This window comes from Streptomyces sp. NPDC093097, assembly GCF_044754325.1.
Taxonomy (GTDB): Bacteria; Actinomycetota; Actinomycetes; order Streptomycetales; family Streptomycetaceae; genus Streptomyces.
Window position 1 is genome coordinate 400,763 of record NZ_JBIVOW010000001.1, and the last position, 55,917, is coordinate 456,679.

At 73.1% G+C, this 55,917-nt stretch carries 48 protein-coding genes (1 of these 48 running past the window's edge); 16 read left to right on the forward strand and 32 right to left on the reverse strand.

What is annotated here, in order from left to right; genetic code table 11:
* The 3 genes in view from ACIQE0_RS01630 to ACIQE0_RS01640 are tightly spaced (at most 38 nt apart) and all read left to right on the forward strand, a layout consistent with a single transcriptional unit that may run on beyond the window.
* Positions 1-1,259: the 3' portion of an FGGY-family carbohydrate kinase gene (locus tag ACIQE0_RS01630; RefSeq protein ID WP_402328256.1), read on the forward strand. The gene continues 250 nt to the left of window position 1, outside the view; 1,259 of the gene's 1,509 nt are visible here — the last part of the coding sequence; its start codon lies beyond the left edge, outside the window; the stop codon is at positions 1,257-1,259.
* A complete protein-coding gene (locus tag ACIQE0_RS01635) occupies positions 1,256-1,882 on the forward strand; it encodes a histidine phosphatase family protein (protein ID WP_402328258.1) in 627 nt (208 codons plus the stop codon). The genes ACIQE0_RS01630 and ACIQE0_RS01635 overlap by 4 nt, the downstream gene beginning before the upstream one ends.
* Before the next feature lie 38 nt (positions 1,883-1,920).
* Complete coding sequence (locus ACIQE0_RS01640; RefSeq protein WP_402328261.1) at positions 1,921-2,946, forward strand: 2-hydroxyacid dehydrogenase; 1,026 nt, start codon at positions 1,921-1,923, stop codon at positions 2,944-2,946.
* 70 nt (positions 2,947-3,016) lie between these two features.
* Here ACIQE0_RS01640 and lysX read toward each other — a convergent pair whose 3' ends face one another.
* Together lysX and ACIQE0_RS01650 are read right to left on the reverse strand one after the other, a co-directional pair.
* Positions 3,017-6,331: a bifunctional lysylphosphatidylglycerol synthetase/lysine--tRNA ligase LysX gene (gene lysX, locus ACIQE0_RS01645; RefSeq protein ID WP_366330281.1), complete on the reverse strand. Its 3,315-nt coding sequence runs from the start codon at positions 6,329-6,331 to the stop codon at positions 3,017-3,019.
* A gap of 158 nt (positions 6,332-6,489) precedes the next feature.
* Positions 6,490-7,326, reverse strand: a complete 837-nt coding sequence (locus ACIQE0_RS01650) for an Ig-like domain-containing protein (protein ID WP_402328263.1) — start codon at positions 7,324-7,326, stop codon at positions 6,490-6,492.
* 343 nt (positions 7,327-7,669) lie between these two features.
* Here ACIQE0_RS01650 and ACIQE0_RS01655 point away from each other — a divergent pair, with 343 nt between their 5' ends.
* On the forward strand, positions 7,670-7,864 hold the full coding sequence (locus tag ACIQE0_RS01655) for a hypothetical protein (protein ID WP_366330279.1): 195 nt from the start codon (positions 7,670-7,672) through the stop codon (positions 7,862-7,864).
* A gap of 84 nt (positions 7,865-7,948) precedes the next feature.
* Here ACIQE0_RS01655 and ACIQE0_RS01660 read toward each other — a convergent pair whose 3' ends face one another.
* The 6 genes from ACIQE0_RS01660 to ACIQE0_RS01685 form a co-directional block, all read right to left on the reverse strand.
* A complete protein-coding gene (locus ACIQE0_RS01660) occupies positions 7,949-9,193 on the reverse strand; it encodes a phosphodiester glycosidase family protein (RefSeq protein ID WP_402328265.1) in 1,245 nt (414 codons plus the stop codon).
* A gap of 222 nt (positions 9,194-9,415) precedes the next feature.
* Positions 9,416-10,057, reverse strand: coding sequence for an N-acetylmuramoyl-L-alanine amidase (locus tag ACIQE0_RS01665; RefSeq protein ID WP_402328267.1), 642 nt, complete (start codon positions 10,055-10,057; stop codon positions 9,416-9,418).
* 287 nt (positions 10,058-10,344) lie between these two features.
* Positions 10,345-11,760, reverse strand: coding sequence for a family 2B encapsulin nanocompartment shell protein (locus tag ACIQE0_RS01670; protein ID WP_402328269.1), 1,416 nt, complete (start codon positions 11,758-11,760; stop codon positions 10,345-10,347).
* Positions 11,761-11,901: 141 nt separating this feature from the next.
* Entirely contained in the window at positions 11,902-13,314 is a 1,413-nt protein-coding gene (locus tag ACIQE0_RS01675; RefSeq protein ID WP_402328271.1) for a family 2B encapsulin nanocompartment shell protein, read from the reverse strand.
* A 249-nt stretch (positions 13,315-13,563) separates the two neighbouring features.
* Positions 13,564-14,994 (reverse strand): xylulokinase, encoded by a 1,431-nt coding sequence (gene xylB / locus ACIQE0_RS01680; RefSeq protein ID WP_402328273.1) that lies wholly within the window; start codon positions 14,992-14,994, stop codon positions 13,564-13,566.
* 149 nt (positions 14,995-15,143) lie between these two features.
* A complete protein-coding gene (locus ACIQE0_RS01685) occupies positions 15,144-16,112 on the reverse strand; it encodes an acetylxylan esterase (protein ID WP_366330274.1) in 969 nt (322 codons plus the stop codon).
* Positions 16,113-16,301: 189 nt separating this feature from the next.
* On the opposite strand from ACIQE0_RS01685, the gene ACIQE0_RS01690 reads away from it, so the two are divergent.
* A complete protein-coding gene (locus ACIQE0_RS01690) occupies positions 16,302-17,168 on the forward strand; it encodes a hypothetical protein (protein ID WP_402328275.1) in 867 nt (288 codons plus the stop codon).
* A gap of 39 nt (positions 17,169-17,207) precedes the next feature.
* On the opposite strand, the gene ACIQE0_RS01695 is transcribed toward ACIQE0_RS01690, so the two are convergent.
* The 6 genes from ACIQE0_RS01695 to ACIQE0_RS01720 form a co-directional block, all read right to left on the reverse strand.
* Positions 17,208-18,020 carry an amino acid ABC transporter ATP-binding protein gene (locus tag ACIQE0_RS01695; protein WP_402328277.1) on the reverse strand — a complete coding sequence of 271 codons (813 nt, stop codon included), beginning with the start codon at positions 18,018-18,020 and terminating at the stop codon, positions 17,208-17,210.
* A gap of 58 nt (positions 18,021-18,078) precedes the next feature.
* Positions 18,079-18,870, reverse strand: a complete 792-nt coding sequence (locus tag ACIQE0_RS01700) for an amino acid ABC transporter permease (RefSeq protein ID WP_366330271.1) — start codon at positions 18,868-18,870, stop codon at positions 18,079-18,081.
* Entirely contained in the window at positions 18,870-19,649 is a 780-nt protein-coding gene (locus ACIQE0_RS01705) for a transporter substrate-binding domain-containing protein (protein ID WP_366330270.1), read from the reverse strand. Before ACIQE0_RS01705 ends, ACIQE0_RS01700 begins: the two co-directional genes overlap by 1 nt.
* A 151-nt stretch (positions 19,650-19,800) precedes the next feature.
* Positions 19,801-20,529: a GNAT family N-acetyltransferase gene (locus ACIQE0_RS01710; RefSeq protein ID WP_402328281.1), complete on the reverse strand. Its 729-nt coding sequence runs from the start codon at positions 20,527-20,529 to the stop codon at positions 19,801-19,803.
* Positions 20,530-20,585: 56 nt separating this feature from the next.
* The gene (mmuM, locus tag ACIQE0_RS01715) at positions 20,586-21,512 is read right to left on the reverse strand and encodes a homocysteine S-methyltransferase (RefSeq protein WP_366330268.1); all 927 of its coding nucleotides are present in this window, start codon (positions 21,510-21,512) and stop codon (positions 20,586-20,588) included.
* Positions 21,513-21,532: 20 nt separating this feature from the next.
* Positions 21,533-22,405 (reverse strand): YceI family protein, encoded by an 873-nt coding sequence (locus ACIQE0_RS01720; RefSeq protein ID WP_402328283.1) that lies wholly within the window; start codon positions 22,403-22,405, stop codon positions 21,533-21,535.
* Between the two features lie 592 nt (positions 22,406-22,997).
* Here ACIQE0_RS01720 and ACIQE0_RS01725 point away from each other — a divergent pair.
* Entirely contained in the window at positions 22,998-23,180 is a 183-nt protein-coding gene (locus tag ACIQE0_RS01725; protein ID WP_366330266.1) for a hypothetical protein, read from the forward strand.
* Between the two features lie 64 nt (positions 23,181-23,244).
* Here the strand turns inward: ACIQE0_RS01725 and ACIQE0_RS01730 are convergent, their stop codons facing one another.
* The gene (locus ACIQE0_RS01730; protein ID WP_402328287.1) at positions 23,245-24,030 is read right to left on the reverse strand and encodes a hypothetical protein; all 786 of its coding nucleotides are present in this window, start codon (positions 24,028-24,030) and stop codon (positions 23,245-23,247) included.
* A gap of 175 nt (positions 24,031-24,205) precedes the next feature.
* Between ACIQE0_RS01730 and ACIQE0_RS01735 the strand changes: the two genes are divergently transcribed.
* The gene (locus ACIQE0_RS01735; protein WP_402328288.1) at positions 24,206-25,120 is read left to right on the forward strand and encodes an oxygenase MpaB family protein; all 915 of its coding nucleotides are present in this window, start codon (positions 24,206-24,208) and stop codon (positions 25,118-25,120) included.
* A gap of 24 nt (positions 25,121-25,144) precedes the next feature.
* On the opposite strand, the gene ACIQE0_RS01740 is transcribed toward ACIQE0_RS01735, so the two are convergent.
* Together ACIQE0_RS01740 and ACIQE0_RS01745 are read right to left on the reverse strand one after the other, a co-directional pair.
* On the reverse strand, positions 25,145-25,756 hold the full coding sequence (locus ACIQE0_RS01740) for a class I SAM-dependent methyltransferase (protein WP_384104385.1): 612 nt from the start codon (positions 25,754-25,756) through the stop codon (positions 25,145-25,147).
* Positions 25,753-26,067 carry a hypothetical protein gene (locus ACIQE0_RS01745; RefSeq protein ID WP_366330262.1) on the reverse strand — a complete coding sequence of 105 codons (315 nt, stop codon included), beginning with the start codon at positions 26,065-26,067 and terminating at the stop codon, positions 25,753-25,755. Before ACIQE0_RS01745 ends, ACIQE0_RS01740 begins: the two co-directional genes overlap by 4 nt.
* 134 nt (positions 26,068-26,201) lie before the next feature.
* Between ACIQE0_RS01745 and ACIQE0_RS01750 the strand changes: the two genes are divergently transcribed.
* A complete protein-coding gene (locus ACIQE0_RS01750; protein ID WP_366330261.1) occupies positions 26,202-26,816 on the forward strand; it encodes an ATP/GTP-binding protein in 615 nt (204 codons plus the stop codon).
* Positions 26,817-26,855: 39 nt separating this feature from the next.
* On the opposite strand, the gene ACIQE0_RS01755 is transcribed toward ACIQE0_RS01750, so the two are convergent.
* Positions 26,856-27,284, reverse strand: coding sequence for a PPOX class F420-dependent oxidoreductase (locus ACIQE0_RS01755; protein WP_366330260.1), 429 nt, complete (start codon positions 27,282-27,284; stop codon positions 26,856-26,858).
* Between the two features lie 164 nt (positions 27,285-27,448).
* Between ACIQE0_RS01755 and ACIQE0_RS01760 the strand changes: the two genes are divergently transcribed.
* Positions 27,449-27,856: a roadblock/LC7 domain-containing protein gene (locus ACIQE0_RS01760; RefSeq protein ID WP_366330259.1), complete on the forward strand. Its 408-nt coding sequence runs from the start codon at positions 27,449-27,451 to the stop codon at positions 27,854-27,856.
* Between the two features lie 83 nt (positions 27,857-27,939).
* Entirely contained in the window at positions 27,940-28,830 is an 891-nt protein-coding gene (locus tag ACIQE0_RS01765) for a DUF6397 family protein (RefSeq protein WP_402328293.1), read from the forward strand.
* A 145-nt stretch (positions 28,831-28,975) separates the two neighbouring features.
* Here ACIQE0_RS01765 and ACIQE0_RS01770 read toward each other — a convergent pair whose 3' ends face one another.
* On the reverse strand, positions 28,976-29,221 hold the full coding sequence (locus tag ACIQE0_RS01770; RefSeq protein ID WP_402328295.1) for a hypothetical protein: 246 nt from the start codon (positions 29,219-29,221) through the stop codon (positions 28,976-28,978).
* Positions 29,222-29,711: 490 nt separating this feature from the next.
* Between ACIQE0_RS01770 and ACIQE0_RS01775 the strand changes: the two genes are divergently transcribed.
* The gene (locus ACIQE0_RS01775; RefSeq protein ID WP_402328297.1) at positions 29,712-29,921 is read left to right on the forward strand and encodes a hypothetical protein; all 210 of its coding nucleotides are present in this window, start codon (positions 29,712-29,714) and stop codon (positions 29,919-29,921) included.
* Between the two features lie 122 nt (positions 29,922-30,043).
* Here the strand turns inward: ACIQE0_RS01775 and ACIQE0_RS01780 are convergent, their stop codons facing one another.
* Both ACIQE0_RS01780 and ACIQE0_RS01785 read right to left on the reverse strand, forming a co-directional pair.
* A complete protein-coding gene (locus ACIQE0_RS01780) occupies positions 30,044-30,958 on the reverse strand; it encodes an acyl-CoA thioesterase (RefSeq protein WP_402328299.1) in 915 nt (304 codons plus the stop codon).
* A 60-nt stretch (positions 30,959-31,018) separates the two neighbouring features.
* Positions 31,019-33,532: a DUF3516 domain-containing protein gene (locus ACIQE0_RS01785; RefSeq protein ID WP_366330254.1), complete on the reverse strand. Its 2,514-nt coding sequence runs from the start codon at positions 33,530-33,532 to the stop codon at positions 31,019-31,021.
* A 268-nt stretch (positions 33,533-33,800) separates the two neighbouring features.
* Between ACIQE0_RS01785 and ACIQE0_RS01790 the strand changes: the two genes are divergently transcribed.
* The gene (locus ACIQE0_RS01790; protein ID WP_366330253.1) at positions 33,801-34,592 is read left to right on the forward strand and encodes a metal-dependent hydrolase; all 792 of its coding nucleotides are present in this window, start codon (positions 33,801-33,803) and stop codon (positions 34,590-34,592) included.
* Between the two features lie 68 nt (positions 34,593-34,660).
* Here ACIQE0_RS01790 and ACIQE0_RS01795 read toward each other — a convergent pair whose 3' ends face one another.
* Together ACIQE0_RS01795 and ACIQE0_RS01800 are read right to left on the reverse strand one after the other, a co-directional pair.
* Positions 34,661-36,445: an ABC transporter ATP-binding protein gene (locus ACIQE0_RS01795; protein WP_366330252.1), complete on the reverse strand. Its 1,785-nt coding sequence runs from the start codon at positions 36,443-36,445 to the stop codon at positions 34,661-34,663.
* Positions 36,442-38,304: an ABC transporter transmembrane domain-containing protein gene (locus ACIQE0_RS01800; RefSeq protein WP_402328303.1), complete on the reverse strand. Its 1,863-nt coding sequence runs from the start codon at positions 38,302-38,304 to the stop codon at positions 36,442-36,444. The genes ACIQE0_RS01795 and ACIQE0_RS01800 overlap by 4 nt, the downstream gene beginning before the upstream one ends.
* 285 nt (positions 38,305-38,589) lie before the next feature.
* On the opposite strand from ACIQE0_RS01800, the gene ACIQE0_RS01805 reads away from it, so the two are divergent.
* Complete coding sequence (locus tag ACIQE0_RS01805; protein ID WP_402328306.1) at positions 38,590-39,366, forward strand: hypothetical protein; 777 nt, start codon at positions 38,590-38,592, stop codon at positions 39,364-39,366.
* 132 nt (positions 39,367-39,498) lie between these two features.
* Here ACIQE0_RS01805 and ACIQE0_RS01810 read toward each other — a convergent pair whose 3' ends face one another.
* Positions 39,499-40,932: a Gfo/Idh/MocA family protein gene (locus ACIQE0_RS01810; RefSeq protein ID WP_402328309.1), complete on the reverse strand. Its 1,434-nt coding sequence runs from the start codon at positions 40,930-40,932 to the stop codon at positions 39,499-39,501.
* 329 nt (positions 40,933-41,261) lie between these two features.
* On the opposite strand from ACIQE0_RS01810, the gene ACIQE0_RS01815 reads away from it, so the two are divergent.
* Entirely contained in the window at positions 41,262-42,683 is a 1,422-nt protein-coding gene (locus tag ACIQE0_RS01815; protein WP_402328312.1) for an alpha-amylase family protein, read from the forward strand.
* Between the two features lie 31 nt (positions 42,684-42,714).
* Here the strand turns inward: ACIQE0_RS01815 and ACIQE0_RS01820 are convergent, their stop codons facing one another.
* Together ACIQE0_RS01820 and ACIQE0_RS01825 are read right to left on the reverse strand one after the other, a co-directional pair.
* Positions 42,715-45,663 carry an FAD-binding and (Fe-S)-binding domain-containing protein gene (locus ACIQE0_RS01820; protein ID WP_402328314.1) on the reverse strand — a complete coding sequence of 983 codons (2,949 nt, stop codon included), beginning with the start codon at positions 45,661-45,663 and terminating at the stop codon, positions 42,715-42,717.
* 23 nt (positions 45,664-45,686) lie between these two features.
* Positions 45,687-46,163, reverse strand: a complete 477-nt coding sequence (locus ACIQE0_RS01825) for a MarR family transcriptional regulator (protein WP_366330247.1) — start codon at positions 46,161-46,163, stop codon at positions 45,687-45,689.
* Positions 46,164-46,256: 93 nt separating this feature from the next.
* Here ACIQE0_RS01825 and ACIQE0_RS01830 point away from each other — a divergent pair, with 93 nt between their 5' ends.
* Positions 46,257-48,098, forward strand: coding sequence for an ABC transporter ATP-binding protein (locus ACIQE0_RS01830; protein WP_402328317.1), 1,842 nt, complete (start codon positions 46,257-46,259; stop codon positions 48,096-48,098).
* A 49-nt stretch (positions 48,099-48,147) separates the two neighbouring features.
* On the opposite strand, the gene ACIQE0_RS01835 is transcribed toward ACIQE0_RS01830, so the two are convergent.
* Entirely contained in the window at positions 48,148-49,326 is a 1,179-nt protein-coding gene (locus ACIQE0_RS01835) for an SGNH/GDSL hydrolase family protein (protein WP_402328320.1), read from the reverse strand.
* A 429-nt stretch (positions 49,327-49,755) separates the two neighbouring features.
* Here ACIQE0_RS01835 and ACIQE0_RS01840 point away from each other — a divergent pair, with 429 nt between their 5' ends.
* Positions 49,756-51,066 (forward strand): MFS transporter, encoded by a 1,311-nt coding sequence (locus ACIQE0_RS01840; protein ID WP_402328322.1) that lies wholly within the window; start codon positions 49,756-49,758, stop codon positions 51,064-51,066.
* 194 nt (positions 51,067-51,260) lie between these two features.
* On the opposite strand, the gene ACIQE0_RS01845 is transcribed toward ACIQE0_RS01840, so the two are convergent.
* The 5 genes from ACIQE0_RS01845 to ACIQE0_RS01865 all read right to left on the reverse strand — a co-directional run bounded on the left by ACIQE0_RS01845 (position 51,261) and on the right by ACIQE0_RS01865 (position 55,735).
* Positions 51,261-52,466: an LLM class flavin-dependent oxidoreductase gene (locus tag ACIQE0_RS01845; RefSeq protein ID WP_402328325.1), complete on the reverse strand. Its 1,206-nt coding sequence runs from the start codon at positions 52,464-52,466 to the stop codon at positions 51,261-51,263.
* A gap of 1 nt (position 52,467) precedes the next feature.
* The gene (locus ACIQE0_RS01850; RefSeq protein WP_402328328.1) at positions 52,468-53,547 is read right to left on the reverse strand and encodes an ABC transporter substrate-binding protein; all 1,080 of its coding nucleotides are present in this window, start codon (positions 53,545-53,547) and stop codon (positions 52,468-52,470) included.
* A gap of 121 nt (positions 53,548-53,668) precedes the next feature.
* A complete protein-coding gene (locus ACIQE0_RS01855) occupies positions 53,669-54,598 on the reverse strand; it encodes an ABC transporter ATP-binding protein (RefSeq protein WP_402328331.1) in 930 nt (309 codons plus the stop codon).
* A complete protein-coding gene (locus ACIQE0_RS01860) occupies positions 54,571-55,317 on the reverse strand; it encodes an ABC transporter permease (RefSeq protein WP_402328633.1) in 747 nt (248 codons plus the stop codon). Before ACIQE0_RS01860 ends, ACIQE0_RS01855 begins: the two co-directional genes overlap by 28 nt.
* A gap of 325 nt (positions 55,318-55,642) precedes the next feature.
* Positions 55,643-55,735 carry a putative leader peptide gene (locus tag ACIQE0_RS01865; protein WP_366330240.1) on the reverse strand — a complete coding sequence of 31 codons (93 nt, stop codon included), beginning with the start codon at positions 55,733-55,735 and terminating at the stop codon, positions 55,643-55,645.
* Positions 55,736-55,917 lie beyond the last annotated feature (182 nt).

Here is a 55,917-nt window from a genome sequence, read left to right on the forward strand (position 1 = left end):
GACTGGCGCTCGACGGCACCTCCGGCACCCTCCTCCTCGCCGACCGCCACGGCACCCCGCTCACCCCCGGCCTGATGTACGACGACGGCCGCGCCGCCGACCAGACCGACGCGGTCAACACCGCCGGCTCAGCCGTCTGGCAGGAACTCGGCTACCGCAGCATGCCGCCCTCCTGGGCCCTGCCCAAACTCCGCTGGCTCCTGGAGCACGACCCCGGCCTGCGCACCGGCACCCGCCTCCTCCACCAGGTCGACCTCATCACCTGGAGACTGGCAGGCCGGCAACTCCCCAGCGACGCCAGCCACGCCCTCAAGACCGGCTACCACCTCATCGACGAACGCTGGCCCCACGACGTCACCGACTCCCTCGGCATCCCCGCCGACCTGCTGCCCGACGTCGCCCGCCCCGGCACCGTCCTCGGCACCGTCTGCGCCGACGCCGCCGAGGCCACCGGCATCCCCGCCGGCACCACCATCGTCGCCGGCATGACCGACGGCTGCGCCGCCCAGATCGGCGCCGGCGCCCTCACCCCCGGCGCCTGGAACTCCGTCCTGGGCACCACCCTCGTCCTCAAGGGCAGCAGCGACCACCTGATCCGCGACCCCGCCGGCGTCGTCTACTGCCACCGCGGCCCCGGCGACACCTGGCTGCCCGGCGGCGCCTCCAGCAGCGGCGCCGGCGTCGTCTCCCAGTACTTCCACGGCGAGAACCTCGACGTCCTCACCGACCAGGCCGCCGCCCTCGACCCCGACACGGTCGCCTACCCCCTGGTCTCCACCGGCGGCGAACGCTTCCCCTTCCACGCCCCCGAAGCCGAACCCTTCCTCCTCGGCGACATCCCCAACCGCGCCACCGAGTTCCACGCCTACCTCCTCGGCGTCGCCTGCCTGGAACGCCTCTGCTTCGACTACCTCGACCACCTCGGCGCCCGCACCGACGGCCCGCTCACCTTCACCGGCGGCGGCGCCCGCAACGCCTACTGGTGCCGGCTGCGCGCCGAGGTCCTCGGCCGCACCGTCCACGTGCCCGAACACGCCGAAGGCGCCCTCGGCATGGCCGTCCTCGCCGCCACCTCCGCCGGCGTCACCCTCGCCGAGGCCGCCGCCGCCATGGTCCGCCCCGGCACCGAGATCCGCCCCGCCCCCGACCGCACCGCCCGCCACCTGCCCACCTACCACCGCTTCGTCGACGAACTCACCCACCGCGGCTGGCTCGACCCGGCCGTCGCCGACCACGCCCTCAGGAGGGCCACCCCGTGACCGACTTCCTCCTCGTCCGCCACGGCGAGACCGTCTGGCACGCGGAGAACCGCTACGCCGGCCGCACCGACGTCCCGCTCACCGACCGCGGCCGCGAACAGGCCCGCAGCCTCGCCCAGTGGGCCGCCACCGCCGACCTCACCGCCGTCTGGAGCTCCCCGCTCTCCCGCGCCCGCCTGACCGCCGCCCCCGCCGCCGACGCCTGCGGCCTCCCCCTCCACGTCGACGAACGGCTCTACGAACTCGACTTCGGCCAGGGCGAGGGCCTGACCCGCGACGAGATGCGGCAACGCTTCCCGCAGCACGTGGCCGCCTTCCTGGCCGACCCCGCCGACCACCACCTCCCCGGCGGCGAACACCCCCGCCACGCCGCCGAACGCGCCGCCGCCTGCCTCGCCGACATCGCCCGCGACCAGCCGCACGGCCGCGTCCTGGTGGTCGCCCACTCCACCCTCGTCCGGGTCCTGCTCTGCCATCTGCTGGGCATCCCGCTCGGCGCGTACCGCCGGGTCCTCCCGCAGCTCCACAACGCCGCGCTCACCGAGATCCGGATGACCGACGACACCACCGCCCTGCTCCGCCTCAACGCCCCGGCCCTCGCCGCCGCCCCCGCCCTGCCCTGACCACCGCACCGCACCGACTCCCAGGAGAAGAGCCCCGCATGACCACCACCGTCCTCGCCGCCGGCAACCACTTCATCCGCCCCGGCCTGTTCAGCGCCGCCGTCCGCGAGGCGGCCGGGGACACCCCGCTCGCGATACGCGAGATCCAGTTCGGCTGGCCGCACACCCCGTTCGGCCCGGTCGCCGAGGTCATCGAGGCCTCCGGCACCGAAGACGAGATGATCGAGGCCCTCCAGGGCGTCGAGATCTGCGTCACCGAACACGGCCCGCTCACCGAACGCATCCTCGCCAACTGCCCCGACCTGAAGCTCTTCTGCACCAGCCGCGGCGGCCCCGTCAACGTCAACCTCGAAGCCGCCACCCGCCACGGCGTCGCCGTCTGCAACGCCCCCGGCCGCAACGCCACCGCCACCGCCGAACACACCCTCACCCTGCTGCTCGCCGCCGCCCGCGGCGTCGGCGACACCCACACCGACCTCCGCCGGGGCGTCTGGCGCGGCGACTACTACGACTACGACAACTGCGGCATCGAGATCGACGGCACCACCGTCGGCCTGATCGGCTTCGGCGCCATCGGCAGCCGCGTCGCCAAGATCCTGCGCGCCATGGGCGCCCACGTTCTCGTCCACGACCCCTACGTCCGCCCCGAAGCGCTGGCCGGCCTCGCCGAGCAGGTCACCCTCGACGAACTCCTGACCCGCTCCCGGATCGTCTCCCTGCACGCCCGGGTCACCCCCGAGACCACCGGCATGATCGGCCGCGCCCAGATCGCCGCGATGCCCCGCGGCTCGGTGCTCGTCAACTGCGCCCGCGGCGCCCTGCTGGACTACGACGCGGTCTGCGACGCCCTGGATTCCGGCCAGCTCGCCGGCGCCGGCTTCGACGTCTTCCCCGAAGAACCCGTCCCCGCCGGCTCCCGCCTGCTCACCGCCCCCGGCGTCGTCCTGACCCCGCACATCGCCGGCGGCAGCCAGCAGGTCGCCCACAAGGCCGCCGGGATCGTCGCCGGCGAGGTCGGCCGCTACCTGCGCGGCGAACCCCTCCGCCACCAGGCCACCAAGTAACCGCACACAAAAGCGCCGGGCGGGCCGGATTTCTCCGGCCCGCCCGGCGCTTTTCTGCGATCTGGCGCGGTCAGCGCCTGCGCACCAGCGGGAACGGCAGCGTCTCCCGGATCGACAGACCCGTCAGGAACATCACCAGCCGGTCCACGCCGATACCCAGACCACCCGTCGGCGGCATCGCGTACTCCAGCGCCTGGAGGAAGTCCTCGTCCAGCTCCATCGCCTCCGGGTCACCGCCGGCCGCCAGCAGCGACTGCGCGGTGAGCCGCCGCCGCTGCTCCACCGGGTCGGTCAACTCCGAGTAGGCGGTGCCCAGTTCGGTGCCGAACGCCACCAGGTCCCAGCGCTCCGCGACCCGCGGATCGGCCCGGTGCTGACGCGTCAACGGCGAGACATCCGTGGGGAAGTCCTTGTAGAACGTCGGCAGCGTGGTCTTCTCCTCCACCAGCCGCTCGTACATCTCCAGCACGATGTCGCCCCGGCCCATCTCCGGAGTGACCGGCACCGAAGCGGACAGACACAGCCGCCGCAGCCCGTCCGGCTCGGTGTCGGCGGTCACTTCCTCCCCGAGCGCCTCGGAGATCGCCCCGTACACCGTCTTCACCGGCCAGATGCCCGAGATGTCGTGCTCGACCAGCCGCCCGTTCTTGTCCGCCTTGCGGGCCGTGGCGCTGCCGAACGCGGAGACGGCCGCCCCCTGGATCAACTCCCGGGTCAGGTTGAGCATCACGTCGTAGTCGGCGAACGCCTGGTACGCCTCCAGCATCGTGAACTCGGGGTTGTGCTTGTAGGAGATGCCCTCGTTGCGGAACGTCCGCCCCATCTCGAAGACCTTCTCCATACCGCCCACGCAGAGCCGCTTGAGATACAGCTCCGGCGCGATCCGCAGATACAGGTCCAGGTCGTAGGCGTTGATGTGGGTCTGGAACGGACGGGCGTTGGCGCCACCGTGGATCTGCTGGAGCATCGGCGTCTCGACCTCCAGGTAACCCCGGTCGATCAGCCCCTGCCGCAGCGCCTGCACCGCGGTGCTGCGCGCCCGCACCGTCTCCCGCGCATCGGGCGAGACGACCAGGTCCACATACCGCTGACGGACCTTGGCCTCCGGGTCGGACAGCCCGCGCCGCTTGTCCGGCAGCGGACGCAGGCACTTCGCCGTCAGCCGCCACCGGGTCACGAACACCGTCAGCTCACCGCGGTCACTGGTACCGACCTCGCCCTCGGCCTCCACATGGTCACCGAGGTCCACGTCCGTACCGAAGCGGTCCAGCAGCTCACCGGCGTCGTCCCGGGTCAGCGCGATCTGGAGGTCGCCCGACCAGTCACGCAGCACCGCGAACAGCACCCCGCCGTGGTCCCGGACGAGCAGCACCCGCCCGGCCACCGTGACGGTCTTGCCGGTACGCTCACCGGCCGCCAGATCCCGGTGCTCCTCGCGCACCTGGCCGAGCGTGTGCGTCCGCTGCACGCCCACCGGATACGGGTCGGTACCCGCCTCCCGCAGCCGCTCCAGCTTCTGGTGCCGCACCCGCACCTGCTCCGGCAGCGCCGCCAGCTCCTGCGCGCGCCGCTCCTCCTCGGTGGCCGGCTCCGCCGCCACCAGGCCCAGCTCGTCCAGCGACGGCAGACCCGCCGTGCTCGCCGGGGCCAGCACCCGCTTCTTGTGCCCCTTGCCCCACAGCTTGCCCAGGCTCGGCACCGCCACGAAGCCCTCGGCGATACCCGAGGCCATACCGATCCGGGCCAGCGCACCGGCGTCCGCGTAGCACAGGAACCGCGGGTACCACTCCGGGTGGTACTTCGAGTTCGACCGGTACAGCGCCTCCAGCTGCCACCAGCGGGAGAAGAACAGCAGCAGCCGCCGCCAGACCTTCAGCACCGGACCGGCACCGATCCGGGAACCCTCCTCGAAGGCGGACCGGAACACCGCGAAGTTCAGCGAGACCCGGCGCACCCCCAGCGAACCGGCCTGCGCACACAGCTCCGCGACCATGTACTCCATGACGCCGTTGGGCGCACTGCGGTCGCGCCGCATCAGGTCCAGCGAGATGCCGTCCTTGCCCCAGGGCACGAACGACAGCAGCGCGATCATCTTGCCGTCGGCGTCGAACGCCTCGGCCAGCAGGCAGTCGCCGTCCTGCGAGTCGCCGAGCCGGTCCAGCGCCATCGAGAAACCGCGCTCGGTCTCGGTGTCGCGCCAGGCGTCGGCCCGCTGGATGACCTCCTGCATCTCCGCTTCGGACAGCTCCGCGTGCCGCCGCACCCGGAAGGTCGCACCGGTCCGCTGGACACGGTTGACGGCCTGGCGGGTGACCCGCATCTCCCGGCCGTCCAGATCGAAGTCCGCGATGTGCAAGATCGCCTCGTCACCGAGCTGGAGCGCACCCAGCCCGGCCCGGGCGAACGCCTTCGCGCCGTCCTCGCTCGCGCCCATGACGGCCGGCTGCCAGCCGTACCGACCGGCGACCTCCAGCCACGCCTCGATCGCCGGACCCCACGCCTCCCGGTCACCGACCGGGTCGCCACTGGCCAGGCAGACACCGGTCTCGACCCGGTAGGTGACGGCGGCCTTGCCGCTGGGGGAGAAGACCACGGCCTTGTCGCGACGGGTGGCGAAGTAGCCGAGCGAGTCCTGGCTGCCGTACTTCGACAGCAGCGCCCGGATGCGGGCCTCCTCGTCACCGTGCAGCGCGGCTTCCATCCGCTGCGAACGGAACAGCGCGGCGGCGGCGTTGAGCAGCGCCAGCGCGCCCAGCAGACCGAGGAACGTACCGATCCAGTGCGCCGGGTGCCCCTCGACGATCCGGCCGCCGACCAGGCCGCCGCAGACGCGGTTGGCCGCCCACAGCAGCCGGTTGCCGCCGCCGCTCTCCAGCGAACCGGGCGCCAGCGACACCAGGCCCCAGCCGATCAGTACCGCGGTCACCAGCCCGCCGGCGAGCACCAGCGCGGCCCGCAGGAACGCACCGCGCCGGGTGATCGCGTAGAACTCCCGGTGCGAGACCAGCAGCAGCACCAGCGAACCGGCGCACAGCGCCAGGGAGAAGCCGAACTCCCAGTACCCGCCGGCCAGGAACAGCGCGTCGGCGAGGACGTTCAGCACCATGTACGCGACCACGAACCACAGCGCCACCCGTTTCCGGGCGGTCATCGCCGCGGCCAGGAGGAAGAGGAACGCGGCGTAGGCGAAGTTCGGCGCCACCGGGATGGTGAGCGTGTCCAGCCAGTAGATCACTGAGTGGAGACTGCGCCGAAGCGGCCCGATCAGCGCCGTCAGGGCACAGAAGAGCCCCAACAGGCTGAAGATGATGGCGAAGCCATTGGGGACGCGGCGCCGGAAGCGCCGCCACCCCGTGAGTTGATCCTGGTCCTGCACGGTGCTCATTCCGTCACATTAGGCTCTGAAAGGGGTCGGCAATCCCACGTGAGGCGCGAGCTCCCCGCCTCCGTGCCACTGCCGCTGCGACCGACCGACCATCCAGTCTCCGGCCCCGCCCCTGTGTTGTCTGTCCCTCGCTGGGAGGGTTGGGTGACCACCACGGGTCAACCACCTGGACCTTGACCTTGCCATAAAGCCGGCGTGAGTCCGAGTCCAGGTGTGATGTACGCGTCAGAATCGAGTTCCGCCGGGACGGCGGCGCTCCGGCCCACGACGAACCGCAGCCCGTAGTCCTTGGTGAAGAACCGCCCGCCACCGGAGTCCACGCCGTTCAGCTCGGCCCGCAGGACGACCTTGGTTCCCGCCTTCCACTCCTGCTCCGGACGCCAGGTGATCCGGTCCTTGCCGTGGTGCGCGGTCTCCCACGTCCACGCCCCGGCGGTCCGGTCGTCGGTGGTCACCTCCAGCCGCCGCTCCACCGCCGCCCGGTCCTGCACCGGGAAGGCGAAGGTCAGCGAGATCGGATCGGCGGCGCCGACCACCGCGCCGTGCGGGCGGGGACTGAGCATCAGCCGGTTCCGCTTCACCACTTTCCCGGTGGTCAGCGACTCCTTGGCCTCGCTCATCGTCCCCTGGGTGTCCCGGGTCCGGGCGAGCACGGAGTACTTGGTGTCCGGCGCGGCCTTGGCCCGCGACGTCCACACCGTCCCGCCCTGGCTGAACCCGCCGACCAACTGCCGCCCGAGGGGGTCGGTCACCGTCACCTCGGTCAGCACCCCGCCGTTCGCGCTGACCCGCAGCCGGTCGCCGGCCTGCACCGTCGGTTGCCCGTCGGCCGACCCCAGCCCCACCTTCACGGGCTTCACCGGCCGCTCCTGGCTCGCCGAGGCCCGGGCCGCGGCGCACGCCGCGAGCCCGCCGACGCCGAGCACCGGCATCAGCGCGAGGGCGACACACAACGACCGGGACGGCCTGGGCGGCCGGGCGTGGCTCAGGGGCATGGGGCGGGCTTTCCGTCGGCGGTACGGGAGCGGCGTCAATGTCGGCCGCTAAGACGGTCAATCCCCGCACTCCGTTGCGAGGGGTGGGGTGATCCATGCCACTTCTTTACCGGCGGCCCGAATCCCCCTTGAACGTGTCGCTCCGGTGAGGGACTTGAGCCGCCCCGCAGGCACCACGCCCACCCCGAACACCATCAATGCCACCCGCCTCGCAGGTCACCCCGTAACCCGCAGTGACCACCCGTTCGGAGCCCCCTGCCGCGGGCCGCTTATACCCCGAAATGCGCCAAACTGGCCACCGCTTGCCGCCCGTTCGGGCGCTGGTCGAGGAGGTGTGGTGTCCATGGCTGTCTCCATCTCGGTGATCCTCTTGCTGATGATCCTGATCGTGATCTTTCTGCGCAGCGGAAAGCTGAAGCTCTCGCACGCCATCGTGTGCGGACTGCTCGGCTTCTATCTGGCGGGCAGCAGCCTCGCCCCGGACATCCATCACGGCCTCGCCGGCGCCGCCGACGTCGTCAGCAGCGTCCGCCCCTAGGAGCCACCCCGGCAATCACCCTAAGTAGCAATATCGGGGAGGATGGACAGCTCTCCGTGATTGGTGCTGAAGCGAGGGCGCGCGTCAGTCGGCGGAGAGGACCCCTACCGCGTTGGCCACCGGGCGCTCCTTGCCGTCGGTGGGGTGGTTGCGCACCTGCGGCGCGCCGTCCTGGTCGCGGGTGACGAAGGTCGTGGAGCCGCCGCCGTCGAGGTCCATGGCGTCGCGGGCGCCGAGCCGCGCCATCAGGTCGGCCAGTTCGCGGACGGTGAGGCCGGTCTGGTGCTGCTCCTTCTCGCCGTCCAGCGCCATCAGGAACAGCGTCCGGCCGCGGTCCGCGATGCCGGCGGAGGTGCGCATCGTCACCGCGGCGGTGTCCAGGCCGTCCGCCGGGCGGCCGTGCCGGAGGACCGGGAAGCCGCCGACGGCGCACCGCAGCCGGCCCGGCAGCCGGCCGACGAGCCGGCTGCTGATCCGCACCCGCTCGCCGACGTGGAGCGTGCGCAGCCGCCGGGCGCCCTCCTCGCGGCCGACCAGCACCACCGCCCCCGGTTCGATCTCCCCGGCGCCGGGTCGTCCGGCGGTCTCGGCCACCCGCCCGCCGCGGATCGTCACCTCCGCGGTGTCGGTGTCGCACCCCGCGCCGCGGTCGGTGTCGGTGCCGCAGACCGCGCGTTCCCGGGACACCTGGCCCCACCGGGCGGTGTACGCGCCGATGCCGCCCTCCGGGAGCGCGTACTGGTTCAGTCCGCGCAGCGGCCAGGCGGACCCGGGGGTGCGGACCGTGCCGCGTAGCGCGAGCCGGTCCAGTCGCGCCCGGTGGTCGTAGCCGATGCCGAGCACGTCCTTGGTGGTCGCGCCGGGCGGCAGTGCCGGGCCGAACCGCTGGCCGTCGGGCACCGGGCCCTTGAGGTCCCGGCCCGAGGACACCTCGGGGCCGACGGCGGAGCCGGTGGCCGCCACGCCGGGGTGCTGGGCCTCGCTGATGTTGAAGAAGTCGCCGTTGACCGCTCCGACCGCGTCCCGTGCCCCGGCCAGTTCGGACACCGGGGCGCGGGCGGCGACCGCCGCCGGGTGGAGCAGGTCCACCGAGACCTCGGGGGCGGCGAGGTCCACGGTCAGCAGGTGGCCGTGGACGATGCCGCGCGGCAGCGGCATGCGGAACTCGGTGTAGGTCACCCCGGGCGCCAGCCGTACCGGGGACGACCGGGTGAGTGTGTCGTCCGCGGCGGCCGCCCGTGTCGTGCCGACGGCGCCGCCGCCGACCAGGACGCCCCAGGTGACGGCGACCGCCGCCGTCGTCCGGACCTTGCCCAACCGCTGTCTCACAACAGCCCCCTGACGTCGCGTCAACTGTCCCAGGTGGTGGCAGCGTTCACTATGGCCCGCGGATGGCGGTGGGCCGAACATCCGCGGAACGGTGCCGTGTCGCCCGGTTCGGGCGGCGCGGTCGCCGGGCCCGCCGAGGCGGCCGGCGAGCGGTGCGCCGCATCCCGGCCCCGGCCGGCCGCCGTTGGCCCCGGCCGCACGGCAACGGGGCCTGGCCGGGCGTCACATGTGCAGCAGGCCCTCCCAGAAGGGCATGCCGTTGACCAGTTCCATGTAGTGGGCCCAGTCCCAGTACTGGCCGGGGTCGGTGTGGTCGGTGCCGGGGACCTCGACGTGCCCGATGATGTGCTTGCGGTCCTTGGGGATGCGGTAGCGGTCGCAGATGGCGGAGGTCAGCATCGCGGAGTGGGTGTAGAGGGACTCGGTGAACCATTTCGGCTCGTCGACCCAGCCCTCGTGCTCGATGCCGATGCTGCGGGTGTTGTAGTCCCAGTTGCCGGCGTGCCAGGCGACGTCCCGTTCGCGGACGCACTGGGCGGTGTAGCCGTCGGCGGAGCGGACGACGTAGTGGGCGGCCGCCTTGTGCTCGGGGTTCTGGAAGAGGCGCAGGGTGTCCGGGAAGGTCTCCTGGGTCACGTGGATGACGACGGTGTCGATGGCGTACTGGGCCGGGCGGTTGGCGGCGGTGTAGTTGGCGGGGTCGGCCGGGTCCCAGTGGAGGGTCGGGTAGCCGGCGGGGTGGGTGGACCGCTTGCGCGGCGCCGCCGCGGCCGGGGCGAGGGGGGCGAGGGCGGCGGCCGCGGCGAGGGCGGCGGCGCCGGTGAGCAGCCGCCGACGGGCCGGGAAGCGCTGGTCGGGTTCCATGTGAACTCCTGACAAGGACCGAGGGGTGGTCGCGTACATGTCACGCACATGCCGGTGCGTTCATCATGCGCAACAGTGCGCGCCCTGCCAAGGGAATGGCCGTTGCGTCAATGGCTTGACCAAAGAAGCCCCACGGCGGATCAAAAGCGCGTCACGCCCCCTGATCGGCCCAACGGTCTCGCGGGCGACCGCAACGCGCGGCACCCGGGTGCCGTGCCGCGTCCGGACCCTGACGGAGGGGCGGCGCGGTCGCGACACCCGGGTGACGGGGTGTCCGGTCCGGTCGGTCAGCGGCCGATCTCGACGTCCTCCAGGATGCCCAGCGCGTCCGGCACCAGGACCGCGGCCGAATGGTAGGCGCTGACCAGGTACTTGATGACGGCCTTGTCGTCGATTCCCATGAAGCGCACCGACAGGCCCGGCCGGTACTCGTCCGGGATGCCGGTCTGGTGGAGCCCGACGACGCCCTGGTTCTCCTCGCCGACCCGCATCGCGAGGATGGAGCTGGTCTGGTCCGGGTTGATCGGGATCTTGCCGCAGGGCAGCAGCGGGATGCCGCGCCAGGCGCGCACCGGCGTCCCGTCGATCTCCGTCATCGCCGGGTAGATGCCGCGGGCGTTCCACTCCCGGCCGATGGCGGCGATGGTCCGCGGGTGCGCCAGCAGGTACTGGGTCTTGCGGCGCCGGGAGATCAGCTCGTCCAGGTCGTCGGGGGTGGGCGGGCCGCTGTGGGTGCGGATGCGCTGCTTGAGGTCCGCGTTGTGCAGCAGCCCGAACTCGCGGCTGTTGACCATCTCGTGTTCCTGGCGCTCGCGCAGCGCCTCCACCGTGAGCCGCAGCTGCTGGTCGAGCTGGTTCATCGGGTCGTTGTAGAGGTCGGCGACCCGCGAGTGGATCTTCAGCACGGTCTGCGCGACGCCGAGCGAGTACTCCCGCGGGGACTGCTCGTAGTCCACGAACGTGCCCGGCAGTTCGGGCTCGCCGGCGTGCCCCGCGGCCAGCTCGATGGCCGCCTCGCCGTGCTTGTTCTGCGCCGGGACCAGTGCCGTGCGGAAGCTCTCGACGTGCTCGCGGAGCGCCGCCGAACGGCCCAGCACCTCTTCGTAGTCACCGCGGGAGAGGGTGAGGACCGTGCCGCGGGTGGTGGCCCGCACGGTGAACTCCCACTCCGCGTCCGGCGCCAGCAGCGCGGCCTCACCGGCCGACCCGCCGCCGGACAGCTGGCCGATGACCTTCTCGTCGCCGTACTTGCCGGTGCCGATGCGCTCGAACCTGCCGTGCGCGATGAGGAGGACGCGGTCGGTCGGCGTGCCCTTCTCGGCGAGCACGTCACCGGGGACGACCTCGCGCTGGACGAACCGCCCGGCCAACTCCTGGAGCGTGGGGCCGTCGGTGAAGCCGCGCAGCGGCGCAAGCTCGCGCAACTCCTGGGGGATCACCCGGACTTCGGCGCCCTCGGTGACGAACTCCACCTCGCCGTCGCCGAGGGTGTGGGTCAGTCGCCGGTTGACGCGGTAGGTGCCGCCGGAGACCTGAACCCAGGGCAGGATCCGCAGCAGCCACCGCGAGGAGATGCCCTGCATCTGCGGCGGGGTCTTGGTGGTGGTCGCCAGATTGCGGGCGGCCGTGGGGTCCAGGCTGGACCGGAGCTGCTGGATGCCGTCGGTCTGCGGGCCGGACGTGGGGTCCACGGATGTGGTCATGACGGGGGGTCACCTGTCCTGGTCGGTGCGTGAAACTCGGTGCGTGAGATGCGGAGGAAAGCGCGGAAGAGAGGGGGAAGAGGTGGGAGGTGTGCTGCCGGTCCGCGCGACGACGGCCGTTACCTGCCGCGGGGGCTCCGGTCAGCGCCCGATTTCCACGTCCTGGAGGACGCCCACCGCGTCGGGCACGAGAATGGCCGCCGAATAGTAGGCGCTGACGAGGTAGTTGACGATGGCCTTGTCGTCGATGCCCATGAAACGCACCGAAAGGCTCGGCTCGTATTCATCGGGAATTCCGCTGCGGTGCAGCCCCACCACGCCCTGCTTGTCCTCGCCGGTGCGCAGCAGCAGCACCGAGCTGGTGCCCTCCTTCGTCACCGGGATCTTGTTGCAGGGGAAGATCGGCACGCCGCGCCAGGACGGCACCGAGTGGCCCATGAAGTCCACCGCGTCCGGGTAGAGGCCGCGGGCGCTGCACTCCCGGCCGATCGCGGCGATCGCCTTGGGGTGGGCCAGCAGGAAGCTCGGGTCCTTCCATACCGTCGACAGGAGTTCGTCCAGGTCGTCGGGGGTGGGCGGGCCGCTGTGGGCGTGGATGCGCTGGTTGAGGTCGACGTTGTGCAGCAGCCCGAAGTCGGGGTTGTTGACCATCTCGTGCTCCTGGCGCTCGCGCAGTGCCTGCACCGTGAGCTTGAGCTGCTCCTCGACCTGGTTCATCGGGTCGCTGTAGAGGTCGCCGACGCGGGTGTGGGTGCGCAGGACGGTCTGCGCGACGCTGAGTTCGTACTCCCGCGGCGCCCGCTCGTAGTCGACGAACGTGCTGGGCAGCGCGGGCTCGCCGTGGTGGCCGGAGGCGAGCGCGATCTCGGACTCGCCGCTGGCGTTGGCCGGCCGGGCCGTGCCGTCGGCCTCCGCCGCGAGGTGGTCGCGCAGCGCCGGGGAGCGGCCGATGACCTCCTGGGCGTCCTGACGCGCCAGGACCATCGCCGTCACCCGCGTCACGGCGCGGTAGCCGAACTCCCATGATCCGGCGGCGCTGTTGAGGGGGGCGTCGCCGAGGTGGTCGCCGCCGGCCAGGGCCGCCAGGACGGTCTCGTCGCCGTACTTGCCGGTGCCGATCCGGTCGACGCGGCCGTGGGCGATCAGCACCACGCGGTCGTGCGGGGCGCCGGCCTGGGCGATCACCTCGCCGGGCGCGTACTCGACCTGGGTGAACCTCGCGCCGAGCGCGGCGAGCACCTCGGTGTCGGTGAACTCCCACAGGGCGGGGAGCTCGCGCAGCTCGTCGGGGATGATCGCGACCGATGTGCCGTCGATGTCGAAGTCGATCCGCCCGTCGCCGACGGTGTACGCCAGCCGCCGGTTGACGCGGTACGTGCCACCGGAGACCTGCACCCAGGGCAGCAGCCGCAGCAGCCAGCGGGACGTGACGCCCTGCATCTGCGGCGCGGTCTTGGTGGTCGTCGCCAGGTTCCGCGCGGCCGCGGTGCTCAGGCTGGAAAACTGGCTCTCTTCGGCGCTTCCGGACAGCGTCTCGCCGGCAATCGTCACCAATGTCACCCATCTCGTGGAGGCGGCGGCACGGTACGCCGGGAGAAGGCAGGAGTGTCCCCGGCTGCTCGCCGCCGCGTCGAAGATAGTCGCGCTGTTTTTATCCGCACAATCGCTCGAATGGGTGGCATGGAAATAAGCTTTTGTGGAAAGGGTTTAGCAATTTCCGTACTGGTCAAGATGTGCCGGGAGGGGCCGCCGGGGCCGTCTTTCAACCTCCCTGCGGTGCCTCCCCATTGACCTCATCGACCGTCAACTCCCCAGCAATGCCACCCCGTTGGTGAGCGTGGCGGTCAAGCGCTCCCAGGCGGCGAAGTCCCGCTCCCGGGACGGGTATTCGGTACCGCGGGCCGTCCCCCAGCGGCGCGCCACCGCCGCCGGATCCTCGCCCAGCAGCAGCCCGGCCGCCTGTGCCGCCGCCCCGAGCGCGGCGAGTTCGTCCGCTTGGGGCACCACCACGGGGCGACCGGAGAGCCGGCGCACGGTCTCCCGCCAGGCGCGCCCCTGGGCCCCGCCGCCGATCAGCAGCAGCGGCGCCTCGGACGTGCCCGCCGCCCCCGGCAGATGCTCCAGTGCCCGCAGCAGGGTGAACACCGCGCCGTCGTAGGCGGCTTGGAGCAGCTGGCCGGCCGTGGTGTCGTGGCGCAGCCCGTGCAGCAGGCCGGTGGCGTGCGGCAGATTGGGCGTCCGCTCGCCGTCGAGGAAGGGCAGCAGCACGGCGTCGCCGCGCGGCTCGACGGCCTCCCGGTCGCGGCCGAGCAGCGCCGCCACCCGGTCCACGGCGAGCGTGCAGTTGAGAGTGCAGGCCAGGGGGAGCCAGTCGCCGCGGGCGTCGGCGAAGCCCGCGACGATGCCGGTGGGATCGGCGGGCCGGCGGGTGCTGACCGCGTACACCGTGCCGGAGGTGCCCAGGCTCAGCACCGGCTGTCCGGGGCGCAGGCCCAGCCCGAGCGCCGCCGCCATGTTGTCACCCGTGCCGGCGGCCACCAACGCCCCGTGCGGCAACGGGAGTTCTTCGGTCCGCACGGTGCCCGCGGCCTCCCCGGGGAGCGCCACCCGCGGGAGTTTCTCCGGGGGCAGCCCGACCCGCTCCAGGACCTCCGTGTCGTAGGCCCCGGTGGACGCCGACCACCAGCCGGTGCCCGAGGCGTCGCCGCGGTCGGTGACCGCCTGGCCGGTCAGCCGCTGGACGAGGTAGTCATGCGGCAGCCGGACGGCGGCGGTGGCGGCGGCCGCCGCCGGCTCGTGGGCGCGCAGCCAGGCCCACTTGGCGACCGTGAACGCCGGGCCGGGCACGCTCCCGATCCGCTCCGCCCACGCCGCCGGCCCGCCGCCCTCGGCGATCAGGCGCTCGCTCTCCCGGGCGGGGCGGACGTCGTTCCACAGCAGCGCCGGCCGGACCGGCCGCCCGGCCGCGTCCAACGCCACCAGGCCGTGCTGCTGCCCGGCGACCGAGACCGCGGACGCCTGCCGCGCGGCGGGCCCGCACTGCGCCAGCGCCTCGCCCAGCGCCCGCCACCACTGCTCGGGATCGCTCTCCTTGCCCGGCCCCTCGCTGACCGTGTGCGGTGCCTGGCCGCGGGCCAGCACCATGCCGGTGGCGGCGTCCACCACCAGCGTCTTGGTGGACTGCGTCGAGCTGTCCACCCCGACGACCAGCGGTCCGGCCGACTGTGCGCCCATCGAGCACTCTCCCTCGGCGGCCGGGGCCGGGCCCTGCCCCGGGGCTCCCGGCCGCTTCGGACCCCGGTGCGCTGCCGCATCGTAATGCGCGCACGACCGCTCGCGGGCGGCCTGTGGACGACCCGCGTGGCGCCCGTCGGCGGGGCGGATCAGGTGCCGAAAAGGTCGCGGAGGAAGCGGATCTCCGCGGTCCGCTGGGCGCCCCCGCCGCCCTCGTGGGAGTTGAACCGCCACACCTCCAACTGGGCCTCGCCCGCGTAGTGGTGGTAGGCGGCGAAGCCGGTGGACGGCGGGACGACGTCGTCGCGCAGCGCGGTGCCGAACAGCGCCGGGACGCTCGCGCGAACCGCGAAGTTCAGGCCGTCGAAGTGGTCGAGGGTGTGCAGCGCGGTGTCGATGTGGCCGCGCTGGCCGGCGAAGTAGCGGGCCAGTTCGCCGTAGGGGCCCTGGTCGGTGACGTCCAGGGCGCGCCGGATGTGGGTCAGGAACGGCACGTCGATCAGCGCGCCCGCCAGGCCCGGGACCAGGCCCGTCATCGCCAGGGCGAGGGCGCCGCCCTGGCTGTGGCCGGCGACCACGATCCGCTCGGCGTCCACCGCGGGGTGTCCGCGGGCGGCCTCGACGGCCCGTACGGCGTCGGTGTACAGCCGCCGGTAGTAGTAGGTGCCGGGGTCGAGCAGCCCCTGCGTCATCTTGCCCGGTACCCCGGGGTGGGCGGCGGCCACCGGGTCGGGGGTCTCACCGGGCCGGTCGGGGCCGCTCTGGCCGCGGCTGTCCATGACCAGCGTGGCGTATCCGGCGGACGGCCACAGCAGCCAGTCGTGCGGCAGCAGCCGGCCGCCGCCGTAACCGAGGTACTGCACGACGCACGGCAGCGGTCCGGGGGCGGAGCGCGGGCGCAGGAACCAGCCCCGGATGCGGTGGCCGCCGAAACCGGAGAACTCCACGTCGTCGGTGTGCAGTTGGGACAGGCCGGTGTCGGTCGCGGTGAAACGGGGGACGAGGTCATGGGCCCGGGCCTCGTCCAGGGTCCGCTGCCAGAACGCGTCAAAACCGGGCGGTTCGGGCAATGGGGGGCGGTAGCGGCGCAGTTCGTCCAGGGGAAGGTCGGTGAACATGGTGCACCTCCGGGCAGTGAGGCGTACACGTCGGGCACGTTAGGGTCTGTCCGGGCCCGCCAGGACCGGGGCCGGCCGTCCCGGGCCACCGGGCGTCAACGGTGCCCGCCGGGCGGATGTTTCGCCTGGAACGGTCCGGAGCGGTCACCGCGTTCTTGACTCCACACCAAAGGAGCGATCTTTTCCGCCATGAGCTTTCCCCCGCCTCCGCACTCCAACCAGCCGCCGCAGCCGCCTCCGGGCGGAGCGGGCGGTTTCGGCCCGCCCGCGGGCGGGGCGTACGGGCCCGGCGGTCAGCAGCCGGCGCCGGGTGGCTACGGCCCGTCGGCGCCGCCGGCCGGCCCCTACGGCGCGCCCGCGGGCGGCTTCGGACCGGCGGGGCCCGGTGGTCCCGGCGGTCCGGGCGGTCCCGGTGGTCCGGGCGGTCCGGGCGGTGGGAACGGCGGCTGGCAGCAGCCGCCCCCGCCGCCCTCCGGCGGTGGCAACGGCGCCACCATCGCGCTGATCATCGGTATCGGCGTGGTCGTCCTGGGACTCGTCATCGGCGGCTTCATATGGGCCAACGGCGACGACGGGAGCCGCAAGCAGGCCCGGCCGGGCCCGAGCACCAGCGCGAGCGCCACCCCGTCGGACGACCGCGCCGCCCCGAGCCCGTCGGACTCCGCGACGCCGGACGACCGGGAGAGCCCCTCGCCCACCACCGACACCCTCCCCTTCTACCGGCTGAAGACCGGCGACTGCTACGACATGCCCCCGGCGGCGCACGGCGGCAACAACACGGCGGCCCCCTGCCACGGCCCGCACGACGCCGAGGTCGCCTTCGTCACCACCCTGCCCAACGGCCTGGCCCCCGGGGGCGAGATCAAGGAGCGGGCGGCCGCACTGTGTTCGTCCGGACTCCGGGAGCGGGCGGCCAAGCAGCCCGCCGGGACGGCCGAGGGCACCTATGTGCAGTTCCCCAGCGCCGAGGGCTACAAGGTGGGCATCAGGACCGTGGTGTGCAGCCTGACCGGCAACAGCAGCGCCACCAAGAAGCTCACCCAGCCGCTGCGTTGACAGGGTCGGCGGGCGCCGAGGGGGGGCGGTCGGCGCCCGTCAGGCGGGCCGCCCGGTGACCTCCTCCGCACCGTCCGTCCCGGCGGCCACCTCGGTCGCCGCCGGGTCCAGGACGCGCGCCAGGAACGCCCGGGTCCGCTCGTGCCGGGGCGCGCCCACCACCTGTTCCGGGGTGCCCTCCTCGACGATCTGCCCGCCGTCCATGAAGGCCACCCGGTCGGCGACCTCCCGGGCGAAGCCCATCTCGTGCGTGACGACCAGCATCGTCATCCCGTCCCGCGCCAGCGACCGCATCACCGCCAGGACGTCGCCGACCAGCTCCGGGTCGAGCGCCGAGGTCGGCTCGTCGAAGAGCATCAGCTCCGGCTCCATCGCCAACGCCCGGGCGATGGCGACCCGTTGCTGCTGTCCGCCCGACAGCTGCGCCGGATAGGCGGCCTCCTTGTCGCGCAGTCCGACCCGGGCCAGCTGGTCGCGGGCGACCCGCTCGGCCGCCGCCCGGTCGCGGCGCAGCACCCTGCGCTGCGCGATGGTGAGGTTCTCCAGCGCGGTCAGGTGCGGGAAGAGGTTGAAGGACTGGAACACCATCCCGATCCGGCGCCGCACCCGGTCGATGTCCACGTCCGGGTCGGTGACCGAGGTGCCGGCGACGGTGATCCGGCCCGCGGTCGGCTCCTCCAGCAGGTTCACGCAGCGCAGCAGCGTCGACTTCCCCGATCCGGACGGCCCGATGAGGCACACCACGTCGCCCCGGGCCACCGACAGGTCGATGCCGCGCAGCACCTGAAGCGTCCCGAACGCCTTGTGCAGTCCGCGTACGTCGATCGCGCTGCCGTCCCCGCCGCCGGTCATCGCGCCGCCTCTCTGCCGCCGTGTCGCCGGATTCCGCACCCGTTCGCCGCCCGTCCCCTCATCTGGCCCTCGCCGTACGGGCCTCCAGCCGCCGGACCACCTGGCCCAGCGGGAGCGTGATCACCAGATAGAGCAGCCCGGCGACCAGCACCGGAGTGAGGCTCTTGTGCTCGTTGAGCGCGTCCCGCCCGAAGTTGGCCAGTTCGAACTGGGAGAGCGAGAGCCCCAGCAGGTACACCAGCGAGGAGTCCTTCGTCAGCAGGATCAGCTCGTTGGTCAGCGGCGGCAGCACGATCCGGAACGCCTGCGGCAGGACGATCGAGACCATCGCCCGGCCCTGCGACATGCCCAGTGAACGGGCCGCCTCGGTCTGCCCCTTGGGCACCGCCTGGATGCCGGCGCGCAGGGTCTCCGCGATGTAGGCGGCGCCCACCAGGCCCAGTGACAGCATCACCGTCGCGCTCTGGTCGAGCGCGACCTGGAAGGCCAGCGGCACCCCGAAGCCGAGCGCGAGGAACACCAGCAGGGCGGGGATGCCGCGGAAGAACTCGATGTAGGCCACCGCGAGCCAGCGGTACGGCGGCACCGACGACAGCCGCATCAGGGCGAGCACCATGCCGAGCGCGAGTCCGAAGCCGAACCCGAGGAGGGTGTACCGCACGGTGTTGACCAGTGCGGTGGTGAGGACGTCGGGGAACAGCGCCTTGGCGACGGAGACGTCGAAGAACGCCGTCCCCAGCCGGTGCCAGTCCGCGGCCAGGGCGAGCGCCGCCGCCGCGGCGACCAGGAGGCCGTACTGGACGCCGCGGACCAGTTGGGTCCGGCGTCTGCGGGTGAGGGGGTGGGGCATCAGCCGAACCACTTCCGGTGGATGCGGTCGTAGCTCCCGTCCTTCTTCGCCTTGGCGAGGACCGCGTCGATGCGCTTGCGCAGCGCGTCGTTGCCCTTGCGGACGGCGAATCCGTAGCGCTCGCCGGTGTCGAACTCCGCCGTCACCTGGGTGTCCTTGTTGTGCTTCGCGTAGTCCAGGAGCACGCCGTTGTCGTTGATCGCGGCGTCGACCTGGCCGGACCGCACCGCGGTCACCAGCAGCCCGACGTCCTCGAACTCGACCAGTTCGATGCCCTTCCCGTGTGCCTTGGCATAGCCGGCACCGGTCGTGGTCTTGAGATAGCCGAGCTTCTTCCCCTTCAGGTCGGCCAGCTTCCTGACCGGGGTGCCGCGCTTGACCAGCAGCGCCTGGGTGGCGTCGAAGTACGGATCGGAGAAGTCCATGACCTTGGCGCGGGCGGGGGTGATGGTCATGCCGGCGGCCGCCAGGTCGCAGGTGCGGACGGCGAAGTCGTTGCCGGTCTCGATGCCCTCGAACGGGGTGTTGACGAGCTGTTGGGTGGCGCCCAGGTCCTTGGCGACCAGGTCCACCAGGTCCACGTCGAACCCGACGACCTTGCCGCCCTTCGACATCTGGAACGGGGCGTAGGGCAGGTGCGTACAGGTCAGCAGCGTGCCGGGGCGGATCAGTTGCGGTCCGGCGCCCTGTGCGCCACCGGGGGCGGTACTCGTGCAGCCCGCCAGGAGGGCGGCGGCCGCGACGGCGGCTGATAGGGGCAACGCGGAGCGAGCGGTCACAGATCCTCCAAGAGTGCCGTGCCGTGCCGGGCAACCGGGCCGCGGGGGCGCCGAGTTGGCCTGCATCCTGCCATCGGCCGGCGGCGCTGTCGCCGGTGCGTCCGTTGCGGCTGGATAACACCTGCCCCATGCGTTACCGGACGGCCGGGGGTCAGCGCAGCGTCCAGAGCCAGCCCAGCGGGGTCAGGCCCAGGGTGCGGGCCACCGAACGGGAGGCGTGGTTGGCGGCGGTGGTGCTGTAGAAGAGCACCTGCCTGTGGTGGGCCGCGCGCCGGGCCCAGGCGGCGACGACGGCCGGTGCCAGCCGGCGGCCGCGGAAGTCCGCACGGGTCCAGATCCCGGCCTCCGCCGCGGTGGCGTTGGCCTCCGGGGTGTGGCAGATGGAGACCGGCGCGGTGCCGTCCACGGCCATCGCCCAGTCCCCGGCGGCACCGGAGATCAGCTCCGCCCATTCGCCGGGCTCCCAGTTGCCGGGCCGGTCCAGGCGCTGCGCCGCCAGGCGGCCGGCGGCATCGGAGACGAGCACCGGCAGCGCCGCCGGGGGCGGGTCCGGGAGCCGCTCGGGGAAGACGTAGGTCGGGCCGCCCTCGATGGCGGTGTCCGGGTCGGCCACCCCGAGGGCGCGGGCCAGCCGCACCAGTGCCCGGGGGGCCTTCTCGGGGGCGTAGGGCTGCTCCGGGGTGTCGAGGGCGGTGGCCGGCGGCTGCGCCGGGGCGGTCACGCCGGGGCCCAGGGCCAGCAGCCGGGCCCGCGGCGACCAGGCCCAGACCGCCTTGACCGGCTTGTCCGTCACGGTCGCGGGGCGGCCGGCCGCGGCCGGCACCAGCCCGTAGACGGTGTCCACTTCCAGGGCGAGTAACGCCGCGTCGTCCCACTCCATGGCGGGAGGCTAACCGGCGGTGCGGGCGGACCGCGCCTCGTTTTCCGGTGGCCCGGTCAGCGGCCCAGCGCGGCGGCCAGTTCCGCGATGGTGTCCGGGCCGACCCGGCAGCAGCCGCCGATCAGCCGGGCGCCTGACGCGACCCAGCCGGCGACCCGGTCGGTGTGGAACGCCGGGCGGCCGCGCCAGGCCCGGGCCGCGGCGTCCCAGCGCTCGCCGCTGTTGGGATAGACCACCACCGGCTTGCCGGTGACTTGGGCCGCGATCGCCACCGCGGCGTCGGCGTCGTCCGCTGCGCAGCAGTTGACGCCGACCGCGATCACCTCGTCCGCCTCCGCGAGCGGGGCGAACGCCTCGGCCAGCGGCTGCCCGGCGCGGGTGCGGTCCCCGGCGATGCTGTACGAGAGGTAGGCAGGGACGCCGAGGCCGCGCACCGCCCGCAGCAGCGCCCGTGCCTCGTCCGCGTCCGGCACCGTCTCCAGGGCCAGGACGTCCGGCCGGGCGGCGGCCAGCACCTCGAGGCGCGGCCGGTGGAAGCGCTCCAGCGCGTCCACGGACAGCCCGTACCGGCCGCGGTACTCGGAGCCGTCGGCCAGCATCGCCCCGTACGGTCCCGCCGACGCGGCGACGTAGAGCGGCCCGGCGGCCCCGCCGGCGCGGGCCCGTGCGGCCGCCTCGCGGGCCAGTTCGACGCTTCGGCGCAGCAGCCCGGCGGCCTCCTCGGGGCCCGTGCCGCGCCGCGCGAACCCCTCGAACGTGGCCTGGTAGCCGGCGGTGATGGCCACCTGGGCGCCTGCCCGGTAGTACGCCAGGTGGGCCCGTACGACGGCCTCCGGCTCCTCGGCGAGCAGCCGGGCCGACCACAGGTCGTCGCTCAGGTCGTGCCCGTCGGCCTCCAGTTGGTTGGAGAGCCCGCCGTCGAGGACGAGCGGTCCGGCGGCGAGCGCCGCGGCGAACGGTGGTGGGGACGACGGGCCGGTCATGGGGACACCTCTTCGCGTTGCTATTCGGGCCGGACTGCCTGGATGTCCAGCTCGATCCGGATCGTAGCGCCGATCGCGGCGATGCCCCTGGCCAGCATCGTGCGCCAGTCCAGGGTGAAGTCCTCGCGGTGCAGTTCGGTGACGGCCTGGCAGGCGGTGCGGGTCTCGCCCGCGATGCCGGTGCCGATGCCCAGATAGCGGGTGTCCAGATGGACGGTGCGGCTGACACCGTGCAGGTACAGCATGCCCTGCACCGCCCACCGGCCGCCTCCCTTGTGGACGAACCGCTCGCCGGCGAACTGGAGATGGGGATATCGGGCCACGTCCAGGAACTCCGCCGACCGCAGATGGTCGTCCCGCATCCGCACCCCGGTGTCGATGCTGGCCGCGTCGATGGTCACCTCGACCCGGGAGTCCTCCATCCGTTCGCCGATCCACAGTCCGCCCTCGAAGCGGTTGAACCGGCCGTGGATCTGGGCCAGTCCGATGTGCCGGGCGCTGAAGCGGATGGCGCTGTGGTCGGGGTCGAGCCGCCACTGGCCGGTGTCGGGCAGCGGCAGCGCGGGCGCCGGCACCAGGGTGACCGGGCGGGGCGCGGTCCGCTCGCCGGCCACCACCTCGACCTCGAACCGGGCCGGCCGGAAGCCGTCGGAGGTCACCACGACCCGGTAGGGCCCGGGCGGCAGCGTGACGGTCAGCCGGCCGTTGGGGTCGGTCCGCCCGAGTGTGACGTCCCGGCCGCCCGCGTCCCGGACCGAGATCTCCACCCCGGCCATCGGCAGTCCGACGGGATCGTTGACGCTCAGGTCCAGCGCGCCCGCCCCCTGGGGGAGGGACGGCTGGGGGCTGTGCGGCGTGCGGTCGCGCAGGCGGCGGAGGATGGCGAACGGCATGGCAGGACGGGCCCTAACGGTCGAATCGGTCGGACGGGGGCGGAGGCGGACGTATGCGGACGGTGCCAGGGAATGAATCGCACGAAAAGGGTGCGGATTCGGCTCCATCCTGTCATTGGTGACGACCTGAAGTGGCCATCAGGTGTCAAGGGTTGAGGAAAGGTGATCTTTCTCGCATCGCGCGGGGATTCCCCCGCGGGTGCGCATCCGGTAGTCGCGTCGCGGGTTCGGCCGGGGCCGCCGGCCCCCTCGTCGCGGCACGGTCACCGGCGGCCGCCGCCCCGCAGCGGCGTCGTGCGCCCCGCCCGTGGCCTGCCGGCGGTTGCGGACCGCCGACGCACCCGTTAGGGAGCACCTCTAGGGGGCACCTCGTCTTCCCGGGCGGCCGCAGGCCGGCCCCGGCCGACGCCTGAACGGGCGTGATCGCCGGAAGCGGGAATCCACCGGAACGATGCCGCTCACCTGCACCTACCGGGGCGTAGCGAGGCCGTGGGCGCCGGGCGGCCCGGCCCACGAGGGAACCTCCGGAGCCGAACCGGCGTTCAATGGAATACGACAGAGCGCGGCACGCGCCGCGGAAAGGGCGTGAAGGATGTCCACACAGGCGAAGGTCGCGATCGGCGGCGTCGCGGTGGGAGTGGTCCTGCTGTGGCTGCTGCCGTTCTGGGCGGCCGTCTTGGTCATGGTCGGGATCCCGGCCGTCGCGTATCTGACGCTCGACCCCTCCCAGCGGCGCCGGCTGCGCCGGGCCGGCCGCAAGCAGATCGGCGGCTGAGCCGGCGCTCCCGCCGGGCCGCCGGGGAAGCCCGCCCCGACGCGGACCGGCCCGCCCGCGGCCGTCAGGCGGGGCGGGCCGCCAGTGCGTCCAACGCGGCCAGCAGCCGGGGCAGTTCGGGCCCCCGGCCCACCGGGTGCACCTGCCCCGGCTTGTCGTCCAGCAGGACGAACGCGAGGTCGTCGGTGCGCGCCACCATGCTCCATCCCGGGCCGTCGACCCGCAGCGTACGGGCCCCGCCCGCGGCGAACGACGACCGCACCCGGCCGGGCGGCGGCGGATTCGCCACATAGCCCCGGGCCTCGGCCAGCACCCGCCGCACGCCCTGGTGACGCTCCTCGCCGGGCTCCGCGAAGGTGACGTCCGCGTCCTCGATCCGGGCCCGCCAGGAGGCCCACTGGAGCGCGATCTCGTCCGCCCCCAGCCGCCGCTGGGCGGGCCCCCAGCCGTCGGCGTCCGGCGGTGCCAGCGGCGCGCGGCCGCACTCGGACGGCTCCGGGTCGTGCGGCCGCGGGACCCCGGGAGCCGACACCGCGAGCGCCAGCGGCCAGCCCGGCAGCGCCGCGACGATGCTGTCCTCGCCTGGTGAGAGGTCGTAGTCCATGCCGCAGTCCCAGGCCGCGACCGCGCACGCCACCAGGGACACGTCCTCGGTGGCCACGGTCCAGCGCGCCCCGGTGCCGTCCTGGCCGAGGACCAGGCCGTAGCCCTCCGCATACGGTGCGAGGCCGAGCCCCGCGCACACCTCGGGGTAGTCGTCGCCGAGCACGCTCGGGAACTGCGCGGGCGTCAGCAGCACCGCCGTCAGCACGAACAACTGGTCGCTGTCGGCGCTCTCGGTCGTCGGCACGCCGGGCCTCCCTCCCTAGGGGTCCGCACTTCGCCGCGCACCCTAATCGGCCGGGCGCGCCCATGTCACCAGTCCTACGCTGCGACGATGCCCGCGGCCGCGGGCCTGGCCCGTCGTGGGCGTGCGTCCTGCGCCCGTACTGTGGGCGCTTCGGCGACGAAGGGACGGACCACAGGTGCGGCGCTACGACTGGCTCAAGGAGATCCTGCGACTCGACCCGGAGCGCGACTTCTTACGGATCCACCGCATCACCTACTCCCATGAATTCCCCTGGGACATCACCAGGGCCCTGGAGTTGGCGCTCTACCGCACCTACGCGGTGCCGAGCATCGGCCGACTGCTCGCCGAGACCGCCGAGTTGACCGACCGTGCGCAAAAGCGCTACGACGACACCGCCCTGCTCCTGGACACCGTCATCGAGCACGGCTTCGACGCCGACGAGGGGCGGACCGCGATCCGCCGCATCAACCAGATGCACCGCAGCTACGACATCAGCAACGAGGACATGCGCTATGTCCTGTGCACCTTCGTCGCGGTCCCGATCCGCTGGATCGAGAAGTACGGCTGGCGGCGGCTGAGCGAGCACGAGAAGCGCGCCATGGCGGCGTACTACCGCACCCTCGGCCGGCACATGGGCATCCGCGACATCCCGCAGACCCACCAGGAGTTCATGGACTGCCTGGACGCCTACGAGGAGGCGCACTTCGGCTGGGACCCCGGCGCCCGCCGGGTGGCCGACGCCTCCCTGGACCTGATGGCGGGCTGGTACGGCCCGCTCGCCCCCGTGGTGCGCGGCGCCAGCATGGCCCTCCTGGACGACGCGCTGCTGACGGCCTTCCGCTACGACCGGCCCCGGCCCGCGGTGCGCACGGCGGTGCGGACGGCCCTGAAGGTGCGCGCCAAGGCCGTGCGGCTGCTGCCGCCGCGCCGCACTGCGCACTTCGCCCGCCAGAACCCCGAGATCAAGGGCTATCCGAACGGCTACCGGATCGCCGGACTCGGGACGTTCCCCGCGCCCCGCCGGGGCGGCGGCTGCCCCGTGCACCCCGTCGGCGACGCTCCCGCCGGGGAGGGTCCGGCGGCGTCCTGAGGTGCGGCGGTCCGCCCGGGAGCCTCACCCTCGGCGGACCGCCAGCGCCAGATAGCGGGTGTCCTCGTCGGTGTACTGGACGAGGTCCCAGCCGCTGCGGGCCAGGAGGGGGCGCAGCTGGGGCTCGGCCCGCAGGTCGTCCGGGGTGAGCCGGCGCCCCTTGCGGGCGGCGAGGGCGGCCCGTCCCACGGGATGGAAGAGCGCGAGCCGGCCACCGGGGCGCACCACCCTGGCGAGTTCGGACAGTCCGGCCGCGGAGTCGGGCAGATGGGAGAGCAGTCCGGCGGCGAACACGGCGTCCAGTGCCGAGGACGGGAGCGGGAGCCGGGCCACGTCGGCGAGCAGCAGGTCCGCGCAGGCGTCGCGGCCGGCCCGTACGGCGGCCGTCAGCATCTCCGGGGTGAGATCGGCGCCCAGGACCGTCCCGCGGGCTCCCACGGCCGCTCTGAGGGCCGGCAGGGCGCGTCCGGTGCCGCAGCCGGCGTCCAGCACCCGCTGGCCCTGGCGAAGGCCCAGTTCGGCCACGCCGGCAGCGTAGGCGGGGCCGTCGCCAGGGAACTTGGCGTCCCAACCGGCGGCGCGTACGCCGAAGAACGCGCGGACCTCGTGCGGAAGACTGCCGTGCGGGCCGGTCATCGGTCTCCTTCGGGTGCGGTGAGGGCGTAGAGGACGCCCGCGACGAGCAGGGCGGCCACCACGCCGAGGTTCATCGCGCCCAGTGTGCCGTGCGCGGCGCCGTCGGTGAGCAGGAAGCCGACGACGCGGGCGATGTTGGGGTCGGCGGAGGTGATCAGGCCGAGCCCGACGCCGGTGGTGACGGTGAGCGAGAGGACCGCGGGCCACCGGACGGCGGGCGCCGCGGCCGGCTCCGTACGGGAGTGGCGGGCGCGCCACCGCGCCACCAGGAAGACCGCCGTCCACGCCGGCTTTCCGGAATCCGAGGACATCGCGATCAGCGGGCGGTACGGTCCTCGCCATGGATCTCCGGACGGCACGCGGTGCCGTCGCCGGCCCCATCGCTGTGCCCTGGAATCCGCACGCCCGCGTCGCGCGGGATCTCGCACCCCGGAGGAGACGGCCGATGAACGCCGTACAAGGGCCCCCGAAGGACCTGGCGCAGGACGCTGCCCCCGACGTGGCACTGAAGGTCCTGGTGGCAGGCGGCTTCGGGGTGGGCAAGACGACCCTGGTGGGTGCGGTCAGCGAGATCCGGCCGTTGCGCACCGAGGAGCGGCTCAGCGCGGCGGGCGCGGCGGTCGACGACATCGGGGGAGTGGTGGGCAAGGACACCACCACCGTGGCGATGGACTTCGGCCGCATCACCATCAGGGCGGGGCTGTCCCTGTACCTCTTCGGCACCCCGGGGCAGGACCGCTTCTGGTTCCTGTGGGACGACCTCTCGGAGGGGGCGCTGGGTGCGGTGGTGCTGGCCGACACCCGGCGGTTGCCGGACTGCTTCCCGGCCGTCGACTACTTCGAGCGCCGCGCCGTCCCGTTCGTGGTGGCCGTCAACTGCTTCCCCGGAGCCGGGGCCTACGGTGCCGACGAGGTCTCCCGCGCGCTGGACCTGGACCGCGGGACGCCCGTCGTGCTCTGCGACGCCCGGGACCGCGACTCGGGCAAGGAGGTGCTGGTCCGGCTGGTCGAGCACGCCGGGCGGCGGCACTCCGACCGGCGGGTGGGCTCGGTGGGCTGACCGGCCGACGGGGGTGCCGGACGGCCCGCGCCCCGCCCCTCACTCCGCGAGCCGGGCGACCGCCACCACCTTGTCGATCCGGACCCGCACCAGCAGTTGCCCCGGGACGCCGTTGCGGGCGCCGAACTCCTCCGCGCGCTCCTCGCCCACATAGCGCACCGCGATCCGGGTGGTCCAGCGCCGCAGGTCCGACAGTTCCTCGCTGAGCTCCGCCGTGCCCTGCACGACCGCGAACGCGTACGGCGGCCGCTCGTCGTCGACGCACAGCGCCACCCTGTTGTCGCGGAGGAGATTGCGGCCCTTGACCGAGTCGCGGCCGGTGGCGAACACCAGCGTGTCGCCGTCCATGAGGAAGCACACCGGGGCGATGTGCGGGCTGCCGTCGGACCGCACCGTCGAAAGTTTTCCGGTTCTGGTGCCCTCGGAAAGGAACGCCCGCCACTCATCCTTCGTCATCCTGTGTGCCATGCCGCCATCCTTGCCGCCGGAGCGATCCGCCGGCAGCCGGCACACCGGATGCGGAGCCGCTTGCCGAGACGGCAGAGGTGGGACAGGCTGGCACGGCAGCCCGCCGACGGGCTGCGAACTGCCGTCCGGCCACACCGCGGACGGGGATACGGGGAGGAAGCGGCATGGCACTGAGCAGCGGACTCGACTGGCTGCTGGACGATCTGACCAAACGCGTGGAGAAGGTACGGCACGCCCTGGTGCTGTCCAACGACGGGCTGGTGACCGGCGCGAGCCAGGAGCTGACACGGGAGGACGCCGAGCATCTCGCGGCGGTCGCGTCCGGACTGCACAGCCTCGCGAAGGGGTCCGCCCGCCACTTCGGCGTCGGCCGGGTGCGGCAGACGATGGTCGAGTTCGATGACGGGATGCTGTTCGTGACGGCGGCGGGGGACGGCAGCTGCCTGTGCGTGCTGGCCGGCGCCGACGCCGACATGGGGCAGATCGCCTACGAGATGACGCTGTTGGTCAACCGCGTCGGGGAGCATCTCGGCGTCGAGGCCCGCCGGCCGGAGAGTTATCCACAGGCTTGAGGCGGGCGTTGACGCCCCGTCACCGTCAGCGGCTAACGTCGTGACCGTCAGTGATCGACGATCGAGTCGCAGGGGGACCCACCATGACGGTGACAGTGATGTGCGACGGGCGGCAGACGCTCTCGATGGGGCGCGCGGCCCAGGAACTCCAGTTGCGGACCGGCGAGTTGGAGCTTGCCACCCAGCTCGGAGAGGTCCGGACGGTCCCGGCAGGGGCCGATGACCGGACGGGAGGTTCCGGGCCGCCCGCCCGGCGCCGGGTGCCGGCCGAGGAGGTCGCCCGCCTCCGGTCCGAGTCCGGCTTCCCTGAGGCGCTCCGTACCCGCCTCCGCACGGTCGGCACCAACGAGGCCGCCGCGCTGATGGGGATCGGCCCCGGCCGGGCCCTGCGGCTCACCCGGGCCGGCTGCGTCGGTCCGGTCCGCTTCTATGTGAACCGCTTCGGTGCCGTGGTCTGGCTCTATCTTGCCGCGGAGATCGCCGAGTTCGCCGACCGCGAGCCGGAGCTGCTGCGGGGCAACACCCCGGTCGCGATGCGGGTGATGCTCACCAGCGGCCAGGACTGGCGGGCCCGGCAGTGGCGCAGCCGCCGGGTCGCCCAGCTCATGGGGCACGCCGACGATCCGTGGGAGTCGGCGGCGGTGATCGCCGCCGTTCTGCCTCCCGAGGAGCTGGCCTCGGTGGCCGAGGACCCACTGGAGCGCGCCGTGCTGCGCCGGCTCCGTCCTGTCCTGGCCTCCGCGCTGACGGCGACCCAGGCGGCCCGGGAGTCCTTCGAACGGACCCTGGTGGCCGAGGAGTTCGACGAGGTGCTGTGGTACCGCGTCAATCTCTCCCGTGCGCTGGAAACCGCCCGCCGTGAGGACCCCGGCCGGGTCCGCCCGGCGGCCGTCCGCCGCGCCGGGCAGCCCCCGAGCCTGCGGAACCACCCCACGTGGACGGCGAAGGCCAGAAGCCTCACCGCGCGCTCATGACCCCGCCCGCGCGGGGCGGGGCTCGGCCGGTGAGGCGCGCGACGGGTGAGGCGGGGCGCGGCGGGTGTCGGGGTCGCGTTTCGCGATGGCTGGCGGGTCGCGTTCGCGGTGGGCCCCGGCCGGGGGTGCCGCCCGCCGCCCGCCCTCACCGGTGGGACTGCCCGACGTCCCCCTCGTCCGACACCACGGCCCGGGCGATCGTCGACAGGCTCAGCACGCGCCCCTCACCGACGACCAGCCAGCCCTTGTCGACCAGGGACTGCAACAGCGGGCGGGCCTCGTCGCCCAGTTCGTCGGCCACGTCGTCGTCCGTAGGCGGCACGCCCGCCCGGAGCCGGGTGGCGATGTGGCGGACGGCGGCCTGCTCCGCCGCGGTGAGGGTGAAGTCCATGAGCCGAGCCTAAGGCGGAGCGAGGCCCGTCGCCCGGGCGCCTGCGCCTGCGGGCCTCCGCCCGCGCACCGTCATGCGCCGGCTCGGGGTCGGTTCGCGCCGGTGTCTGTGAGGGGCCAGGCGGTGGCGCGATCCCGTTGCCGGTGATCTTCAAATGGATCCTGGTTGGGGGTCTCCGTGGAAGGTGGTGGCTATGCGGAGAACGGCAACTAGCCCCGCGCGCACGTGAGTTGGAAGGCGGCGGCGCCGGTCGATGGCATCGAGGCTCGGGCGGACGGGGTCCGATGCCGTTGGCTGGTTCGAGGGCCTGTGTGACGTTGGGCTTCCGTTTGAACGGTGGGTGTGTGTGGTGGGTGAAGGGAGTGGTGTTTCGCTCTTCATGCACCACGCGGGCGTGCAGTCTGGCGCGTGGCGGGAGTCGTTCAAGGGGCTCCCGTTGCAGTGCCGTATGCACTGCGACTCACCACTAGGAAGAAGGACGCTCATCATCATGAGCAACACCTCCGGCATTGAGACCCGTGAGATCGCCGACGACGAGCTCGACGGCGTTGCGGGTGGCCTCTCCGCCAGCGGCTCCGTGGAGGACCTGACCGCCAACTTCGTTCCGGGCCCCAACGGCCTGCCCATCCTGAAGGACGGCTCCATCAAGTCCCTCAGCCTCACCGTGAAGGACATCCCCCTGGGGCCGATCGGCGGCTGAGCCAGAGCTTCGGCGGTACGTCGGCCTTCGGGACCTGGTTGGGGTCTCGGAGGCCGACGTTGTCGTGGGGGCGAGGTGATGTCTGCGTAGGGGGAAGGGGGGAGCCCTTCGCCGTGTGTCGGCTAGGGGGGCGTCCCCGTAGTGCCCTCTTCGCCGGACCCGTCCATGTGGCGCGGGCCGTAGGGGCGCAGCAGGCCCTCCTGGACGACGGAGACGAGGAGTCGGCCGGTGCGGTCGTAGATGCGGCCGCGGGCCAGGCCCCGGCCGCCGGTGGCGATCGGGGACTCCTGGTCGTAGAGGAACCACTCGTCGGCGCGGAAGGGGCGGTGGAACCACATCGCGTGGTCGAGGGAGGCCATGTCGAAGCCGCGCGGGCCCCACAGCGGCTCGATGGGGATGCGGACCGCGTCCAGCAGGGTCATATCGCTGGCGTAGGTCAGCGCGCAGGTGTGCACCAGCGGGTCGTCGCCCAGCGGACCCACCGCGCGCATCCAGACCGCGCTGCGCGGCTCCGCGCCCTCGATCTCGTCCGGGCTCCAGCGCAGCCGCTCGACGTAGCGGATGTCGAACGGCTGGCGGCGGGCCATCCGTTCCAGGGCCTCGGGCAGACCGCCGAGGTGCGCGCGGACCTCTTCGGCGACGTTGGGCAGCTCCTCCGGGTCGGGGACCGGGCGCATCGGCAGCTGGTGCTCGAAGCCCGGTTCCGGCTGGTGGAAGGAGGCGGTCAGGTTGAAGATCGTGCGGCCCTGCTGGACGGCGACGACCCGGCGGGTGGTGAAGGACCGCCCGTCCCGGACCCGTTCGACCTCGTACACGATCGGCACGCCCGGCCGGCCCGGCCGGAGGAAGTACGCGTGCAGCGAGTGGACCGGGCGGTCCCCTTCCGTGGTCCGCCCGGCGGCCACCAGTGCCTGGCCGGCGACCTGTCCGCCGAAGACCCGCTGGAGGTTCTCCTGGGGGCTGCGGCCCCGGAAGATGTTCACCTCGATCTGTTCGAGGTCCAGCAGATCGACCAGCTTCTCGGCCGGGTTCGTCATGACCGGTGGCCCTCCGTCGTCTCCTTCGGCGGCTTCGGGCGAAGCCGCCGCCTCACAGACTCACAACTGCCCCACGCCCGTGACCCGCACGACCGCGCGTCCCTCCTCGTCGGAGGCGGCCAGGTCGACCTCGGCCGAGATGCCCCAGTCGTGGTCGCCGTTGGGGTCGGCGAAAGTCTGCCGTACCTTCCACAGCCCGTGCGCGGTGTCCTCCTCGATCTGGAGGAGCTTGGGACCGCGGGCGTCCGGGCCGGTGCCCAGATCCTCGTACTCGTCCCAGTAGGCGTCCATCGCCTCGCCCCAGGCGTCGGCGTCCCAGCCGGAGTCGGCGTCCATCTCGCCGAGTTCCTCGACCTTGTCCAGCGCCGCCAGTTCCACCCGCCGGAACATCGCGTTGCGGACCAGGACGCGGAACGCCCGCGCGTTGGCGGTGACCGGACGGACCTGGTCGGCGCGCTCGGCCGCCTCCTCCGCGGTCTCCTCCTCCGGGTTGGCCAGCTGCTCCCACTCGTCCAGCAGGCTGGAGTCGACCTGCCGGACCATCTCGCCCAGCCAGGCCACGATGTCCTGGAAGTCCTCCGACTTCAGGTCGTCCGGCACGGTGTGGTCCAGCGCCTTGAACGCACTGGCCAGGTAGCGCAGCACGATGCCCTCGGTGCGCGCCAGCTCGTAGAAGGAGGTGAACTCCGTGAAGGTCATGGCGCGTTCGTACATGTCGCGGATGACCGACTTCGGCGACAGCGGGTGGTCGCCGACCCAGGGGTGGCTCTTGCGGTAGAGGCCGTAGGCGTGCGACAGCAGCTCGTCGAGCGGCTTGGGGTACTCGACGTCCATGAGGCGCTCCATGCGCTCCTCGTACTCGACGCCGTCGGCCTTCATCTGCGCGACGGCCTCGCCGCGCGCCTTGTTCTGCTGGGCGGCCAGGATCTGCCGGGGGTCGTCCAGCGTCGACTCCACGACCGAGACCATGTCCAGGGCGTAGGAGGGGGATTCGGGGTCGAGCAGGTCGAACGCGGCGAGCGCGAACGTCGACAGCGGCTGGTTGAGCGCGAAGTCCTGCTGGAGGTCCACGGTGAGGCGGACGATCCGGCCCTCGGCGTCCGGCTCCGGGAGCCGTTCGACGATCCCGCCGTCCACGAGCGAACGGTAGATCGCGATCGTCCGGCGGATGTGGCGGAGCTGGTTCCGGCGCGGCTCGTGGTTGTCCTCCAGGAGTCGCCGCATCGCCTCGAAGGCGTTGCCCGGCCGGGCGATCACCGACAGCAGCATGGTGTGCGTCACCCGGAAACGGGAGGTCAGCGGCTCGGGGTCGGAGGCGATCAGCTTCTCGAAGGTGTTCTCGCCCCAGTTGACGAAGCCCTCCGGCGCCTTCTTGCGGACCACCTTGCGGCGCTTCTTCGGGTCGTCGCCGGCCTTCGCCAGCGCCTTCTCGTTCTCCACGACGTGCTCGGGGGCCTGTGCGACCACGAAGCCTGCGGTGTCGAAGCCGGCCCGCCCCGCGCGGCCGGCGATCTGGTGGAACTCCCGCGCCCGCAGCGTGCGCACCCGCTGCCCGTCGTACTTCGTCAGCGCGGTGAACAGCACCGTGCGGATGGGGACGTTGACGCCGACGCCGAGGGTGTCGGTGCCGCAGATGACCTTCAGCAGGCCCGCCTGGGCCAGCTTCTCCACCAGCCGCCGGTACTTCGGCAGCATGCCGGCGTGGTGGACGCCGATGCCGTGCCGGACGTACCGGGAGAGGTTCCGCCCGAACTTGGTGGTGAAGCGGAAGTTCCCGATCAGCTTGGCGATCTCGTCCTTCTCGGCGCGGGTGCACATGTTGATGCTCATCAGCGCCTGCGCCCGCTCCACGGCGGCGGCCTGGGTGAAGTGCACGATGTAGACCGGCGACTGGCGGGTCTCCAGCAGCTCGGTCAGCGTCTCCGTCAGCGCCGTGGTGCGGTACTCGTACGACAGCGGCACCGGCCGGGTCGCGGAGCGGACCACGGAGGTGGGCCGGCCGGTGCGCCGGGTCAGGTCCTCCTCGAAGCGCGACATGTCGCCGAGGGTCGCCGACATCAGGACGAACTGCGCCTGCGGCAGCTCCAGCAGCGGGATCTGCCAGGCCCAGCCGCGGTCCGGCTCGGCGTAGAAGTGGAACTCGTCCATCACGACCTGGCCGATGTCGGCGTGCTTGCCGTCACGCAGGGCGATCGAGGCGAGGACCTCGGCGGTGCAGCAGATCACCGGGGCGTCGGAGTTGACCGACGCGTCGCCGGTGAGCATGCCGACGTTCTCGGTGCCGAAGAGCTTGCACAGGTCGAAGAACTTCTCCGAGACCAGTGCCTTGATCGGCGCGGTGTAGAAGGTGACCTGGTCGTTGGCCAGGGCGGTGAAGTGCGCGCCGGCCGCCACCAGGCTCTTTCCGGAGCCGGTCGGGGTGGACAGGACGACGTTGGCCCCCGAGACCACTTCGATCAGCGCCTCCTCCTGGGCAGGGTAGAGCGTGATGCCCTGCTGTTCGGCCCAGCCCGAAAAGGCTTCGAAGAGGGCGTCGGGGTCGGCGGTGTTCGGCAGATGATCGATGAGGGTCACGCCCCCCATACTGCCTGCCTTCCCCTCGGATCCGGGAACCGGTGCTCCGGATGGAGATCAACTGGAGACAAACAGGGGTGGGGAGGGCCGCTCCGCGCCCCGGCGCACGGGCGCGAGCGCGCTGCGTACGCGGCCGTGTGCAGACCGTACGCACGCCGTCTGCCGATGCCGGGCGGCCGCGGAACCCGCCCCCGGTACGGAGATCGTTTGACGCTACGCTGAGTCGCCGACCAGGCGTCAGAAGCAGAACAAGGGGTGGGGAACAGCCATGATGGGACCGGCGCACTCGCTGTCGGGAGCCGCGGCCTGGTTGGGGGTGGGAGCGGCGGCCTACGGCGCCGGCTCTCCGATGCCCTGGCCGGTCCTGGTCAGCGGCGCGCTGATCTGCGCCGGGGCCGCGCTGGCACCGGACCTCGACCACAAGGCCGCCACCATCTCGCGCGCCTTCGGACCGCTGTCGCGATGGCTGTGCGACGTGGTCGACACCCTCTCGCACGCCGTCTACAAGGCGACCAAGATGCGCGGCGACGCCAACCGCGCCGGCGGGCACCGGACGCTGACCCACACCTGGCTGTGGGCGGTGCTGGTCGGCGCCGGGATGTCGCTGCTGGCCACGGAGGGCGGGCGCTGGGCGGTGCTCGGCATCCTCTTCGTGCACATGGTGCTCGCCATCGAGGGGCTGCTGTGGCGGGCGGCGCGGGTCTCCAGTGACGTGCTGGTGTGGCTGCTCGGCGCCGCGACCGCCTGGATCCTGGCGCAGGTGCTGGACGAGCCGGGCAACGGCGCGCACTGGCTGTTCACCGAGCCGGGGCAGGAGTACCTCTGGCTGGGCCTGCCGATCATGCTGGGCGCGCTGGTGCACGACATCGGCGACGCCCTGACGGTCTCGGGCTGCCCGATCCTGTGGCCCATCCCGATAGGCCGCAAGCGCTGGTACCCGCTGGGCACGCCCAAGCCGATGCGCTTCCGGGCCGGGAGCTGGGTGGAGATGAAGGTGCTGATGCCGGTGTTCCTGCTGCTGGGCGCCATGGGGGCGCTGGCGGCGCTGGGTTACGCCTGATCCGCGCCGGCCCGGCGCAGGAGTGGCGCCCCGCCCTGTTCGCGGGGCGCCACTCGCGCGTCACCGGCTCAGCCGTGCCATGAGCGCCACAGCGCCGCGTACGCGCCGCCGGCCGCGACCAGTTCCCGGTGGCTGCCCAGTTCGCTGATCCGGCCGTCCTCGACGACCGCGATGACGTCGGCGTCATGGGCGGTGTGCAGCCGGTGGGCGATGGCCACGACGGTGCGCCCGTCCAGGACCTTGCCCAGGGAGCGCTCCAACTGGCGGGCGGCGCGCGGATCCAGCAGCGAGGTCGCCTCGTCCAGGACCAGGGTGTGCGGGTCGGCCAGGACCAGGCGGGCCAGCGCGATCTGCTGGGCCTGGGCCGGGGTCAGCGCGGTGCCGCCGGCGCCGACCTCGGCGTCCAGATCGCCGGGCAGCGCGCGGGCCCAGGCGTCCGCGTCCACCGCGCCCAGCGCCGCCCAGAGTTCGGCGTCGGCGGCGTCCGTACGGGCCAGCAGCAGGTTGTCCCGGAGCGTCCCGACGAAGACGTGGTGCTCCTGGTTGACCAGCGCGACATGCTCCCGGACGCGTTCGGCGGGCATCGCCGAGAGTTCGGCGCCGCCCAGGGCCACCGAACCGGCCCGCGGGGTGTAGATACCGGCCAGCAGCCGGCCCAGGGTGGACTTCCCGGCGCCCGACGGGCCGACCAGCGCCACCCGGCTGCCCGGGCGGACGCTCAGCGACACCTCGCGCAGGACGTCGACGCCGGCGCGGTAGCCGAAGGTGACGTCCTCGGCGCGCATCTCCCGGCCGTCGGGGGCCGCGGTGGCGTCGGCGGCCTCGGGCTCGATCTCCCGGACGCCGACGAGCCGGGCGATCGACACCTGGGCCACCTGGAGCTCGTCGTACCAGCGCAGGACGAGGTTGACCGGTTCGGTCAGCATCTGCGCCAGCAGCGCGCCGGTGGTCAGCTGCCCCGGGGTGAGCCAGCCGCGCAGCACGAACGCCCCGCCGAGCACCACGACCGCGCCGAGGATCAGGACGTGGGTGACGTTGATGACCGGGAAGAGGACCGAGCGCAGCGAGAGGGTGTAGCGCTCCCACTGGGTCCAGGTGCGGATCCGGTGCTCCGAGAGGGAGATCCGGCGGGCGCCCATGCGGTGCGCCTCGATGGTGCGGCCGGCGTCCACGGACTCGGTGAGGACGGCGGAGACCGCGGCGTAGCCGGCGGCCTCGGAGCGGTAGGCGGCGGGCGCGCGCCGGAAGTACCAGCGGCAGCCGACGATCAGCACCGGCAGCGCGATCAGCACCGACAGCGCCAGCGGCGGGGCGGTGACGGTGAGCCCGCCGAGCAGCAGACCGATCCAGACCACGCCGATCGACAGCTGCGGCACGGCCTCCCGCATCGCCTCGGCGAGCCGGTCGATGTCGGTGGTGATCCGGGACAGCAGATCGCCGGTGCCGGCCCGCTCCAGGACGCCCGGCGGCAGGGCCACCGACCGGACCAGGAAGTCCTCGCGCAGGTCGGCCAGCATCCGTTCGCCGAGCATCGCCCCGCGCAGCCGCACCATGCGGACGAAGACCGTCTGGACGACCAGGGCGAGCGCGAACAGGCCGATGGTGCGGCCGAGTTGGATCTGTCCGCCGCGGCCCGCCGACAGGTCCTCGACCAGGTCGCCCAAGAGGTAGGGCCCGACCATCGAGGCGATCACGGCTATGGCGTTGACGGTGACCAGGACGGTGAAGGGGCCGCGGTGGCGGCGGATCAGCTCGGCGACGTAGGCGCGCACGGTCGAGGGCGAGCCGACCGGCAGGGTGTCGGCGGTGGTCGGGGTGTCGGGATCGTGCTCCGGCGGGGCCAGGCCGATCATGCGGTCTCCTCGGTGGTGGTGGCGGTGCGGGGCGCCGGTGTGCCGGCCGCGGGCTCGGGGTCGCGGGTGACGACGGCGCGGTATTCGGGGTGGGTGTCGAGCAGTTCGCGGTGCGGGGCCTCGCCGGAGACCTTGCCGTCCTGGAGGAACACCACCTGGTCGGCGCGGTCCAGGAGCAGCGGGCTGGAGGTGAGGACCACGGTCGTGCGGCCCGCCCTTATCCCGCGCAGCCCGTCGGCGACCCGGGACTCGGTGTGGGCGTCGACCGCGCTGGTCGGTTCGTCCAGCACCAGCACCTCGGGGTCGGCGACCAGCGAGCGGGCCAGGGCCAGCCGCTGCCGCTGGCCGCCGGAGAGCGACCGGCCGCGTTCGGTGAGGTGGCTGTGCATCGGGTCGTCGCGGTCGTCGGCGGAGGTCCGGGCCAACGCGGCCAGCACGTCGCCGCATTGGGCCGCGTCCAGCGCCTGGGGCGCGGTCACCCGGCCGGACGCCGGGACGTCGAGGAGTTCCCCCAGCGTCCCGGAGAGCAGCACCGGGTCCTTGTCCTGGACCAGTACCGCGGTCCGGGCGGTCTCGCGCGGGACGTCGTCCAGCGGGGTCTCGCCGAGGACGACGGAGAGCGGACGATCGGGCTCGGCCAGGGGGACGGGCGTGCCCCGGTCGCCGGTGTCGACGGCGGCGTCCCGCGGTCCGGGCGGGGCCGGCTGCGGGGCGTGCCCGCCGAGCCGTTCGGCGAGCCGGCCCGCGGCGTCCGGGTCGCCGCACACCACCGCGGTCAGCCGCCCGGCCCGGGCGGTCAGCCCGCTGACCGGGTCGTGGAGGTCGCCCGAGGGCGGCTGCGGGTCGGTCGGGCGGCCGCCCGTCGGCCGGCTCAGTGCCAGGACGCGGGCCGTGCGCCCCGCCGAGGGAAGGGAGAAGGACCAGGCCATGGTCAGCTCTTCGAAGTGGCGCAGCGGGTACAGCAGGAAGGACACCGCGCCGTAGACGGTGACGAGTTCGCCGATGGAGATCCGGCCCGCCAGGGCGAGGTGGACGCCGTACCAGACCACCGCGATCAGCAGCAGGCCCGGCAGGGCGACCTGGACGGCCGAGATCAGCGACCACATGCGGGCGCTGCGGACGGCGGCCCGGCGGACCTCCTGGGAGGCGTCGCGGTACCGGCCGAGGAAGAGGTCCTCGCCGCCGATGCCGCGCAGGACCCGGAGTCCGGCGACGGTGTCGGAGGCGAGTTCGGTGGCGCGCCCGGCCTTCTCGCGCTGCGCGTCGGCCCGGCGGGTGGCCGGCGGCAGCAGCGGCAGGACGGCCAGCGCCAGAACGGGCGTGCCGAGGGCGACGATGAGGCCGAGCGAGGGCTGGTAGGCGACGAGCGCCACGCAGACGCCGATCGAGGCCACCAGCGCCGCGGCGAAACGGGAGAGCGCCTCGACGAACCAGCCGATGCGCTCCAGGTCGCCGGTGCTGACGGCGACGATCTCACCGGCGGCCACCCGCCGGGTCATCGCCCCGCCCAGCTCCGCGGCCTTGCGGCTGAGCAGTTGCTGCATCCGGGCAACGGTGACGATCCAGTTGGTGACGGCCGAGCGGTGCAGCATGACGTCGCTGATCGCGACGGCGGCGCCGAGCAGCGTCAACACCCCGCCGGCCAGGGCGAGTCGGGAGCCGCGGCCGTCGACCGCGGCCTGTACGGCAAGGCCCACCGGCAGCGGGAACGCGGCCAGCGCGCCCATGTGCACAAGCCCCCAGAAGAGGGCCTTGGTCAGTCCGCCGCGCTGTTGCCGGCACAGCCACGCGAGGAATCTGCCGCCGGTGCGGACGTCGGGGACACCGGGATCGGGATGGGGAAGGTCGCGAATGTGCATGATGTCCAGGGGAGTTGTCGCGGTGAGTGGAGGGTGGGCCGCGCGCTCGGCGGGCCGGGAGGGGCAGTCGTCGGCGGGGAGTGGTGCGGTGTCGTCCGGGCAGGCCGGAGCCCTCGCGCTCGTAGGTGACGGGCCCCGGCGCGAGCGGAGGCACAGGGAAGGGTGGCGTGCGGAGGGGCCCGGCTTCAAACGGTTTTTCCACAGAAAGCCGATAAAGCCGACGCGTCGTCCGTACCGTACCTCCATCACCCGGGGGCCGATCGTCCGTCAGGGTGAGGTGGGAACATGGACGGCATGCGGACAGCGGGTGGAGTGATACGGGCGGCGGCGGTGGTCGCGGCGGCGACGGTTCTCCTGGCGGGCTGCGGCGCCGGCGCAGGTGAGACGGACGGCAAGGGCGGTGGGGACGCCGAAGGGGGCGGGACGGCGGCGCGGGAGCGCCCCGGCGGTCCGGCCCGCGGGGGTTCGACCACCACCCGCCACAAGGACATCCCGGAGGTCGGCGCCGCGCTGCGGTCGCGGATCCCGGCCGACACCCGCCAGGTCCTCGCGGTCTACGGCGCCGGGCCGAACTCCCCGGACGCGACCGTGGTGCTGTACGACCGGGACGACAACGGCTGGGAACAGAAGGGAAGTTGGCCGGCGCACAACGGTCGGCGCGGCTGGACGGCGGATCACCACGAGGGCGACAAGCGCAGCCCGGTCGGGGTCTTCGGGCTGACCGACGCGGGCGGGGTCCGCGCCGACCCGGGGGCCCGGCTGCCCTACACCCACTCGGCGGCCTTCACACCGCCCCCGTACTGGTCGAAGAACACCCGCCACGACTTCGACTATGTGGTGGCGATCAACTACAACCGGGTCGCGGGGGCGTCCCCGTTGGACCCCACGCGCCCCGGGGGGCAGTCCAAGGGCGGCGGGGTCTGGCTCCACGTGGACCACGGAAGCGGGACCTCGGCGTGCGTCAGCGTGGCCGAGCCCGTGATGGCCACGCTGCTGCGGGCGCTCGATCCGGCCCGCCACCCGGTCGTGGTGATGGGGGACCGGGCGAGCCTTTCGGGCTGAGTCCGGTGCCGTGGGCCGGGGACGGTTCGCGGCCGGGCCGCGCTCCGGGAGGGGCGGGCAGCGCCTCCCGGGGTCCGGTGGCGGACGGCCGGCCGCCGGACCCCGGAAGCGCGCCGGGGGACCGCGCCCCCGTTACTCGGCCGGCTTCGCCGAGTCCATCCCGGGGCGCGCCTTCCGCCACAGCCCCCGGGTGAAGTCCGGGATCTCCTGCGGGGTGCCCTGCGCCTTCAGCGAGCGGTCGCTCAGCGGCACCGGCGCGGACCAGGTCGCCGCGTCATAGACGTCGAAGTCCGGTACCAGGCCCAGCCGCAGGCACTGGGTCAGCCGGAAGACCAGCATGTAGTCCATGCCGCCGTGGCCGCCGGGCGGGTTGGCGTGCTCCTTCCACAGCCAGTGGTCCCAGTCGGCGTACCGGCCGAAGTCGCCCCACTCGTCGTTGCTCTGGTCGCCCTCCAGGTAGATCCGCTCCGGGTAGTCCTCGAAGAGCCCCCGGGTGCCGCCGAGGCTGTTGATCCGGCTGTACGGGTGCGGGGTGGAGACGTCGTGCTCCAGCCGGATCACCCGGCCCTTGGCCGTCTGGAGCAGGCTGATCGTCCGGTCGCTCTCGACGTACGACTCCTTCCAGCTGGGGTCGCCGGCCGGCATGTGCTCCTTGCGGTACGCGGCCAGGCCCAGCGCGGGCGTGCCGAAGCTGGAGATCCGCACCACCCGGTCGCCGCGGTTGACGTCCATGTAGTTGGCGACCGGCCCGAAGCCGTGGGTGGGGTAGAGGTCGCCGCGCAGCCGGGTGTGCCACAGGCGGCGCCAGGGGCCCTCGTAGTACGTGGGGTCGAACATCAGGCCGCGCAGGTCGTGGATGTACGCGCCGGCGCCGTGCAGCAGATCCCCGAAGAGGCCGGCGTGCGCCATCCGCAGCACCCGCATCTCGTTTCTGCCGTAGCAGCAGTTCTCCAGTTGGAGGCAGTGCCTGCGGGTGCGTTCGGAGAGGTCGACCAGTTCCCAGAGCTGGTCCATGCGCAGCGCCAGTGGGCATTCGGTGCCCACGTGCTTGCCGTTGAGCAGGGCGGTCTTCGCCATCTCGAAGTGCAGGTCCCAGGGCGTGGCGGCGTAGACGAAGTCGATGTCGGAGCGCTTGCAGAGGTTTTCGAAGTCGTGGTCGCCGTTGGTGTAGACGGCCGGGGCGGGCTGTCCGGCCTTGGTGACCTTCGCCGCGGCCTGGGCGGCCTTCTCCTTCACCGGGTCGCAGACCGCCACCACTTGGACGTGGGGGACCGCCAGGAAGAGGTCGATCATGCTGCCGCCCCGGTTGCCGAGGCCGATGATGCCGACGCGCACCGTGCTGCGCCGTTCGAACGGTACCCCGATCATGGTCTTGCCCTGGGGTCTGGGCGTGGTCGCGGCCGCGGCGGAGCCGGCCGCTCCGGGCGCGGCCGCGGCCGCCGGGCCGGTGCCCAGCGCGGCGAGTCCCAGCCCGGCGGCGCCGGCCGCGCCGGCGGTCCACAGGACCGAACGGCGGCTGGGGCCGGCCTCGTCGGGCTCCTGGTTCTGCTGATGTGCCTCGTGCATCGGTCCTCCAAGGGAGCGGATCGAACGCGGGACAGTCGTGAACCTCGCTGAGGACCCTGGCGGTTGGGCGGCCTGGGGCACAAGAGGGCCCATTGGATTCTTGTTGCGCGTATGTGGACTCTTTTTTACCCGGTTGTCGCAGCGGGGCCGCGCTGGCCGGTCCGCTGCCGTCAGTGTCTTTCGCAAGAGCCTGAAAAGCCTTGCCGAAAGTCTTGACGTGTCCACGCACGAAACGGCAGGCTCCGGTGCGGAAATCCCCCACGGCGGCCTGGCGCGTGGCTGCTCTTGTGGGCACGGTCCCCGTGCCCCATGACGAAGGAGCCGCAACAATGCAACGACGAAGGAGCCGCACCGGGCAGCGACGCGGGCGCGGCACGGTGCGCCGCCGCTCCCGTGTGCTGGGCGGGGCGCTGGCCGGAATGCTCACCACGGTCGGCCTCGCCGCCCTGGCCCCCTGGCCCTCGCAGGCCACCCCACCGGGCGACCGGACCGTCACCGCCACCCTCTTCGAGTGGAAGTACGCGGACGTCGCCCGGGCCTGTACCGGCCAACTGGGCCCGGCCGGCTACGGCTACGTCGAGGTCTCGCCCGCCTCCGAGCACATCCAGGGCGACCAGTGGTGGACCTCCTACCAGCCGGTCAGCTACAAGATCGCCGGTCGGCTCGGGGACCGCGACGCGTTCGCCTCGATGGCCGGCGCCTGCCACGCGGCGGGCGTCAAGGTCATCGCCGACGCCGTCATCAACCACATGTCGGCCGGCTCGGGCACCGGCACCGGCGGCACCCAGTACACCAAGTACACCTACCCCGGCTACTACCAGGACTGGGACTTCCACACCTGCCGCAAGCCCATCTCCGACTACACCAACCGCGACGACGTCCAGAACTGCGAACTGGTCGGCCTCGCCGACCTCGACACCGGCAGCGACTACGTCCGCACCACCCTCGCCAAGTACCTCGACGATCTGCGGTCGTTGGGCGCGGACGGCTTCCGGATCGACGCCGCCAAGCACATCGCCGCCGCCGACCTCGCCGCCATCAAGGGCAAGATGAAGGACCCGGGCTACTGGGTGCAGGAGGTCATCTACGGCGACGGCGAGGCCGTCCGGCCCGACGAGTACACCGGCACCGGCGACGTCGACGAGTTCCGCTACGGCACCCACCTCAAGAGCGCCCTCCAGAGCGGCAACCTCGCCCAGCTCAGGTCCGTCGCCGACGGCAAGCTCGGCAGCGACCGGGCCCGCACCTTCGTCGACAACTGGGACACCGAGCGGAACGGCTCCACCCTCACCTACAAGGACGGCGCGGCCTACACCCTCGCCAACGTCTTCATGCTCGCCTCCCCGTACGGTTCGCCGAACGTCTACTCCGGCTACGCCTGGACCGACAAGGACGCCGGCCCGCCGCCCTCGGGCAGCTCCGACTGGACCGGCGAGCACGCCGAACGGGAGATCACCGGGATGGTGGGGTTCCGCAACGCGGTGGGGTCGGCGGAGCTGACGAACTGGTGGGACAACGGCGGCGACGCGATCGCCTTCGGGCGCGGCTCCGCGGGCTTCGTGGCCCTCAACGCCGGGGACGGCGAGGTGAACCGGACGTTCGCCACCTCGCTGCCGGCCGGGACGTACTGCGACGTGGTCGCCGCCGACCCGGCGTCCTGCGACGGGCACACGGTGACCGTGGGCGCGGACGGGCAGGCGCAGTTCACCGTGCCCGCCCACAGCGCCGTGGCCCTGCACATCACCCGCTGACGCGGCCCCGTGGGCGACGCGCCCGCCGTCCTCAAGTACCGGACGGGCCGGGCGCGTTGCCGGGGCGCGTCGCCCACTCCAGTGCCAGGAGGGCCGAGCGGTAGCCCCGGCCCCCGGTGGCGTGGTCCATGCCGATCTCGCACATGCGGTTCGCCGAGAGATGGGCGTCGAAGGGGCGGGCGGTGACCTCCGCCGCCTCCCTCGCGGTGGCCGACTCGGTCAGTTCCGGGTGGAGCATGCCGCGGTCGCCGGCGAACGCGCAGCAGCCCGCGTCGTCGGGGACCACCACCTCGTCGGCGCACGCCTCGGCGACCCGGCGCAGCTGCTCCTCGTCCCCCAGGTGCTGCATGGAGCAGGTGGGATGGAGGACGGCGGAGCCCAGGGTGCGCCGGACGTCCAGGCGGGGGAGGAGCTCCGCGGCCCAGACCACGGAGTCGACGACGGTCAGCTCGGCGTGCAGCGAGCGGTTGAACGGCGTGAGGTAGGGCACCACTTCGCAGTCCATGCCGAGGGCGCAGGAGGACGCGTCGACGATCAGCGGGAGCCGGCCGCCGGCGGTCCAGCCCCAGGCCGCCTCGACGATGCGGTTGGCCATCAGGCGGTTGCCCCGCTCGTAGCCCTTGGAGTGCCAGATGGTGGCGCAGCAGGTGCCGGTGACGTCCGGCGGGATCCACACCGGGCGGTCGGCCCGCCGGGCGAGCGCCACCACGGCCTCGGGGAGCGAGGGCCCGCGGTGGCCGGCCGGTTCGCCGAAGATCCGGTTCACACAGGCCGGGTAGTACACGGCGGCCGCGTCCGCCCGGCGGGTCGCGGGCAGCCGGCGGGCCGCGGCGCCGGGGATCTGCGGCAGCCACTGGGGCACCAGGTCGGGCCGGACGGCCTTGCGGGCGGCGCCGGTCAGCGACGCCAGCCGCCGGTCGTCGAGCCGGTGCGCGGTGGCCACCGCCAGCCGGGCGGCCCGTTCGACCGCCGCGAAGTGCCGGGCGGTGCGCTCGGCGATCCGCTCCTCGCGCGGGGAGTGCCGCCGGTGCCGGAAGACCCTCATCAGCGCGCCGGTGTCGATGCCGACCGGGCAGGCCAGCTTGCAGGTGGAGTCGCCGGCGCAGGTGTCCACCGCCTCGTAGCCGTAGGCGTCCAGCAGCGCGTTGCTGACCGCGGAGCGGGCCGGCTGGCGCAGCATCTCGCGGCGCAGCACGATCCGTTGGCGGGGGGTGGTGGTCAGGTCCTCGCTGGGGCAGGTCGGTTCGCAGAAGCCGCACTCGATGCACGGGTCGGCGACCGCCTCGACCTGCGGGATCGTCTTCAGCCCGCGCAGGTGCGCGCGCGGGTCGCGGTCGAGCAGGACGCGCGGGGCGAGGATGCCGCGGGGGTCCACGGTCTCCTTGATCCGCCACATCAACTCCGTTGCCCGCGGCCCCCATTCGAGCTCCAGGAACGGTGCGATGTTCCGTCCCGTGGCGTGCTCCGCCTTCAGCGAGCCGTCGAAGCGCTCGACGGCCAGCCGGCAGAAGTCGTCCATGAAGGCGGCGTAGCGGGCCACGTCGGCCACGTCGGCGGCGTCGAAGGCGAGCAGGAAGTGCAGGTTGCCGTGGGCGGCGTGGCCGGCGACCGCCGCGTCGAAGCCGTGCCGGGCCTGGAGCTCCAGCAGCGCGGTGCAGGCGTCGGCGAGCCGGGCCGGCGGGACCGCGAAGTCCTCGGTGATCAGCGTCGTACCGGACGGCCGGGAGCCGCCGACGGCGGTGACGAACGCCTTGCGGGCCTTCCAGTAGCCGGCGATGGTGGCCGCGTCCCGGGTGAAGGCGTTGCTGACCGAGGGCACCGGGGCGACCAGTTCCAGCTCCGCCAACACCTGGGCCGCGGCCTCCTCCTGCGCCCGCTGGGCGGCCTCGTCCGGCGCCCGGAACTCCACCAGCAGCGCGGCGGTCTGCCGGGGCAGCTCCGCCCAGTCAGCGGGGACCCCGGCCACGCTGACCGACGCGCGCAGGGTGTTGCCGTCCATCAGCTCCACGGCCCGGGCGCCGGCCTCGGTGAAACGCGGGACGGCGCGGGCGGCGGCCGCCAGGGTGGGGAAGAACAGCAGCGCGGTGGAGGTGTGCCGGTCCAGCGGCACGGTGGTGAAGACGGTCTCGGCGATGAAGCCCAGGGTGCCCTCGGAGCCGACCATCAGGCCGCGCAGGATCTCCGCCGGTGTCCGTCCGTCGAGGAAGGCGTCCAGGCGGTAACCGTTGGTGTTCTTGATCGCGTACTTGGCGCGGATCCGGGCGACCAGCTCCGGGTCCGCCTCGATCTCCGCCTTGAGGGCCAGCAGCTCGGTGCAGAGCACCGGTTCGGCCCGGGCCAGGTGGGCGTCGGCGTCCGGGCGGCCGGTGTCGACGACGGTGCCGGAGGGCAGCACGAAGGTGAGCGAGGCGAGCGTGCGGTAGGAGTTGCGGGTGGTGCCGGCGGTCATGCCGGAGGCGTTGTTGGCGACCACACCGCCGACCGTGCAGGCGATCGCGCTGGCCGGGTCGGGGCCGAGCAGCCGGCCGTGGCGGGCGAGTGCGGCGTTGGCCCGCAGGACGGTGGTGCCGGGCCGGATCCGGGCCCGGGCGCCGTCGTCGAGCACCTCGATGCCGGCCCAGTGCCGGCGGACGTCCACCAGGATGTCCTCGCCCTGCGCCTGGCCGTTGAGGGAGGTGCCGGCGGCCCGGAAGACCACATGGCGGCCGTGCGCGCGGGCGTAGGAGAAGACCTTGGCGATGTCGTCGGCGGTCTCGGCGACCACCACGACCTGCGGGAGGAAGCGGTAGGGGCTGGCGTCGGAGGCGTAGCGGACCAGGTCGGAGACGGTGTGCCGGACCTTGTCCGCGCCGAGCAGGGTGATCAGGTCGCCGCGCATCGGCTCGGGGGTGCCGCCCGCCAGCCGCGGTGGCACCCGGTCCGGTGCGGGGCGGTTCGCGGTGGGCCGCAGGGCTTCGGGCGTGGGCTCCAGCAGGGGCACGGTCGCCTCCAGTTGACGGTGCGTCAGGCCGGGCGGTGCGGTCGGTGCGGTTTTTCGCCCGGTCCGTCGACGAGGGTGGACAGCAGGCCGCCGAACTCCGCGCGCTGGTCGGCGGTCAGTGGAGCCAGGATCTCCTCCGCGGCGGCCCGGCGGGCGCCGCGCAACGCCCGCAGCGCGGACCGGCCGGTGTCGGTCAGCTCGATCCGGACCACCCGGCGGTTGGTCGGATCGGGCACCCGGCGCACCGTGCCGTTCGCCTCCAGTGCGTCCACCAGCGTCGTCACCGCCCGGGGCACCACCTCCAGGCGCTCGGCCAGGTCGGCCATCCGGGGCGGGGTGTCGCGGCAGTGGCCGACGATCCGCAGCAGGCGGGACTGCGCGGGGGTGAACGCGGGCTCCAGGTGGGCCATGTGGCGCTTCTGGGCGCGCTGCATCCGGCGGGTCAGCCGCACCAGCTGCTCGGCGACGTTGGTGCTGACCGACGGCTCGGGGGAGGGCATGCCCCCAGGGTACAGGACAAGATTCATTGTGAGTCTAGGTAACAATGAGCTAAGCTCGGAAAAATCCCTGCCCCCGTCCCTTCGTAGGAGCCCATGCGTCCCGAAGCACCGGCACCGAACTGGACCCCGCCGCCCAAGGACCCCGACGCCCCGGTCCAGCTGCGGCGGATCCTCGCGCTCTTCCGCCCCTACCGCGGCCGCCTCGCCGTGGTCGGCCTGCTCGTCGCCGCGTCCTCCCTGGTCTCGGTGGCCTCCCCGTTCCTCCTCCGCGAGATCCTGGACGTCGCCATACCCGGCCGGCGCACCGGCCTGCTGACCCTGCTCGCGCTCGGCATGATCGCCACCGCCGTCACCACCAGCGTCTTCGGCGTCCTGCAGACCCTGATCTCCACCACCGTCGGCCAGCGCGTCATGCACGACCTGCGCACCGCCGTCTACGCCAAGCTCCAGCGGATGCCGCTTGCGTTCTTCACCCGCACCCGCACCGGCGAGGTCCAGTCCCGGATCGCCAACGACATCGGCGGGATGCAGGCGACCGTCACCTCCACCGCCACCTCCCTGGTCTCCAACCTCACCTCGGTCACCGCCACCGTCGTCGCCATGGTCGCCCTCGACTGGCGGCTGACGCTCGTCTCGCTGCTGCTGCTCCCGGTCTTCGTCTGGGTCAGCCGCCGGGTCGGCAACGAGCGCAAGAAGATCACCACGCAGCGGCAGAAGCAGATGGCCGCGATGTCCGCGATGGTCACCGAGTCGCTCTCGGTCAGCGGGGTGCTGCTCGGCCGCACCATGGGCCGCGCCGACTCCCTCACCAAGGACTTCGCCGCCGAGTCCGAGCGCCTGGTCGGCCTGGAGGTCCGCGCCAACATGGCCGGCCGCTGGCGGATGGCCACCATCGGCATCGTCATGGCCGCCATGCCCGCGCTCATCTACTGGGCGGCCGGCATGGTCCTCCAGTTCGGCGGACCGTCCTTCTCCCTCGGCACCCTGGTCGCCTTCGTCACCCTCCAGCAGGGCCTGCTGCGCCCCGCCGTCTCCCTGCTGTCCACCGGTGTCGACATGCAGACCTCGCTCGCGCTCTTCCAGCGCATCTTCGAGTACCTCGACCTGCCGGTCGCGATCACCGAACCGGCCGCACCGGTCCACCTGCCCGCCCCGCGCGGCGAGCTCCGCTTCGAGGACGTCACCTTCGGCTACGACCCGGAGGCCGCCCCCACCCTCGACGGCGTCGACCTGACCGTCCCGGCCGGCAGCAGCCTCGCCGTCGTCGGCCCCACCGGCAGCGGCAAGACCACCCTCAGCTACCTCGTCCCGCGCCTGTACGACGTCACCGGCGGCCGGGTCACCCTCGACGGCACCGACGTGCGCGACCTGGACTTCGACACCCTCGCCCGGGCGGTCGGCGTGGTCTCCCAGGAGACCTACCTCTTCCACGCCTCGGTCGCCGACAACCTCCGCTTCGCCAAGCCCGACGCCACCGACGAGGAGATCGAGCGCGCCGCCCGGACCGCCCAGATCCACGACCACATCGCGGCCCTCCCCGACGGCTACGACACCGTCGTCGGCGAACGCGGCTACCGCTTCTCCGGCGGCGAGAAGCAGCGCCTGGCCCTCGCCCGCACCATCCTGCGCGACCCGCCGGTGCTCGTCCTCGACGAGGCCACCAGCGCCCTGGACACCCGCACCGAGCACGCCGTCCAGAAGGCCGTCGACGCGCTCTCCGCAGGACGCACCACCGTCACCATCGCGCACCGCCTCTCCACGGTCCGCGACGCCGACCAGATCGTCGTCCTGGACGGCGGCCGGGTCGCCGAACGCGGCACCCACGACGAGCTGTTGGCCGCCGACGGCCGCTACGCCGCCCTGGTCCGCCGCGACGCCCACCGGACGACGGCCGGCGCCGGTGACGACCACGACACCCCGCCCGTGCTGGTGTGACCGGGGCCCGCCCGCCCCGGTCACCGGCGCCGGCCCGCCGCGGCCGGCGTCAGAGCACGGCCGGATCGACCGCCTGCGCCATCGCCCGGTACCCCGCGTCCCCCGGGTGCTTGCGGTCCCCGCAGTCGTACGCGGGCCGCAGCGCGTCCGGGTCGGCCGGATCGGCCAGCGCCGCCGCGAAGTCCGCCACCGCGTCGAACGCCCCCGCCGTCCGGATCCACTCGTTGACCGCCCGCCGCTTCGCCTCCGCGGCCGGCGAGTGGTACTCCGCCCCCTTGAACGGCAGGATCGTCCCCCCGACGACCCGCACCCCGACCGCATGCGCCCGGTCGATCAACTCCCGGTAACCCGCGATCAGTTGCTCCGCCGAGAGGTCCGGGGCGGGCTTGTACGTCGGCAGGTCGACCTCGCTGAACCCGATGTCGTTCAGCCCCACCAGGACCACCACCGTCCGCACGCCCGGCTGCGCCAGCACGTCCCGGTCGAAGCGCGCCCCGGCCCGCTCCCCGAACCACGCCGAGTCGTGCAGCAGCAGATTGCCGCCGATGCCCGCGTTGAGGACCCGCAGCGGACGGCCCTGCGCGGCCAGGCGCTCGGCCAGCGCGTCCGAGTAGCGCCGGTCGCCGTCGACGGTCGAGCCGAAGCCGTCGGTGAGCGAGTCGCCGAAGAGCACCACCGCGTCCCGCCGCGCCGCTCCGCCGTCCGCCAGCTCGACCGCGGCCAGGTGGTACCACGACACCGAGGTCTCCCCGAACACCGCCGGGTCCACCTCGCCCAACTGCTCGCCGGCCGCCCGGTACGCGGTGGCCCACGCCTGCGCGTGGAAGGTCGCCGGACCGGTCGGCCGGGCGTAGTACAGCGAGACGGTGAGCGACTGCAGCGCCGCCACGGTCAGTTCGACGGGGTCGCTGTGGACCTCGCCGCCCGCCGGTATCCGCACCGACTCCCGCCCGCCGAAGGCCAGCCGCCGGGTCGAACCGGCCGCCACCGCGGCCCCGGCGCCGGCCCGGGCCAGGCTCGCGCCGGACACCTCCAGCGGCGCGGTGCCGTAGCGGTTGGAGAGCCTGATCCGGGCCCAGGTCCCCGCTCCGGTGACCCGCACGGTCTGCCGCACGGTCTGGTCCGCGAACCCCTCCTCGGCCCAGTTCTCGTGGAACCCGCTGCTCGGGGCCTGTACGGAGGTGGCCCAACCGGCCTGCCAATTCAGGGAGTTGTGGTCGACGCTCATGGGATGCTGCCTGCCTCTCGGTCCTGCGCTCGGTGGCGATGGCTAGGGCGCTTCTGACGGATCTCCGTGGAGGAAGTCGCGGCGTCTGGTGCGTGCGATCGCAAGGCGCCGGGATGTCTTCATAGCGGAGCTATGGAGACATCCCGGCAACGCCGCGAGCGCGCGTGCCAGACGCCGCGACGCCGCGGAGATCCGTCAGAAGCGCCCTAGGAGTCTGCCGACCGGCGCACGGGCCACCCAGACACCCGCGACTGGTACGCACCGGGTGCGTACCACCGCCAGGGTCACCCTCCGCGCCCTCGCCACCGCCGTTGCACAGGTCACCACCACACCCCTGGCGGTCGGCCGCCTTGTCGGTACATGATCACGTGTCGGGTCACCCTGCCCCAGCGGCAGGCTCAGACGAAGGACCGGGGAGCTTCACCAACCATGTCGAACACACAGCCCGTAGCCGAGAGCCAGGCGCCCGGCGATGCCCGCCCACCCTCCCGCGTACGGCAGTTGGCCGCCGCCTCCATAGGCAACGCCGTGGAGTGGTACGACTGGTACGCCTACTCCTTCCTGGCCGTCTACTTCGCCGACCAGGTCTTCCCCAAGGGGGCCGGCAACTCCCTGGTCCCGCTGCTGTCCACCTTCGCGGTCTTCGCCGTCGGCTTCTTCATGCGCCCGATCGGCGGCCTCCTGATGGGCGCGGTCGCCGACCGGCGCGGCCGGCGCGCCGCACTGACCGTCACCATCCTCATGATGGGCGCCGGCAGCCTGCTGGTCGCGCTCACCCCCACCTACGCGAGCACCGGGCTCCTCGCCCCGGTCGTGCTGGTCATCGCCCGCCTGGTGCAGGGTGTTTCGGTCGGCGGTGAGTTCGCCGCCTCCTCCATCTTCCTGGTCGAGTCCGCCGGGCCGGGCCGGCGCGGCCTGTTCTCCAGCTTCATGTACGTCTCCACCACCCTCGGCCAACTGCTCGCCTCCGGCATCGGGGCCCTGCTCGCCGCCGCGCTCACCGAGGACCAGATGGGCCGGTGGGGCTGGCGGATCGCGTTCCTGGTCGGTGCCCTGCTGAGCCTGATCGGCCTGTGGATCCGCCGCGGCGCCCAGGAGACCCTCGACCTCGCCCGGGACGGGGAACCGGCCGCCCGCCCCGGCCTCTTCGAGGCCCTGCGCCGCTACCCCCGGCAGTCGCTCCTCATCTGCGGCATCACCGCCGGCAGCACCCTGGCCTACTACACCTGGACCAGCTACCTGCCCACCTACGCGCAGGTCAACGCCGGTTTCGACAAGGGGGACGCGCTCATCGTCAGCACCCTGTCGCTGGCCTTCTTCGCCCTGCTGCAACCGCTCGGCGGCCTGCTCTCGGACCGCGTCGGACGCAAACCGCTGCTGCTCACCTTCGCGTTGGGCTTCGCGGTGACGGCGGTTCCGCTGCTCCACCTGGTCACCGACGCGTTCTTCTCCCTGCTGCTGGTGCAGTGCGCCGGCATGGTGCTGCTCACCGGCTACACCTCGATCGCCGCCGTGGTGAACGCCGAGCTCTTCCCGGCCCGGGTGCGCGCCGCCGGCATCGGTTTCCCGTACTCCCTGACCGTCGCCCTCTTCGGCGGCACCGCCCCCTACATCGGCACGTGGTTCAAGCAGGCCGGCCATGCCGACCTCTTCCCCTGGTACGTCGCGGCGCTCTGCCTGGTGTCCTTCGTCGTCTACCTGGTGCTGCCGGAGACCGCACGCAAGCCGCTGGAGCGGTAGCCGGTCCCCCGTCAAGTCACGTGCCTGGCACGTCCGTTGACCGCCGGGCACACGGAAGGCGCCGCTCCTCCCGGGACGGGGAGGAGCGGCGCCCGTGGTACCGCACGCGCGTCAGACGACGTTCCCTTGCGGCGGGCGGACGACGTGCCCCGGACGGTGCCGCACCGCGCGCCCGCCGCCCGCGCCGGTTCCGGTCAGCGGCCGCCCGCCACCAGCAGCGGCGCACCGCCGGGGGCCGACGCCGGCCGCCCGTTCGCCGCCGGCACCCCGGCCAGCGGCGACGGCCCGGCGTCCAGCAGCCCGCGCGCGGCCAGCTCCGGCCGGACCCCCTCCCCGAACCAGTACGCCTCCTCCAGGTGCGGGTACCCGGACAGCACGAAGTGCTCGATGCCCAGCGCGTGGTACTCCTCGATCCGGTCCGCCACCTCGGCGTGGCTGCCGACCAGCGCGGTGCCGGCACCGCCGCGCACCAGCCCCACCCCCGCCCAGAGGTTCGGCGAGACCTCCAGCTTGTCGCGCGAGCCGCCGTGCAGCGCCAGCATCCGCTGCTGCCCCACCGACTCGCTCTTGCCCAGGGCCTGTTGGGCCGCGGCGACGGTGTCCGGATCGAGGTCGTCCAGCAACCGGTTCGCGGTCGCCCACGCCTCCTTGGAGGAGTCCCGTGCGATCGTGTGCAGCCGGATCCCGAACCGGACCGTCCGCCCCTCCCGCTCCGCCAGCCCGCGGATCCAGTCGACCTTCTGCCGCACCTGCTCCGGCGGCTCGCCCCAGGTCAGATAGACATCGACGTTCCGCGCGGCCACCGGCCCGGCCGCCGGGGAGGAACCCCCGAAGAACACCTCCGGCAGCGGGTCCGGCGGCAGCGCCGTCAGCCCGCCCTCGACCCGGTAGTGCTCCCCGTGGAAGTCGAACGGCTCCCCGCCCCACACCCCGCGGACGACCTGGAGGAACTCGTCCGTCCTGGCGTACCGCTGATCGTGGTCCAGATGGTCCCCGAACCGCCGCTGCTCGGTGGCGTCCCCGCCCGTCACCACGTTCAGCAGCAGCCGCCCCCGCGAGACCCGCTGGAAGGTGGCCGCCATCTGCGCGGCCAGCACCGGCGAGATCACCCCCGGCCGGAACGCCACCAGGAACTTCAGCCGCTCGGTGACCTGCGACAGCGCCATCGTCGTCAGCCAGGCGTCCTCGCACCACGTCCCGGTCGGCGTGAGCACCGCCTCGAACCCCAACTGCTCGGCGGCCTTGGCGATTTGGGCCAGATACTCCACGTCGGGCGCGCGGACCCCGCTCAACGGGGTGATCCGGTCCCGCCGGACGCCGCCGTCGGTGTAGGCGTGCCGGTCGACGAGCGTCCGCCCGTCGCCGCCGGTCGGCAGGAACCAATGCAGGTGTACGGACATATCACTGGGCCTTTCCATAGCTACGCGGTGCCGTACCCGAAGGCGGCAGCCCGCCGTTGAACCGGGGATCGACCAACTCCCCGAAGTCGAATGCGCGCGGTATCAGCCTCAACTGCGCGAAGGCGTCCACGATCCGCTGCTCGGAGGCGACGGCGCCCTTGTCCACGGCGACCGGCACCGCCGTCCCCCGGGTGCGCCGGACCGCTTCCAGCGCCGCCTTCTCCGGCAGCCCGGTCGCCTTGGACCACGCCTTCGCCCAGACCGCCGGGTGCCGGAACACCCAGTCCTGGGCCCGCCGCAGCCGTGCCGTGTAGTCCTTCAGCGCCGCCGCCTTCCCCCGGTCGGCCAGCGCGGCCGGTGCCGCGACCTGGAAGCCCAGCCCGTTCACCAGGCCCTGCCCGGTCGTCAGGACGCGGGCGTCCGCCTGGTCCAGCGCCTGCGAGGTGCACGGGTCCCACACCGCCCAGGCATCGACCTTCCCCCGGCTGAACGCGGCCAGCGCGTCCGCCGGTTGGAGGTAGGTGAGCGTGACGTCCTTCGGGGACAGCCCCGCCTTCTTCAGCGAGGCGATGACCTCGTAGTGCGCGGAGCTGCCCTGCGCCACCGCGATCGACTTCCCCTTCAGCTGCTCCGGGGAGGTCAGCGGTGAATCCCTCCGCACCAGGATCGCCTCACTGTCCGACCGGCTGTGGGTCGCGGCGATCACCTTGATCTTCGAATGCGCGGCGCCGGCGAAGACCGGCGGGGTGTTGCCGACCGCGCCGACGTCCACCGCCCCGGCGTTGACCGCCTCCAGCAGCGGCGGACCGGAGGTGAAGGTCGACCACCTGATCCGGTACGGCAGGTCTTTCAGCTCGCCCGCCGCCCGCAGCATCGCCTCCGAACCGCCCTTCTGGTCCCCGACGTCGAGCGTCACCGCCCCCTTGCCGTCGGTGCGGCCGCCCACCCCGCCGCCGCCGGCGCCGTCGGCGCGCGCGCCGCCTCCGCAGGCGCTCAGCAACGACACCAGCGGCAGCGCCGCCAGCGCGAGGGCGAGTCGGCGGCGCTCCGTCGCCCGACCGGTTCTGCGTGCAGGTCTCATCAGTTGTGTTCCGTTCTGCCGTTCCATGCCTACGGCGGGTGTGCTGTCGTGCTGCGCCTACGGGGTCTGCGCTGCCGCTATGGCGCCCACGGGGGCGCTGCTGTCGGGCGTTCCTGCGGCCTCAGACGGCGGCCGTCTCCCGCCTCCCGTCCGCGTCCGCCGCCGGCGAGAAGCCCGCCCCGCCGTCCGCGCCCCCTCCTCCGTCCGCATCCGCATCCGCATCCGCCACGCCCAGCCGGCCGAGCAGCCGGGCGCGCAGTTCCGCGCACCGCGGGTCGGTCACCTCCCGCGGTCGGGGCAACTCCACAGCCGTCTCGTAGGCGATCCGCCCCTCCTCCATCACCACCACCCGATCGGCCAGCAGCAGCGCCTCCTCCACGTCATGCGTGACCAGCAGCACCGCGCAGCCCCGCTCCCGCCACAGCTGCGCCACCAGCCGCTGCGCCCGTATCCGGGTCAGCGCGTCCAGCGCCCCGAACGGCTCGTCGAGCAGCAGCAGATCGGGGTCGCGCACCAGCGCCCGCGCCAGCGACGCGCGCTGCGCCTCGCCCCCGGACAGCGTCTTGGGCCAGGCATCCGCCCGATGGCCGAGCCCGACCTCCTCCAACGCCCGTATCGCATCGGTCCGTTGGGGCTTGCGATCCAGTCCCAGCAGCACGTTCCGCCAGACCCGCTTCCACGGCATCAGTCGCGGTGCCTGGAACGCGACCGCCCTGCGCCGCGGAACCAGCACCTCGCCCTCGATCTCCCGGTCGAGCCCGGCCAGCACCCGCAGCAGCGTCGACTTCCCGCACCCGCTGCGCCCGAGCAGCGCCACGAACTCGCCCGCCCCGACCTCCAGTTGCAGCTCATCGATGACCCGCCGCCCCTCGAACTCCCGCACCAGTCCCTCGACCCGTACCGCGACCCCACCACCGGACGACGCCCCGGAGGGGGCCCCGGCGGCACCGCTGGCCTCCGCGGCCCCGGCCGGACCACCCGCCGCACCGCGCGATCCCGCACCCTCGGGACGGGAACCGGACTTCACTGCCCCATGAACGTCGGTCGCCACTGCAACAACAGCCTTTCGAGGGTTCGGACAAGGAAATCGGCGAGCAGCCCGAGGACCGCGTAGACCACCAGACACACCACGATCACGTCGGTGCGGAAGAACTCCCGTGCCTGGTTCATCAGGAAGCCCAGCCCGTCATCGGCGTTCACCTGCTCCCCGAAGACCAGCGCCAGCCAGGCGGTCGCCAGGGAGTACCGCAACCCGGTCATCGCGCCAGGCAGTGCCCCGGGCAGCACCACATGCCGGATCAGCCCCCACCGCCCCAGCCCGAGCGAGGACCCGGCCTCCACCAACTGCGCGTCCACGCCCCGGATTCCGGCGTACACGTTCAGATACAGATGGAACGCCACCCCGACCGCGATCAGCGCGATCTTCGGGGCCTCCCCGATCCCCAACCAGATGATGAAGAGCGGAATCACCCCCACCCAGGGAATCGACCGCAGCATCTGCACCGTCGCGTCGACCAGGTCCTCACCCAACCGGGACAGCCCCGACACCAGCGCCAGCGCGATCCCCGCGAAACCGCCCAACAGCAGCCCCACGACGACCCGTTGGAGGGAGACCCCCATCGCCGACGGCAGCGTCCCGTCCGCGATCAGCCCGCCGGCCGTCCGGGCGATGGCCGCCGGCGACGCCAACATGTCCGCCGGCAGCACCCCGCCGGAGCTCAACGCCTGCCACAGCACGACCAGTCCGACCGGCCCCGCGGCCCGCCGCATCCACCGCGGCACCGCCCACCGCCGCCCCGACACCGGCACCACCCGGGACAACTCGACGGCCCCGGACACCGCCCCCGGCACCCCGACCGGAACCCGCCCGGCCACGGCGACCTGCTCACCGCTCATCGACAACAACCCCACACAGTCACAGGGGCACCGGGCCACGCCGCACCGCACCGCGACGCCGCGTCACCGCGCAGACATCACGTGTCCGGCGCCGACGCGCCCAGCACACAAGGGAGGAAACCCAACGAAAGACCCGGCCAAAAGCCCGGCGAAAAGCCTGGCGTGAACCGCAGCAGGCAGACGTGGAACGGAACGAACGTCAGCAGCGGCGGCCGCGGCGACAACACGCGGCGGAGGCCACCCGCAGCAGGTCGATATGACCGCGCGTGGTGAGCAGGGCTGACGTCAACATGCCGACGAACGTAGCCCCGTCCGCGAAGAGGGGTCAAACCCCCGTCTCGCCTGCTGGACCTTTGTTTCCGCAGCATTGACCGGCCGTTGCGCGCCCCCACGGCCGGTTCCGGAGCCCGGCCGTCGGCCCCCGCGGGGGCTCCGCCGGCGATCGGCCGGACTGCGGGGGAGAGAGCGCGGCCG

Excerpts from the sequence above, each read along its gene's own strand:
- lysX (WP_366330281.1), bottom strand. The coding sequence starts at position 6,331 with ATGAGCACCGTGCAGGACCAGGATCAACTCACGGGGTGGCGGCGCTTC.
- ACIQE0_RS01800 (WP_402328303.1), bottom strand. The coding sequence starts at position 38,304 with ATGCACATTCGCGACCTTCCCCATCCCGATCCCGGTGTCCCCGACGTC.
- ACIQE0_RS01760 (WP_366330259.1), top strand. The coding sequence starts at position 27,449 with ATGGCACTGAGCAGCGGACTCGACTGGCTGCTGGACGATCTGACCAAA.
- ACIQE0_RS01830 (WP_402328317.1), top strand. The coding sequence starts at position 46,257 with ATGCGTCCCGAAGCACCGGCACCGAACTGGACCCCGCCGCCCAAGGAC.
- ACIQE0_RS01670 (WP_402328269.1), bottom strand. The coding sequence starts at position 11,760 with ATGACCACATCCGTGGACCCCACGTCCGGCCCGCAGACCGACGGCATC.
- ACIQE0_RS01810 (WP_402328309.1), bottom strand. The coding sequence starts at position 40,932 with ATGCACGAGGCACATCAGCAGAACCAGGAGCCCGACGAGGCCGGCCCC.
- ACIQE0_RS01655 (WP_366330279.1), top strand. The coding sequence starts at position 7,670 with ATGGCTGTCTCCATCTCGGTGATCCTCTTGCTGATGATCCTGATCGTG.
- ACIQE0_RS01755 (WP_366330260.1), bottom strand. The coding sequence starts at position 27,284 with ATGGCACACAGGATGACGAAGGATGAGTGGCGGGCGTTCCTTTCCGAG.
- ACIQE0_RS01845 (WP_402328325.1), bottom strand. The coding sequence starts at position 52,466 with ATGTCCGTACACCTGCATTGGTTCCTGCCGACCGGCGGCGACGGGCGG.
- ACIQE0_RS01790 (WP_366330253.1), top strand. The coding sequence starts at position 33,801 with ATGATGGGACCGGCGCACTCGCTGTCGGGAGCCGCGGCCTGGTTGGGG.
- ACIQE0_RS01840 (WP_402328322.1), top strand. The coding sequence starts at position 49,756 with ATGTCGAACACACAGCCCGTAGCCGAGAGCCAGGCGCCCGGCGATGCC.
- ACIQE0_RS01750 (WP_366330261.1), top strand. The coding sequence starts at position 26,202 with ATGAACGCCGTACAAGGGCCCCCGAAGGACCTGGCGCAGGACGCTGCC.
- ACIQE0_RS01850 (WP_402328328.1), bottom strand. The coding sequence starts at position 53,547 with ATGAGACCTGCACGCAGAACCGGTCGGGCGACGGAGCGCCGCCGACTC.
- ACIQE0_RS01725 (WP_366330266.1), top strand. The coding sequence starts at position 22,998 with ATGTCCACACAGGCGAAGGTCGCGATCGGCGGCGTCGCGGTGGGAGTG.
- ACIQE0_RS01835 (WP_402328320.1), bottom strand. The coding sequence starts at position 49,326 with ATGAGCGTCGACCACAACTCCCTGAATTGGCAGGCCGGTTGGGCCACC.
- ACIQE0_RS01825 (WP_366330247.1), bottom strand. The coding sequence starts at position 46,163 with ATGCCCTCCCCCGAGCCGTCGGTCAGCACCAACGTCGCCGAGCAGCTG.
- ACIQE0_RS01695 (WP_402328277.1), bottom strand. The coding sequence starts at position 18,020 with ATGACCGGCGGCGGGGACGGCAGCGCGATCGACGTACGCGGACTGCAC.
- ACIQE0_RS01860 (WP_402328633.1), bottom strand. The coding sequence starts at position 55,317 with ATGCGGCGGGCCGCGGGGCCGGTCGGACTGGTCGTGCTGTGGCAGGCG.
- ACIQE0_RS01795 (WP_366330252.1), bottom strand. The coding sequence starts at position 36,445 with ATGATCGGCCTGGCCCCGCCGGAGCACGATCCCGACACCCCGACCACC.
- ACIQE0_RS01640 (WP_402328261.1), top strand. The coding sequence starts at position 1,921 with ATGACCACCACCGTCCTCGCCGCCGGCAACCACTTCATCCGCCCCGGC.
- ACIQE0_RS01650 (WP_402328263.1), bottom strand. The coding sequence starts at position 7,326 with ATGCCCCTGAGCCACGCCCGGCCGCCCAGGCCGTCCCGGTCGTTGTGT.
- ACIQE0_RS01745 (WP_366330262.1), bottom strand. The coding sequence starts at position 26,067 with ATGTCCTCGGATTCCGGAAAGCCGGCGTGGACGGCGGTCTTCCTGGTG.
- xylB (WP_402328273.1), bottom strand. The coding sequence starts at position 14,994 with ATGGGCGCACAGTCGGCCGGACCGCTGGTCGTCGGGGTGGACAGCTCG.
- ACIQE0_RS01740 (WP_384104385.1), bottom strand. The coding sequence starts at position 25,756 with ATGACCGGCCCGCACGGCAGTCTTCCGCACGAGGTCCGCGCGTTCTTC.
- ACIQE0_RS01805 (WP_402328306.1), top strand. The coding sequence starts at position 38,590 with ATGGACGGCATGCGGACAGCGGGTGGAGTGATACGGGCGGCGGCGGTG.
- mmuM (WP_366330268.1), bottom strand. The coding sequence starts at position 21,512 with ATGACCGGCCCGTCGTCCCCACCACCGTTCGCCGCGGCGCTCGCCGCC.
- ACIQE0_RS01685 (WP_366330274.1), bottom strand. The coding sequence starts at position 16,112 with ATGTTCACCGACCTTCCCCTGGACGAACTGCGCCGCTACCGCCCCCCA.
- ACIQE0_RS01775 (WP_402328297.1), top strand. The coding sequence starts at position 29,712 with ATGAGCAACACCTCCGGCATTGAGACCCGTGAGATCGCCGACGACGAG.
- ACIQE0_RS01780 (WP_402328299.1), bottom strand. The coding sequence starts at position 30,958 with ATGACGAACCCGGCCGAGAAGCTGGTCGATCTGCTGGACCTCGAACAG.
- ACIQE0_RS01700 (WP_366330271.1), bottom strand. The coding sequence starts at position 18,870 with ATGCCCCACCCCCTCACCCGCAGACGCCGGACCCAACTGGTCCGCGGC.
- ACIQE0_RS01865 (WP_366330240.1), bottom strand. The coding sequence starts at position 55,735 with ATGTTGACGTCAGCCCTGCTCACCACGCGCGGTCATATCGACCTGCTG.
- ACIQE0_RS01710 (WP_402328281.1), bottom strand. The coding sequence starts at position 20,529 with ATGGAGTGGGACGACGCGGCGTTACTCGCCCTGGAAGTGGACACCGTC.
- ACIQE0_RS01690 (WP_402328275.1), top strand. The coding sequence starts at position 16,302 with ATGAGCTTTCCCCCGCCTCCGCACTCCAACCAGCCGCCGCAGCCGCCT.
- ACIQE0_RS01770 (WP_402328295.1), bottom strand. The coding sequence starts at position 29,221 with ATGGACTTCACCCTCACCGCGGCGGAGCAGGCCGCCGTCCGCCACATC.
- ACIQE0_RS01720 (WP_402328283.1), bottom strand. The coding sequence starts at position 22,405 with ATGCCGTTCGCCATCCTCCGCCGCCTGCGCGACCGCACGCCGCACAGC.
- ACIQE0_RS01765 (WP_402328293.1), top strand. The coding sequence starts at position 27,940 with ATGACGGTGACAGTGATGTGCGACGGGCGGCAGACGCTCTCGATGGGG.
- ACIQE0_RS01815 (WP_402328312.1), top strand. The coding sequence starts at position 41,262 with ATGCAACGACGAAGGAGCCGCACCGGGCAGCGACGCGGGCGCGGCACG.
- ACIQE0_RS01665 (WP_402328267.1), bottom strand. The coding sequence starts at position 10,057 with ATGGAACCCGACCAGCGCTTCCCGGCCCGTCGGCGGCTGCTCACCGGC.